General features: G+C 63.4%; 43 protein-coding genes (1 of these 43 running past the window's edge). 15 read left to right on the top strand and 28 right to left on the bottom strand.

Annotated features, from left to right (window positions below):
• Positions 1 to 192: 192 nt before the first annotated feature.
• Genes mnhG through KK137_RS09010 form a run of 6 tightly spaced genes read right to left on the bottom strand, consistent with a single transcriptional unit; the run spans position 193 to position 6205 of the window.
• Positions 193 to 558, bottom strand: coding sequence for a monovalent cation/H(+) antiporter subunit G (mnhG, locus tag KK137_RS09035; RefSeq protein WP_214535853.1), 366 nt, complete (start codon positions 556 to 558; stop codon positions 193 to 195).
• On the bottom strand, positions 555 to 836 hold the full coding sequence (locus KK137_RS09030) for a K+/H+ antiporter subunit F (protein WP_214535851.1): 282 nt from the start codon (positions 834 to 836) through the stop codon (positions 555 to 557). Before KK137_RS09030 ends, mnhG begins: the two co-directional genes overlap by 4 nt.
• Entirely contained in the window at positions 833 to 1321 is a 489-nt protein-coding gene (locus KK137_RS09025) for a Na+/H+ antiporter subunit E (protein WP_214535849.1), read from the bottom strand. The genes KK137_RS09030 and KK137_RS09025 overlap by 4 nt, the downstream gene beginning before the upstream one ends.
• Positions 1318 to 2937 carry a monovalent cation/H+ antiporter subunit D gene (locus KK137_RS09020; protein ID WP_214535848.1) on the bottom strand — a complete coding sequence of 540 codons (1620 nt, stop codon included), beginning with the start codon at positions 2935 to 2937 and terminating at the stop codon, positions 1318 to 1320. The genes KK137_RS09025 and KK137_RS09020 overlap by 4 nt, the downstream gene beginning before the upstream one ends.
• Positions 2934 to 3272 carry a Na+/H+ antiporter subunit C gene (locus KK137_RS09015; RefSeq protein ID WP_214535846.1) on the bottom strand — a complete coding sequence of 113 codons (339 nt, stop codon included), beginning with the start codon at positions 3270 to 3272 and terminating at the stop codon, positions 2934 to 2936. The genes KK137_RS09020 and KK137_RS09015 overlap by 4 nt, the downstream gene beginning before the upstream one ends.
• The gene (locus KK137_RS09010) at positions 3272 to 6205 is read right to left on the bottom strand and encodes a monovalent cation/H+ antiporter subunit A (RefSeq protein ID WP_338028021.1); all 2934 of its coding nucleotides are present in this window, start codon (positions 6203 to 6205) and stop codon (positions 3272 to 3274) included. Before KK137_RS09010 ends, KK137_RS09015 begins: the two co-directional genes overlap by 1 nt.
• A gap of 232 nt (positions 6206 to 6437) precedes the next feature.
• Here KK137_RS09010 and KK137_RS09005 point away from each other — a divergent pair, with 232 nt between their 5' ends.
• The 10 genes from KK137_RS09005 (at position 6438) to KK137_RS16580 (ending at position 17257) form a co-directional block, all read left to right on the top strand.
• Positions 6438 to 7328: a universal stress protein gene (locus KK137_RS09005; RefSeq protein WP_214535845.1), complete on the top strand. Its 891-nt coding sequence runs from the start codon at positions 6438 to 6440 to the stop codon at positions 7326 to 7328.
• Between the two features lie 45 nt (positions 7329 to 7373).
• Positions 7374 to 8225 (top strand): 4,5-DOPA-extradiol-dioxygenase, encoded by an 852-nt coding sequence (ygiD, locus tag KK137_RS09000; RefSeq protein WP_214535843.1) that lies wholly within the window; start codon positions 7374 to 7376, stop codon positions 8223 to 8225.
• Between the two features lie 280 nt (positions 8226 to 8505).
• Positions 8506 to 9906, top strand: a complete 1401-nt coding sequence (locus KK137_RS08995; RefSeq protein WP_214535841.1) for an aldehyde dehydrogenase — start codon at positions 8506 to 8508, stop codon at positions 9904 to 9906.
• 93 nt (positions 9907 to 9999) lie between these two features.
• A complete protein-coding gene (gene pobA, locus KK137_RS08990; protein ID WP_214535839.1) occupies positions 10000 to 11166 on the top strand; it encodes a 4-hydroxybenzoate 3-monooxygenase in 1167 nt (388 codons plus the stop codon).
• A 536-nt stretch (positions 11167 to 11702) separates the two neighbouring features.
• Positions 11703 to 12806 (top strand): helix-turn-helix transcriptional regulator, encoded by a 1104-nt coding sequence (locus KK137_RS08985; RefSeq protein WP_214535837.1) that lies wholly within the window; start codon positions 11703 to 11705, stop codon positions 12804 to 12806.
• Between the two features lie 127 nt (positions 12807 to 12933).
• Positions 12934 to 13962, top strand: coding sequence for a hypothetical protein (locus KK137_RS08980; protein ID WP_214535830.1), 1029 nt, complete (start codon positions 12934 to 12936; stop codon positions 13960 to 13962).
• A gap of 72 nt (positions 13963 to 14034) precedes the next feature.
• Complete coding sequence (locus KK137_RS08975; protein ID WP_214535828.1) at positions 14035 to 14496, top strand: hypothetical protein; 462 nt, start codon at positions 14035 to 14037, stop codon at positions 14494 to 14496.
• The gene (locus KK137_RS08970; RefSeq protein WP_250893634.1) at positions 14477 to 15190 is read left to right on the top strand and encodes a C39 family peptidase; all 714 of its coding nucleotides are present in this window, start codon (positions 14477 to 14479) and stop codon (positions 15188 to 15190) included. The genes KK137_RS08975 and KK137_RS08970 overlap by 20 nt, the downstream gene beginning before the upstream one ends.
• A gap of 9 nt (positions 15191 to 15199) precedes the next feature.
• Positions 15200 to 15892 (top strand): hypothetical protein, encoded by a 693-nt coding sequence (locus KK137_RS08965; RefSeq protein ID WP_214535826.1) that lies wholly within the window; start codon positions 15200 to 15202, stop codon positions 15890 to 15892.
• A 27-nt stretch (positions 15893 to 15919) separates the two neighbouring features.
• Positions 15920 to 17257 carry a transporter family protein gene (locus KK137_RS16580; protein ID WP_250893633.1) on the top strand — a complete coding sequence of 446 codons (1338 nt, stop codon included), beginning with the start codon at positions 15920 to 15922 and terminating at the stop codon, positions 17255 to 17257.
• Positions 17258 to 17584: 327 nt separating this feature from the next.
• Here KK137_RS16580 and KK137_RS08955 read toward each other — a convergent pair whose 3' ends face one another.
• Positions 17585 to 17851 carry a hypothetical protein gene (locus KK137_RS08955; RefSeq protein ID WP_214535825.1) on the bottom strand — a complete coding sequence of 89 codons (267 nt, stop codon included), beginning with the start codon at positions 17849 to 17851 and terminating at the stop codon, positions 17585 to 17587.
• A gap of 26 nt (positions 17852 to 17877) precedes the next feature.
• Entirely contained in the window at positions 17878 to 19314 is a 1437-nt protein-coding gene (locus tag KK137_RS08950) for a carboxylesterase/lipase family protein (protein WP_214535823.1), read from the bottom strand.
• Positions 19315 to 19508: 194 nt separating this feature from the next.
• Here KK137_RS08950 and KK137_RS08945 point away from each other — a divergent pair, with 194 nt between their 5' ends.
• Together KK137_RS08945 and KK137_RS08940 are read left to right on the top strand one after the other, a co-directional pair.
• Positions 19509 to 20573: a LacI family DNA-binding transcriptional regulator gene (locus tag KK137_RS08945; protein WP_214535821.1), complete on the top strand. Its 1065-nt coding sequence runs from the start codon at positions 19509 to 19511 to the stop codon at positions 20571 to 20573.
• A gap of 118 nt (positions 20574 to 20691) precedes the next feature.
• Entirely contained in the window at positions 20692 to 22662 is a 1971-nt protein-coding gene (locus KK137_RS08940; RefSeq protein ID WP_214535819.1) for a glycoside hydrolase family 3 protein, read from the top strand.
• Here the strand turns inward: KK137_RS08940 and KK137_RS08935 are convergent.
• The 9 genes from KK137_RS08935 to KK137_RS08895 form a co-directional block, all read right to left on the bottom strand.
• Positions 22659 to 24326 (bottom strand): alpha/beta hydrolase, encoded by a 1668-nt coding sequence (locus KK137_RS08935; RefSeq protein WP_214535814.1) that lies wholly within the window; start codon positions 24324 to 24326, stop codon positions 22659 to 22661. The two genes, KK137_RS08940 and KK137_RS08935, sit on opposite strands and share 4 nt — an antisense overlap.
• An 85-nt stretch (positions 24327 to 24411) precedes the next feature.
• The gene (locus tag KK137_RS08930; protein ID WP_214535812.1) at positions 24412 to 25905 is read right to left on the bottom strand and encodes a tryptophan halogenase family protein; all 1494 of its coding nucleotides are present in this window, start codon (positions 25903 to 25905) and stop codon (positions 24412 to 24414) included.
• Complete coding sequence (locus KK137_RS08925; protein ID WP_214535810.1) at positions 25902 to 26948, bottom strand: cupin-like domain-containing protein; 1047 nt, start codon at positions 26946 to 26948, stop codon at positions 25902 to 25904. The genes KK137_RS08930 and KK137_RS08925 overlap by 4 nt, the downstream gene beginning before the upstream one ends.
• A gap of 1 nt (position 26949) precedes the next feature.
• Positions 26950 to 27663 (bottom strand): SapC family protein, encoded by a 714-nt coding sequence (locus KK137_RS08920; RefSeq protein WP_214535808.1) that lies wholly within the window; start codon positions 27661 to 27663, stop codon positions 26950 to 26952.
• Between the two features lie 101 nt (positions 27664 to 27764).
• A complete protein-coding gene (locus tag KK137_RS08915; protein WP_250893632.1) occupies positions 27765 to 30818 on the bottom strand; it encodes a TonB-dependent receptor in 3054 nt (1017 codons plus the stop codon).
• A gap of 314 nt (positions 30819 to 31132) precedes the next feature.
• Positions 31133 to 31501 carry a response regulator gene (locus tag KK137_RS08910; RefSeq protein WP_214535804.1) on the bottom strand — a complete coding sequence of 123 codons (369 nt, stop codon included), beginning with the start codon at positions 31499 to 31501 and terminating at the stop codon, positions 31133 to 31135.
• Between the two features lie 174 nt (positions 31502 to 31675).
• Positions 31676 to 32095, bottom strand: a complete 420-nt coding sequence (locus KK137_RS08905) for a DUF6152 family protein (RefSeq protein WP_214535802.1) — start codon at positions 32093 to 32095, stop codon at positions 31676 to 31678.
• A 69-nt stretch (positions 32096 to 32164) separates the two neighbouring features.
• A complete protein-coding gene (locus tag KK137_RS08900; protein WP_214535801.1) occupies positions 32165 to 33025 on the bottom strand; it encodes a hypothetical protein in 861 nt (286 codons plus the stop codon).
• A 29-nt stretch (positions 33026 to 33054) separates the two neighbouring features.
• A complete protein-coding gene (locus KK137_RS08895; protein WP_214535799.1) occupies positions 33055 to 34953 on the bottom strand; it encodes an outer membrane protein assembly factor BamB family protein in 1899 nt (632 codons plus the stop codon).
• 456 nt (positions 34954 to 35409) lie between these two features.
• Here KK137_RS08895 and KK137_RS08890 point away from each other — a divergent pair, with 456 nt between their 5' ends.
• Both KK137_RS08890 and KK137_RS08885 read left to right on the top strand, forming a co-directional pair.
• Positions 35410 to 35934, top strand: a complete 525-nt coding sequence (locus KK137_RS08890; RefSeq protein ID WP_214535794.1) for a DUF6644 family protein — start codon at positions 35410 to 35412, stop codon at positions 35932 to 35934.
• Between the two features lie 12 nt (positions 35935 to 35946).
• On the top strand, positions 35947 to 36456 hold the full coding sequence (locus KK137_RS08885) for a hypothetical protein (protein WP_214535793.1): 510 nt from the start codon (positions 35947 to 35949) through the stop codon (positions 36454 to 36456).
• Positions 36457 to 36801: 345 nt separating this feature from the next.
• Here KK137_RS08885 and KK137_RS08880 read toward each other — a convergent pair whose 3' ends face one another.
• The 9 genes from KK137_RS08880 to KK137_RS08840 form a co-directional block, all read right to left on the bottom strand.
• Positions 36802 to 38925, bottom strand: a complete 2124-nt coding sequence (locus KK137_RS08880; protein ID WP_214535792.1) for an outer membrane protein assembly factor BamB family protein — start codon at positions 38923 to 38925, stop codon at positions 36802 to 36804.
• 30 nt (positions 38926 to 38955) lie between these two features.
• Positions 38956 to 40593, bottom strand: coding sequence for a carboxylesterase/lipase family protein (locus KK137_RS08875; protein WP_214535791.1), 1638 nt, complete (start codon positions 40591 to 40593; stop codon positions 38956 to 38958).
• 227 nt (positions 40594 to 40820) lie between these two features.
• On the bottom strand, positions 40821 to 41942 hold the full coding sequence (locus KK137_RS08870) for a hypothetical protein (RefSeq protein WP_214535786.1): 1122 nt from the start codon (positions 41940 to 41942) through the stop codon (positions 40821 to 40823).
• A 126-nt stretch (positions 41943 to 42068) separates the two neighbouring features.
• Complete coding sequence (locus KK137_RS08865; protein ID WP_214535784.1) at positions 42069 to 43112, bottom strand: hypothetical protein; 1044 nt, start codon at positions 43110 to 43112, stop codon at positions 42069 to 42071.
• A gap of 1 nt (position 43113) precedes the next feature.
• Positions 43114 to 45084: a pyrroloquinoline quinone-dependent dehydrogenase gene (locus KK137_RS08860; protein WP_214535782.1), complete on the bottom strand. Its 1971-nt coding sequence runs from the start codon at positions 45082 to 45084 to the stop codon at positions 43114 to 43116.
• 130 nt (positions 45085 to 45214) lie between these two features.
• On the bottom strand, positions 45215 to 45829 hold the full coding sequence (locus KK137_RS08855; RefSeq protein WP_214535780.1) for a hypothetical protein: 615 nt from the start codon (positions 45827 to 45829) through the stop codon (positions 45215 to 45217).
• Positions 45826 to 46542 (bottom strand): HupE/UreJ family protein, encoded by a 717-nt coding sequence (locus KK137_RS08850; protein ID WP_338028020.1) that lies wholly within the window; start codon positions 46540 to 46542, stop codon positions 45826 to 45828. The genes KK137_RS08855 and KK137_RS08850 overlap by 4 nt, the downstream gene beginning before the upstream one ends.
• A gap of 8 nt (positions 46543 to 46550) precedes the next feature.
• The gene (locus KK137_RS08845) at positions 46551 to 46901 is read right to left on the bottom strand and encodes a DUF3147 family protein (RefSeq protein ID WP_214535776.1); all 351 of its coding nucleotides are present in this window, start codon (positions 46899 to 46901) and stop codon (positions 46551 to 46553) included.
• 12 nt (positions 46902 to 46913) lie between these two features.
• A complete protein-coding gene (locus KK137_RS08840; RefSeq protein WP_214535774.1) occupies positions 46914 to 47393 on the bottom strand; it encodes a hypothetical protein in 480 nt (159 codons plus the stop codon).
• A 199-nt stretch (positions 47394 to 47592) separates the two neighbouring features.
• On the opposite strand from KK137_RS08840, the gene KK137_RS08835 reads away from it, so the two are divergent.
• Complete coding sequence (locus tag KK137_RS08835; protein WP_214535771.1) at positions 47593 to 47958, top strand: c-type cytochrome; 366 nt, start codon at positions 47593 to 47595, stop codon at positions 47956 to 47958.
• A gap of 424 nt (positions 47959 to 48382) precedes the next feature.
• Here KK137_RS08835 and KK137_RS08830 read toward each other — a convergent pair whose 3' ends face one another.
• Entirely contained in the window at positions 48383 to 49375 is a 993-nt protein-coding gene (locus tag KK137_RS08830; RefSeq protein ID WP_214535769.1) for a VOC family protein, read from the bottom strand.
• Positions 49376 to 49391: 16 nt separating this feature from the next.
• Positions 49392 to 50875, bottom strand: the 3' portion of a protein-coding gene (locus KK137_RS08825) for an outer membrane protein assembly factor BamB family protein (RefSeq protein WP_214535768.1). Its footprint extends 475 nt past the window's final position; 1484 of the gene's 1959 nt are visible here — the last part of the coding sequence; the start codon falls outside the window, past its right edge; its stop codon occupies positions 49392 to 49394.

Here is a 50875-nt window from a genome sequence, read left to right as displayed (position 1 = left end):
GGCAAAAGCAAAGCAATACGAAGCAGGCGCGATGGCATGCGCATGACGGTCATCCCCCTCAATCGGAACTGCGTGTCCCGTTCTTATTGGCTTGAGTTTCTGCAACGGATCGCACGACTTGCCAAGCGGCCGATCTTCCAATCGGAGCGGATATTGCTCGATCTCAAAGACTTTCTGGCGCTTTGCCTGCGTTCAATCCGAATGAACGGGGTCCTCATCGCCCGGGTCTCCGGTCGATTGCCCCTCGAGGCGTTCGCGATAGAGCGCCGCACGCGCCAGGAGCATGAATGTAACCGGGGTGGTCATGGTGACGGAAATCGCGATCAGAATCTCGTGAACCGCCGGCCGTGAGCGTAGGACCGAGAAGCATATCATGGAGGCCAGCACGATCAGCGCCATGCCGGAGCTGCTACCTACCGTCGGCGGGTGGATGCGTTCGAAAAAGGTCCCAAGGCGCACCAGCCCAATCGAACCCAGAAGAGTCATGACCGCGCCAGCGATCACAAGGATTCCAACGAGCAGTGCGGCCCATCCGGGGAGATCTGGTGCGCCGCTCATTCTATCACCTCGCCCCGCATAAGAAACTTGGCGAGGGCCAGGGTTCCACCAAATCCGAGCAGAGCGATGACGAGCGCCGCTTCGAAATAGAGCGTGCGGCCGGTTTGGATACCAAACATCAGCAGCATCAGCATTGCGTTGATGTATAGAGTGTCGAGCCCGACAACCCGGTCTTGCGCGCGGGGACCGATCACCATGCGCCAGGTCGCGCAAAGCATGGCGACCCCAAGCAGGATCTGCGACGCCGTGATTGACCATGCGAGAAAAGTCGCCGTCATCGGTCGAAAATCTCCACGAGAAGCGCCTCATAGCGCTCCTTGATCAGTGAAACCCATTGCTGCTCGTCCACGAGATCCAGAACGTGGACCAGGAGACGATTGCGCCTCCGGTCAAGATCGACCCATACGGTCCCAGGCGTCGCCGTGATTATCAGCGCCAGAACCGCAAGACCCGCCCGGCTTTGGAGCTCGAGCGGGAGACTGACAAAGCCTGTTACCCGCTTTTGACGCGGGAACGCCACGATCGCCGCCACTGCGAAATTGGACCGCACAATATCGGCGAGCACTATCGAAAGCAGCTTGAGGATTGCCTTTGGCGATCCGAGACGAACCTTCTCAGGTCGCAGGGCCTTCAGGGCATGGGTGGCGAGAAGGGCCGCCACGGTTCCAAGCAGGATCTGGCCTGGAGATAACGATTGGGCGAGAAGCAGCCACATCGCGAGCATGGCGAGCGCGAGAAATGGAAAGTGCAGCCAGCGCTTCATCTCGATCTCGCATGCTTATCGGCCGGTCCTTCAATCAGTACCTTTTGGACATAGCCCTGGCGGTCGCCGAGGGATTGGCCGGTGCGTTCCATGTAGCGCATGGTTGGTCCGGCAAAGATCGCAAGGCCGAGGCAGGCGGCCAGAAGAACGCCCACCGGTACCGCTTCTGCGAGGTGAAGAGGCTGCGGCTGTTCCGATGGAGTCCAAATCAAGTCTATTCCGGCTCGCGTGGTGGCGATGATCGTCGCGAGCCCTGAGAGGATGATTAGCGAGATGAGAGCCCAGACTGGCCAGTCGATCTCGCTCCGAAGCCCGAGCAACCCGTGAATGATGGCAAACTTCGCAACGAAACCCGACAGCGGCGGCAGACCGGAAATCACCAGAACGCAAAAAACGAAACCGCCCCCCAGGATCGCAAGGGTTGCCGGAATGACGACCCCGGTTTCGTCTTCCTCCCCGGTCTCAAGCGAGCCGGTGTATTCGTCTTCGAAAACAGGCTCCACTTTGAGGGCAGCATCGGCTTCGTTACGCTCGATCAACTCGATCAGGAGGTAGAAGGCGCATATCCCCACGGTCGAACTGACGAGGTAGAAGAGCACGCCTCCCAACACCGCTCCCTGACCGGCGCCTATGGCGGCAAGTAGAGTGCCCGACGAGATTATCACCGAGTAGCCTGCGACGCGCATAAGGGTTCGCGAGGCAAGGATGCCCACGGTTCCAAACGCGATCGTTGCCATCCCGCCGTAGAGGAGCCATTCGTCCCCGAAGTTGGCTGCCCAACCGCCTTCGCCCCCCAACAGAAGGTAGACTCGCAGCACCGCGTAGACGCCCACTTTACTCAGGATAGCGAACAGAGCCGCAACCGGCGGGGCAGCCGCGGCGTAACTTCGGGGGAGCCAGAGACCGAGTGGCCACATGCCGGCCTTCAACAGGAACGCCGTGCCGAGTATGGCCATTCCGCTCTGCAGCAGCGGCAGGTCGGACCCGGCAACCGCCGGGATGCGGATGGCAAGGTCAGCCATGTTGAGCGTACCCGTCACGCCGTAAATCAAGGCCACGCCGATCAGGAAAAGCAGGGAAGTGGCAACATTGATCGACACGTAGTGCAGACCAGCCTGAACACGTTGCACTCCGGATCCATGGAGAAGCAAACCGTACGACGCCGCTAGCAGGACTTCGAAAAACACAAAAAGATTGAACAGATCGCCCGTCAGAAAGGCGCCGTTCAAGCCCATCAACTGCAGGAGGAACAGTGTGTGGAAGCGCGGTCCCGCCCGGTCCCAATACGCGAGCGAATACACGAGCGTCGTCAGGCCGAGACCGCTCGTAAGAACAAGCATCAGCGCCGACAGCCAGTCGATTACGAGGACGATGCCGAATGGCGCGGGCCAATTGCCCAGGTGATAGGCGGTAGTGGCCGGCTCTCCCGCGAAGCCTGACGAAGCCGCACCCTGAAGAAGCAGCGTGGACACGAACAGCAGTGCAAGAACGGTGAGCAGCGCCACGCTCGCCTTCAAGCGCCGCTGCCGCTCGTCAAGAAAGAGCGTAAGCGCGGCAGCCGCAAGGGGCAGCACAATGGGTGCGACGATCAGATGGTCAGTCCATCCCGCGCTCATTCTCCCTCGTCCCCGTCGACATGATCCGTGCCAGTCAGTCCCCTCGAGGCCAAAAGGACCACGAGCAAAAGGGCGGTCATCGCGAACGAAATGACGATCGCGGTCAGGACAAGCGCCTGGGGTAGCGGGTCGTCAAAAAGGGCGGGATCGGGGTTCACCGTGCCAACAAGGGGCGGGGCATCAACCTTGAGCCGCCCGGCCGCATATATGAACAGGTTCACGGCATATGAGATGAGCGAGAGGCCAATGATCACCTGGAAGGTTCGGGGCCGTAAAATGAGCCAGACCCCGGCTGCGGTGAAAACTCCAATGCCGAGAGCAAGGACCGCCTCCATTACGCTTCCTCCTCGCCGGATTTCACCGCCAGCGGCGGTTCCGGCCTACGCCGCGTGGTGCGTATCGACTGATGCGCGATGGCTACCAGGATGAGCGCGATCGCGCCGATCACCAGCAGAAATACCCCGATATCGAAGAGAAGTGCCGTTGCGAGCGGCACCTCGCCCAGGAGCGGAAGGTCGACATACCTGAACCAGGACGTGAGAAATGGATAATCGAACCACCATGCTCCCAGCCCAGTGACCACCGCCAGGAGGAGCCCGGAACCCATCCACCTTAAAGGATGGACTCTTAGCCGGTCCTCGACGCGCCGCGTTCCGGACGCCAGGTATTGGAGAATAAGCGCGATCGACATCGTCACCCCGGCGGCAAATCCTCCGCCCGGAAGATCGTGCCCACGCATCAGGAGATAGAAAGCGAGGACAATTATCGCGGGAAAGAGCCACTCCATTATCGTGCGAGGGACCAGAAGGTAGTCCGCCAACGTGTCGCCCCGTTCGCGTCCTTCCCTCGCATCGTCGGACGCATCCTGAAGGCGTTGCTGCTCTGGGCTGCGGACACTTTCGGGCGCGGGACGAAAGCGCCGCAGCAGCGCGAAGACGGTCAGCGCTACAATCGCCAAAACCGTCATCTCGCCCAGCGTATCGAACCCACGAAAGTCGACCAGGATGACGTTTACGACATTTCGTCCGCCCCCGTCCGGATAGGAGTGTTCGACGAAATACCTCGATATCGAGTTGGGCATTTCGCGGGTCATGATCGCGTAGGATAGCAGCGCGATGCCGGAGCCCGCCGCCAGAGCAAGGGTCACATCGCCCCCGCGGCGAAACCTGACGCGCCAAGGCGTACGACTGCCCGGCCAGAGATCGCGCGATCTCGCCGGCAACCAGCGCAAGCCGAGTAGCAACAGCAAGGTCGTAACTGTTTCCACCAGCAACTGGGTGAGGGCGAGATCCGGGGAGGACAGCCAGACAAAGCTGACGCAGCTTACCAATCCCGCCCCTGCCATCAGGATCAGCGCCGCGAACCTGTGGTATTTTGCCGTCCAGGCGGCCGCCACGGCGCAGATACCGCCAACGAGCCAGATCAGCGCGAAGGCCGGGTCGAGCGGCGTGCCCACCTTGGTGCCGCCCTGGTACCCATAGCGCAGAAAAGGCAGCAGCCCCGCAAAACAGGCAGCGAGGACAAGCACGCGAAGCTGGGGCTGCAATCGCCGCGTTCCCACGAATTCCATGGTTCGGCGGGCTCCGCGGATCAACAGCGACAGAACTGTTTCGAACGCGCGCCGTCCCTTGAACACGCCGACGAGGGGGGTCCCATCCTGGCGATTCAGGCGCTTGCCGAAAAGAACGTATCCCAAGGCACCGAGAAGAAGAGCCAGAAGGCTAAGGACAAGCGGGGCGTTGAAGCCGTGCCAGATGGCCAGGCTGTAGCTCGGTGTGTTCGGACCCAGAACCGAATAGGCCGCTGCACCGAGCAAGGGCGCCACGGTTAGGGCAGGGACCATACCTACGACGAGACACGCGACGACCAGGACTTCGATTGGCATCCGCATCCAGCGTGGTGCCTCTTGTGGCTCGCGCGGCAGATCCTGGGGAGGCGGCCCAAAGAAGCTCTGGTGAATGAAGCGCACCGAATAGAGTACGCTGAATGCAAGGGCCAACGTCGCAAGGAAGGGAAGAGTTCGCCCGGCGAAGGATTCCCGGTGCAGGTCCAGAGCTTCGGCGAGGAACATTTCCTTGGAGAGGAAACCGTTGAGCAGTGGCACTCCCGCCATGGCTCCCGCAGCAATGACGGCGAGCGTGGCCGTGATGGGCATGTAACGCGCAAGCCCGCTCAGCTTTCTGATGTCCCGTGTGCCGGTCTCGTGATCGATAATGCCGACCGCCATGAACAAGGAAGCCTTGAAGGTGGCATGGTTCAGTGTGTGAAAGATCGCCGCGACGGTGGCCAGCGGGCTGTTCAGGCCAAGCAGTAAAGTGATCAGCCCAAGATGGCTGATCGTGGAATAGGCAAGGAGCCCTTTGAGGTCCTGTTGGAATATAGCCACCCACGCGCCCAGGATCAGCGTGCACAAGCCGACGGTCGTGACCGTGGCGAACCAGGCTTCCGTGCCGGCCAGCACAGGCCAGAAGCGGATAAGAAGAAATATCCCTGCCTTCACCAAAGTGGCAGAATGAAGGTAGGCGGAGACAGGCGTCGGTGCCGCCATGGCGTGGGGCAACCAAAAATGGAACGGGAACTGTGCGCTCTTGGTAAAGGCGCCGATCAGGATCAACCCCAGTGCGGGCAGATAAAGTTCACTTTGGCGGATACGATCCGCCGCAAGGAACACCGCGTCCAGATCGTAGCTTCCGGCAATTTTGCCTAGCAGCATCACCCCCGCCAGAAGGCAGAGCCCGCCGGTGGCAGTGACGATGAGCGCCATGCGCGCGCCGCTTCGTGCGCGTTCGTTGTGATACCAGTAACCGATCAAGAGAAATGAGAAGAGGCTGGTCAACTCCCAGAAGAAGACCAGCTGGATGAGGTTCCCCGAAAGCACCAGCCCGACCATGGAACCTGCGAATGCGAGCAGGTAGGCGAAGAAGCGCGGGACGGGATCTTCCGGCGACATGTAGTATCGCGAGTAGACCACCACGAGAAAGCCGACCACGAGGACAAGGGCGGCGAACAACCAGGACAGTCCATCTAGTCTGAGGACGATCTCTAGTCCGAGGGACGGGAGCCATGGAATCCGGCTGCGGACAACGCTTCCCTCCGAGATCGACGAGTAGAGGCCAATCGCCACGACGCTCGCCAGGAGCATGACCACGCCAGCCAGGATGCCCGCCGTGTTCCGCTTGCGCGCCGGAAGGATCGACGACAGCAGGCTGCCCAGAAATGGCAACGCAAGCATAAGCCACAAAAGGCTCTCGCTAGTCACCTTTAGCACGCCGCCTCCGATTGGAACGGATGGAGCCATCCATCGTAGGCAAAGTGCCCCAGGTCACAACCCTGTTACCTCGCAGGCGGGGCGCTGATTGACGTTGGCCGGTTTCATGCTGGTCTCCAATCTTTGCATGACCCGCGTCTTTTGTCGCTGTAAAATAGAGATTTTTGCACGGCTGGCCTTAATGCGCTGAATCGACTAGCCTGACTATGAGGGGCAAAGAGAAGGACTGCCCTTGAGCGACATAACCCTCTCCCGCCCGCAAAGGATCCTGGTCGCGACGGACCTCACCGTGCGCTGCGATCGCGCTGTCGACCGCGCTCTGCAGTTGGCGAAGGAATTCGGTGCCGAAGTCATCGCGGCCTACATCATCGACCCGGCCGACACCCCGCAACACTGCCTCGACCACAAGCGACGGGCATGGCGGCGAATACCGGATCCCGTCGAACGAATGCGCTGGAGACTCAAAAGAGACTTGGCCGCTGCCTCCGACGAGATCCGCGCTGTCGTCGCAGAAGGTGATCCGGCCGAAAAGCTGGTGGAGATCGCGATCCGCGAAAACTGCGACCTGATACTGACGGGCGCCGTCAGGGCGGAGTCTCTAGCTCGCATGGTATTCGGGAGCACTGTTAACCGGATCGTCAGGGCGACCTATCTTCCCGTGCTCATGGTCAATGACCGGGTCGCGGCTCCCTATCACAACATCGTAGTGACCACGGATTTCTCGGACGCCTCGATATTGGGGCTTCGAACGGCTGCCGCCTACTTTCCGACCAGTTCCCTGACGCTGTTCCATGGGTACGACGTCCCTTACGCCGGTTTCGTCGTGGATCGTGATATTCACAGCGAACTGCGCGTCATTGAAGACGAGGTGACCGCAAGTGTGCTGAGCGATCCTCGGATCGAGCCGGATCTGAGAGAACGGACGCAGGTCGTCATAGAGCACGGTTGTCCCGAAGCTCTGCTCGGGGATTATATCGAAAACCACGACATCCATCTCACAGTGATCGGCAGTCACAGACGCGGGGCCCTTTTCGATGCTTTGATCGGAAGCACGGCGAAGCGCCTCGCCGAAGCCATCGAAGGTGACCTTCTGATCGTGCGCTACATCGATCCCGCAAGGTAGAATTGCGCCTGGCAGTGCGGGCAGAGCCGCGAAGGAGTAGTTGGCATGGCAAAGGCACCTGCGCTGTTCATAGGTCATGGCAGCCCCATGAACACTCTTGAGCTCAATGGCTTTACGGAAGCTTGGCGTGCGTTTGGCCATCATCTTCCAAAGCCGAGAGCGATCCTCGCGATCTCGGCGCATTGGTACTTCGGCGCCACCGCAGTGACCGGGATGGCAAACCCCAGGACCATCCACGACTTCTATGGATTCCCCGAGCAGCTGTTCGAGTTCGCCTACCCCGCTCTGGGGGATCCAGATCTAGCCGGGGAAATCATTGAGCTCGTGCGGCCGAGTTGGATCGGCCTCGATCGGGACCAATGGGGTCTGGACCACGGTACCTGGTCGGTCCTCGCGCACTTATATCCGGATGCCTCGATTCCCGTCGTGCAGCTTTCGTTGAACGCGCTTCGTCCTCTGGAATATCACGTCGAATTGGCCACGAAGCTCGCCTCTTTGCGTGAGCGTGGCGTGATGATCCTGGCCAGTGGCAATGTGGTTCACAACTTGCAGCGCCTGCAATGGGATCGGCCAAACCTGGCCTACGACTGGGCCCAACGTTTCGACGACGCCGTTGCCGAACAACTCAATCTTGGACCTGGCGATATCCTCAAGGTTGCGCAACATCCCGATTACGCCCTGTCCGTCCCCACGCCGGACCACTTCCTGCCTCTTCTCTATCTAGCGGGACTGTGCGCAGCTGAAGGCGTTTCACCTGAACCCCTGGTTCGCGGCTACTCCATGGGGTCCATTTCGATGAGTTGTTATGGCCTGGGTGTCGGCAACGTCTTGCGCCAAGACCCGACCTGCGCCGCTCGGTTGCCGAAGGGCGTCCCACCCGATCAGACCAACATGTAGCTGCCTGGCCCTTATTCGCAATGCGTGTAGCCGCGGTGGGCGGGGTCTTGGGCTCGCCAGCGGGGATCGCCCGACCGGAATTAGCCGCTGGGAATTCGGTCACTGTCCACTCTCTCATATTCTGTTGATTTTCAACGGGTTGACCGGAAAAGCCGAACTCGATATCCGCTGGCGGCCGACGTTGAGCTTGTCTGTTTGGCCGGACCGGTTATCGCGGTCCGCGTTAACGGCACGCAGGTGGTGGAGGCTACCTGAGTCCACCCTAGACTGGAGAGGACCTATGAAGTTCGAACGCATCAACCCGATGACGGGAGACATCGCTTCGAGCGCGGAGGCGATGAAGGCCGCCGACATACCGGCGATCGCTGCCCGCGCACAGCAAGGGTTCGTCGCCTGGTCGCAGCAGGGGCCGAATGCCCGCCGCGCCGTCCTGATGAAGGCCGCCGCGGCGCTTGAAGCGCGCAAGGACGATTTCGTCGCCGCGATGATGGGCGAGATCGGCGCCACCGCGGGCTGGGCCATGTTCAACCTCATGCTCGCCGCCGGCATGATCCGTGAAGCCGCCGCGATCACCACGCAGATCCAGGGAGAGGTCATTCCCTCCGACCATCCCGGTACCGTGGCGATGGCGCTGCGCGAGCCGGTCGGCGTGATCCTGGGCATTGCCCCTTGGAACGCCCCGATCATCCTCGGCGTACGCGCCATTGCGGTGCCGCTCGCCTGCGGCAATTCTGTGATTCTCAAGGCCTCCGAGACCTGCCCTCGCACCCACGCTCTGATCATCGAGTCCTTTGCCGAAGCGGGATTCCCGGACGGCGTGGTCAATGTCGTCACCAACGCCCCGGCCGATGCGGGCGAAGTGGTCGGCGCCCTGATCGATGCGCCTGAAGTGCGGCGGATCAATTTCACCGGTTCGACGGCGGTCGGGCGGATCATCGCGAAGCGGGCGGCCGAACACCTTAAGCCCGTCCTGCTCGAACTCGGTGGCAAAGCTCCGATGCTCGTGCTCGATGACGCCGACCTCGACGAGGCGGTGAAGGCGGCAGCCTTCGGGGCGTACATGAACCAGGGCCAGATTTGCATGTCGACCGAACGGATCATCGTGGTCGAGGCGGTGGCTGATGAATTCGCCGCCAAGTTCAAGGCCAAGGTCGAGACCATGCCGGTCGGCGATCCGCGAGAAGGCAAGACACCGCTCGGCGCCGTGGTCGACCGCAAGACCGTGGAGCACTGCTATTCGCTCATCGAGGAAGCGGTGGGCAAGGGCGCCGCACTCCTCACTGGGGGCGAGACGACCCAGAACGTGCTGATGCCCGCGCACCTGGTCGACAAGGTGACGCCGGACATGAAGTTGTTTCGCGACGAAAGCTTCGGCCCGGTCGTCGGCATCATCCGCGCCCGCGACGAAGCGCACGCGATCGAACTTGCGAACGACACCGAGTATGGCCTGTCTTCGGCGGTGTTCACCCGCGACACCGCGCGCGGCATCCGGGTCGCACGGCAGATCCATTCGGGCATCTGCCACATCAACGCCTCAACGGTGTCGGACGAGCCGCAGATGCCGTTTGGCGGAGTTAAGGCCTCGGGCCATGGCCGGTTCGGCGGCAAGGCAGGGATCGACGCATTTACCGAACTGCGCTGGATCACTTTCGAGACCGAACCGGGCCATTATCCGATCTGATTTCGGCCGGACCGATCACTTGATCGAGCGCAAGGAAGAGATCGGTCGGTCCGGTAAAGGACTGGCAGTCCCCTTTTGTAATCGCGGAAACTCATGAAGACTCAAGTTTGCATCATCGGCGCCGGTCCGGCCGGCCTTCTTCTTGGCCACCTGCTTCGCGCCGAAGGGATCGAGTGCATCGTGCTCGAGCGGCAGACGGGTGACTACGTGCTCGGCCGGATCAGGGCCGGCGTGCTGGAGCAGATCACCGTCTCGCTGATGGAGCGCCTCGGGCTCGACGCTCGGCTCAAGGCGGAAGGGTTGCCACACGATGGCTTCAATCTTGCCAACGGAGAGCGGTTGATCCGTATCGACATCGCCGCCCTGACCGGCAAGCACGTGGTCGTCTATGGCCAGACCGAACTCACCCGCGATCTCATGGCCGCAACCGAGGAGCGCGGGCTGGAGGTCATCTACGGGGCAACCGATGCCGCGGTGCATGACATCGATAGCGATGCCCCTTACGTGACGTTCGGCAAGGACGGCGGGGAACAGCGCATCGATGCTCGCTTCATCGTCGGGTGCGACGGGTTCCACGGGCCGAGCCGTCAGTCGATCCTTTCGCGTGGCGCCGAGTACCACCGCGAGTATCCGTTCGGCTGGCTCGGCATCCTCGCAGACGTCCCGCCCTGCAACCACGAGCTGATCTACGCCAATCACGAACGCGGGTTCGCGCTTGCCTCGATGCGGAGCGAGACGCGCAGCCGCTACTACATCGACGTGCCGCTCACCGAGAAAGTCGAGGATTGGCCCGACGAGCGCATCTGGGACGAGTTGTCGATCCGCCTGGGGCCCGAGGCCGCTGCCAACATCACGCGCGGACCTTCGCTCGAGAAATCGATCGCGCCGCTTCGCAGCTATGTGTTTGCTCCGATGCGCGCCGGCTCTCTGTTGCTGTGCGGCGATGCCGCCCACATCGTGCCGCCCACGGGAGCCAAGGGCCTCAACCTTGCGGCGAGCGACGTGCATTACGCGGCCGAGGCGCTGAGAGCGTTCTTCAAGGGTTATGAGGCCGATGCCATCGCGGGCTATTCCGACAAGGCGCTCGCCCGAGTGTGGAAAGCCGAGCGGTTCAGCTGGTCGCTGACCCGGCTGATGCACCGCTTCCCCGAAGACGGTCCGTTCGAGCGCGCGATGCAAGTTGCCGAGCTCGACTACATTGCTTCGAGCAAGGCTGCCCAAACCAGCATCGCCGAAAACTACGTGGGACTTCCGGTTTAGCTTCGGTATTCCGTCGCCCCTATGAGCCGGTCATCGCGTCGGTATCCGGGCGAGATCGAAGGCGCAGGTGAAGCCTGAGAGGTCTTGGCGCACAGTCGCGGTCTTCGCGATTGTGCAGAGGGTTTGCCCGGCATTTGATACGTCCGAGGCCCCTGCGCGCGCTCGTGAAGGGCTGGCGTCGCACCCCAATCGCCGGGCAAATATCCTCGTTATCAGACTTCTGGCGGGCGGGGCCTGCGGTGGCTTCGCGCGCAAGCTATTGAAATTCAAAAGATATAGATGTAGGAACTATGTGTCAAAAGTGACTTAATGTAACTCAAAATATTTCTGGATCGTTGGAATTGATGGTGATTATTACCCGTCAATATCTAAGTATAGATGTCGGGTTATGTCCTGAATGGATCAGGGGTATACCCATTATAGCTGCCCCCTGTGGCGGGTATTGCCTGTTTTACCTTTTCGCCCGATCAAATATCGAGCGCCTGACTTTCGGCCGCGGGGAGGAGCGGACACGTTAAGTCAGAAGGAGAGGAGTCGTGGTGCGAGCCTCGACGGCGTGTTCCGACCATATGGCCGCGGACAGCCTGTTCCAATTGGCCACACATCATCTCGGCTGCCCGATGGCCGTCCTGAGCCAACACAAGGCGCAGAGCGACCACCCCCACGTGCTGGCTGTCTTCAATATGGGCGATGCTCTGGCGCAGGGGATCGCGCACTCGATCCACCGAAGCGCGGCGTTCGATCATTGGCTGCCTGAATCCACGGCACCCTTGTGCGCTCCGTTCGACATCGAGAAGGAATATCTGCCCGAGCCGGCAAGGGGTGGCGGCCGTTTCACCTTCGCCTGTCAGGTTGAGCCTTCGTGCTTCCTGGCCTTGTCGGTCTGCCGCATAGACCCCGAGCCCTATTCGATGCGGGTGTTGGCCGCGCAGGAGATCCGCGCCTGGGTAGAGGCCCATCTGCGGCTCTTGTGGCAGTCGAAGCACGATCGGGGTCGAGCCGACGTCATGGCCCAGACGCTCGACCTGTTCGACTTCGGCACCTTCCTGCTCGATCCGGAGGGCAACATCATCTTCGCCAATAGCCGGGCCCGACAATTGCTCGACCTTGGCGAAGGCCTACGACGCGCGGGCCAGTCGGTCACGGCGACCGATTTCGACAATGCGGTGCGTCTGCAAAGCGCGATTCACCACCTTTCGCATCATGAAGAGGGGACGACCTGCGAAGTCGACTCCTCGCTGATGCTGATGCATCGAACCAATGCCCGTCCGCTGGTAGCCGTGTTGTCGCGGCTGGCCGAAACGGAGCCCGGCAATGGCGGCGCGGCCACGGCTCTCTATGTGCTCGATCCCGATGTGGACACGGGCCCGCTCGCGATGGCCCTGTGCCGCGCCTACGGACTGACCGCGACCGAGGCCGGGCTCGTTATCAAGCTTGTCGGCGGGCTGACTATCGACGCCGCGGCGCGCGACATGCGGATCCAGACACAGACCGCGCGTGCTTACCTCAAGCAGATCTTCGCGAAGACCGATACGCACCGCCAAGCCGACCTCGTGCGGGTTATCCTGGGCGGTGTGATCCGGATCAGGGCTTCGGCGTCGCTCCCCCCTCAAATGGGGGTGATGATTCTTCCCGCTTGAGGGCAGAGCGGGCACCTGTCTGGGGCTAAGTGGCGCAATCGGAAGGGGTTAGAATTGCAGTGCTGCGACATCGGAACGGGCGAGGGTGTCGCCGAGTGCCTTGTTTCAAACCGCAAAGGATCCCAACATGAGACATCTCTTGCTATTGACCGCCTCGATCGGTGCAGTCGCACTCGCCTCGGGAACGGCGCTGGCTCAAACCGCCGACGTGGGCGGGGCCTGGGCAGCCGCAGACAACGGCGCCACCGCGACGGCGACCGACAGCTCTGTCGACACGACCACGGATAACTCCAACGCGAGCGATTCCTCGGGCCTCGGCTCGGCCAATAATGGCGGTACCTCCGCCGTAACGACCGATCTCGACGCAAGCGATAACAGCGACAACAGCGATAACAGCAACAACAGCGACTCCAGCGGTCTCGGTTCGGCCAACAACGGTGGTACCTCGGCCGTCACGACTGATCTCGATGCAAGCGACAGCAGCAATAGCAGCGATTCAAGTGGCCTCGCCTCCGCGAACAACGGTGGCACCTCGAACTTCGCGGTTGATGCCCATGACGAGAGCAACAACAGCGATTCAAGTGGCCTTGCTTCCGCCAATAATGGCGGCACCTCGAACTTCGCCGTCGACGCTCATGACGAGAGCGACAACAGCGACAATAGCAATAACAGCGATTCCAGCGGCCTCGGCTCCGCCAACAACGGCGGTACCGCGAACTTTGCCGTGGCGGTCGATGCACATGACGAAAGCAATAACAGTGACGCCAGCGGCGTCGGCTCGGCCAACAATGGCGGAACCGCCACGACCACCTACACCACGCTGACCACGGCTTCGACGCTGGCCGGCTCGGTGACAGGCGGCGAGGTCTATTTCTGGCAGCCCGCGAGCGGTGGCAACGCCGGCAGCGGTGGTGACGGTTCGGGCGGCGCCGCCGACAACGGCGCAACCGCTGGAGCCGGTGGCACTGGCGGCGCAAGCGGAGATGGCGGCGCGGGTGGTTCGCCGGTCATGTCCTGGGACGTCGAATTCGACAACGGCGCGTTCTCGAACTTCGCCGGCCTGAATGCTATGAACATCAACACGGGCGTGTTCGCTTCGCAGAACGCCAGCATCAACGTGGGTGCGAACATCGGCACGTTCACTGTTGGGCAATAGGCATCGGAAAGACCGGCCGCCTTCGTGGCGGCCGGTTCTTTTTCGCCTCACATGCGAAGGAGGGACACGCCCGTGACCCGCTCCCATTTGCTCGTGGCCGGGACGCTGATCGCCGGCCTGTTTTCAATTGGACCGGCGCTTGCAGCCGACGAGCCTGATCCGGTCGCCGAGCCCGCAAGCGTGCTGGCTGACCCAACGGCCGCTCCGGCACAGGCGATCACCAACGCCGAGATCACCAGCGAACTCGCTGTTGTGCTCGCCAAACCCTTTGCGACCGCTCCCGTCGCGGACGATGCTCGGCTGGCCGAAATCAACGGGATGGCTGACCTCAACGTCATCGAGCAGAACATCAACGTCAGGAACACCAGCACCGTATCGGGCAACATCATCAACGGCGACCCGGTGACCGGAACCATTGCGATCGACGGCGCTTCCTTCGGTGGCTTCAACGGTCTGGCGATGGTCAATGCCAACACCGGCAACAACGTTTCGATCAATTCGGCGATGAACGTAAATGTCGCCATCCAACCCTAGGGCCGCCTGCCTTCTGGCGGTTAGCCTGATGCTGACAGCTTGTGCCGATAAACCCGTGCGGCCGACCGGCAGCACTCTCAGCCTGGCCACCGGCGACTATGCCTTGCCGACCAAGAGCATGGTCGAGCGCCGGTACCTTACCGTCGTCCGGCAGCAATACGATTTCAGCTGCGGATCGGCCGCGCTCGCGACCCTGTTGCGCTACCATTACGGCGACCTCCAGAACGAGCAGACGATCTTTGTAGGCATGTGGAAAGAGGGCGACCGCGCGCAGATCAGGCGGCTCGGCTTTTCGCTGCTCGACATGAAGCGCTACCTGAACGCGCGGGGCATCAAGGCCGACGGCTATGTGGTGACCCTGGCCGATATCGAGAGAACGGGCATCCCCGGCATCGCGCTGATCGACATGAGGGGATACAAGCATTTCGTCGTGATCAAGGGCGTGGAGAACGGTCAGGTCCTGGTTGGCGACCCTTCGCTCGGCATCCGCCGCATCGACGAAGCGCAATTTGCCTCCATGTGGAACGGCATTCTCTTCGCCCTTTCCGACGCGCCCGAGCGCGGCAAGAGCAGTTTCGGTCGCGAAGCGGAATGGAACCTGGTCGCGCGCAGCCGGGCGACGATGCTTATGGAACCGGCCAGCGTGCAGGCGCTCTGGCTGACCCGTGCGCCGCCCTATCCGGTTGAGATGTAGGAGGCTGCCGTGTTTGCATGCCGCTTCAATCGGTCTTGGCTCTGGGCAGGATTGCTCCTCGGCTCGACAGCTCCGGGCCTGTCGCCCGCACTGCACGCGGAAACCTCGCCGTTCCCGGCCCAGGCGCGCGTTGCCGATGGGGAGCTCGACCGGATGCGGGGCGGTTTCCTCCTTCCCAACGGAATGGATGTCGCCGTGGGCATCGACATCCAGACGCTCGTGAACGGCACGCTCGCGCTACGCACAGTGCTCAATACCGCCAATTCGGGGCTGCCCGTGGTGTTCACCGGGACCGGCGGCGCGCCTGCGACAGCGGGCGGCGAGGGCCCATCCACCGTGGTGCCTGGTGTCGGAGTGGTGCGTGTCGTTGACGGTCCCGCCGCGCCCGCCGAAGCCGGGGCGGGACAGGAACAGGTTACCCTTACCCCCAATGGCCCGGCGGTTCAGACGCCGGCGGGTTTGGTGCAGCTCGCAAAGGACGAAACAGGATCAATAGTAGCACTAAGCGGTAATTCCCTTGAATTACGTCATATTATCGGTAACTTCACTGGCACTCTCATTGCCAACACAGCTAATGACAGATCGATAGATACTGTAGTCACCTTAAATATCGATCTGAAGAATTCGGCGGTACCGGTTGGTAACGCGATGCTCCGTTGGGAATCGGTTGCAGCCGATATAGTGGGCCGTAGCATTCGTTGATCCGACCCGGTCGCCGGGGAGACGTCGATGAGAGGGTTGCTAACCGGCACGTCGTTGCTGATCGCCATAATACCCCTGCCGGCGCTAGCGCAGGCCGCCGCGCCGGCATCCGAAGCCTCACCCGAGGCGTCCGAATTGGCCAAGCTCCAGGAACAGATCGCAACCGAGCGCCGCGCACTTCAGGACCAGCGTGAAGCCCTCGATGCGCAGGAACAGCGCCTGCTCCTGCTGGAAGAGGCCCTGCTCGACAAGATGCGTGCTGCCGGCGTGCAAGGCACGCGGCTGGCGCAGGCCGCGCCGACGCCGTCACCACCACCCCCTGCAGCCTCGGCACCGTCTGCCCAACAAGCCGACGATAGCGTTTCGAGCGTGGGGGAGGCCCCAACCGAGCGGCCGATCCAGGAAGTCGCGGTCCTCGCCGACCAGGGCAGCGTGCTGACGCGCGCGGGAAGGATCACGATCGAGCCGACGTTCGAATACGCGCGCGTGGACCGGAACCGCTTCGTCTTTCGTGGCATCGAAATCCCGCAGTCGGTGCTGGTGGGCGTGTTCGACATCAACGAGAGCCGCCAGGACGTGCTCAGCGCCGCCATCGTCGGACGCTTTGGCGTGACCAGCCGGTTCGAGATCGGCGCCAAGGTTCCGTGGATCTATCGTGAGGACGCGGCGGTCCTGATCCCGCTCGTCCAGAACCCGCCTCAGTCCGGGGCGGGGACGATCAACACCTCTGCGAAGGGCAAGGGGCTCGGCGACGTCGAACTCATGGCGCGCTATCAATTGACCAATGGCACGGGCGGCTGGCCGTTCCTGACCGCCAATATCAGCGTGGTCGCGCCGACAGGTACGAGTCCGTTCGAAGTCCCGCGCGATGCCCTCGGTAACGCGACCGAGTCCGCGACCGGCTTCGGATTCTGGAGTGTCCAGCCCAGCGTCACCGTCCTGACCCCTACCGATCCGGCCACTCTGTTCGGCGTGCTCGGCTGGAACTATAACCGGGGCAAGGACGTGAACACGCGCATCAGCGACGCACAGATCGACCACGTCACGCCCGGCTCCGGACCCAATGCGACCGCCGGCATCGGCCTGGCGCTCAACGAGCGCACCTCGATCAGCTTCGCCTATGCTCACAACTGGGTCTTCTCGACCGAGAGCATCGTGCGACCGATCACCGTTCGCAACGGGATCCCGACAGTGGGGGACCCGATCGAAACCAGGACGCGCGACTTGCAGATCGGGCGCTTCCTGTTCGGCGTAAGCTACCGGCTGAACGAGCGCACGATGATCAACTGGACGGTGGAAATGGGCGTGACCGACGACGCGTCCGACTTGCGGACGAGCTTGCGCATTCCGTTCAACTTCAACTGAGCCATGGCGAGAACGGAGGCTGAGTATCGAGGGCGCGCGGCAGAGCGCGCCGGAAGGGGCTTTCGGCTGGATCATGGTGGGGTCCTGGAAGAGAGGGCTACCTGCGGCGGTGATCTAGAATCACACCATCGCGATGTTCACCGGTTGTGCCAAAATAGCGTGGCGATGTCAAGTAAAAAGTGCCAAATAGGTGAGCCATCGGGTAGCCCCCGGTAAGGGGTCTCCCTGTGGGAGAGGGAGGAGCGCCGCCAGGCGGGGTGGGTGAGGGTCTGCGAGGTCTCGCTAATCACCCTCACCAACCTCTATTCGCGGGGAGACGCTTAAGCGTCAGGGCTTCAGCGTCTGAGCCGAGACCTTCGCGCTGCCCGTCAACGCCATGGTCCCGGCATCGGTACCGATCGCGACCTCGTAGTTCCCAGGTGCAATCACCCAGCCGGGCTTGCGGGTGTCGTAGTTGGCCAGCCAGGCGAGGGGCGAGAGAGTGGCGTCCATCCACGGCCGGGCAGCAGCCGCCCGGTCCTGGGCGACGATCGGGGCGGCAGTCAGGGCGGCGATGCCGCCCAGCAGGGCGGCCGCGAGTTTCAGCGACTTCATGGATCGGGTCTCCGGGCCGGATCGGCTTAGCGGGCAGCGGCGTCGAGTTCGGCGCCCCAGGGATCCTTCCCGGGAACCGCTTTGCCGTTGGCGGCAAAGTCCATGATTTCGTCTTTTGAGCGGTCGTAAGTCGGCCAGACAGGGAGACCCGCGCCATTGGGATTGCCGGTCTTGGCAAAGTTCACGAGGTAAGCGCTGATCGTCTCGCCCATGGCGTTGTCGCGCGCCGTGGTGCGGTCCTCGTACTTGATCGCCTGGGTGTCGAAGAAGAACGGGATGTCGCTGGCGTGGCCGGCGCCCTCTTGCGCCGGAGCCCCAGCTGGAGCCGGCGGCGGATTTTCGGCGACGTAGGAGAAGCGGTAGGCGTAGACCGGGACGCCCTTGCCGGCGATCACCGTCTCGATGGTCCTCGCGCCCGCGATCATCGGGCCGGTCTTGCCCCCGATGTCCGCGCTCGTCGCGCCGATCATGATCGGCACATGCGCGAATTGACCCGAGCGATAGGCTGCGCCCGCATCGACCGCGAGCTTGCCGTCGGCGAAGGGGCTGGCGAAGGTCCGCGGGCCATTGGGAGCGAACAGGGCCATCATGCTGAGCCCGTCGGTAACCTGCTCGGCGCTGAGCGCGCGCAGCTTGGCCAGCGCCTGCGGATCGTTCGCGGCGATGCCGAACTTTTGCGCGAAGTTGCTGCCGACCTCCTCGGTCGAGGCCAGGGTCGCGCCGCCCATGCCGCCCCCATCGCCGCCGGACATCACGACTGCCTTGTCAAACAGGCCTTCCGCCAAGGGGGACGTCACCAGCGTGTGGACCGACATGCCGCCGGCACTCTCGCCAATGATCGTCACATTGTCGGGATCGCCGCCGAAGGCCGCGATGTTGCGCTTGACCCACTGCAGCGCGGCGAGCTGGTCCATGTAGCCGTAGTTGCCGAGCAGTCCGCCATCCTCGTTGGCCCGGGTTAGCGCCGGGTGGGCGAAAGTCCCGAAGCGACCGACGCGGTAGTTGGCGCTGACGAACACGACGCCTTGCTTGGCCATTTCCGCGCCCGAGTAGGTTGGCGGAGAGGCGCCTCCGTTCACGAAGCCGCCTCCGTAAATCCAGAACACCACCGGTAGCTTGCCCTTCGCGCCTGCGGGACGCCAGACGTTCGCGTAGAGGCAATCTTCGGCCGGTGGGGTGCCGAGTGGCGCCGCATCGCTCGGGAAGGGGACCTGCATGCAGTCGTTGCCGTAAGCGCTGGCCTTGCGCTCGCCGGACCAGTGGGCCGCGGGCTGCGGGTTGCGCCACCGCAGATCGCCCACGGGAGGCGCGGCGAAGGGAATGCCCTTCCAGCTCAGCACACCGTCAGCGGACATGCCCTTCAAGGCGCCGCTCTCGATTGTGACCGAGGTGTCGTCGGCAAAGGCCGGGCTCGTCAGGCAGGTGGCCGCGACCAGCGCAATGAACGGCAGAACTCTTCTCATGCAACCCTCTCCCCAGTCCCTCGCGTAGAGGTCACCGTCCACTCGGCATACTCTCTCGCTCGCCCTTCTTTACACCAGCCTGGACTGGAGACAACGTTGTCTTGATTGGGGTTGGCCATATGGGGCAGGGTGCTGGCCGGGTCGACGATTTGCTGGCATAGCTAGCCCCGGGGGAACGGAGAACGAGCGGTCAAATGGCGACCCAGAAGCGGCGTCCAACCATCATCGATATCGCCAAGAAAGCGGACGTCTCGTTCAAGACCGTGTCGCGGGTGCTGAATGACCATCCTCGCGTGGCGGCCGATCTGCGTGAGCGCGTGCTCAAGGCGATGGCCGAGCTCAATTACCAGCCCAGTCTAGCCGCCCGTTCGCTGGCGGGCCGTCGCGGCTATTCGATCGCGCTGCTTGTCGACCAATCGGAATTCTTCCGCGAGGATGACGCCAACGCCTATTTCGCGCCGTACCTCGTCGACCTCCAGGCTGGTGCGCTGACCGCCTGCCGCGAGTTCGGGTATCACTTCTTCGTCGAGCCTTACGATTTCCGCTCGACCGCTTTCCCGGGGGAATTACGCGCGCAACTGTCGAAGGTGGCGCTCGATGGAGTGGTCTTGGCGCCGCCTTCTTCGGACAGGCTTGCCTTGCTCGATGCGCTCGAGGACCTGGGCCTGCCGTATGTCCGCATTGCTCCGGGAACGGAGGTCGGCCGCGCGCCGTCTGTTTCAACTCACGAGTACGAGGGCACCGTGGAGATGGCGGAGCACCTGGTTTCGCTGGGCCATCGCCGCATCGGCATGATCTGCGGACCGGAAACCCACATCGCTGCCGGAGTTCGCCTGGTGGCCTTCCGCGAGGCTCTTCAGGGCAAGGCCGAGTTGATTCTTCACCCCGGCGATTTCACCTTCGCCGGTGGTCTGGCGGCAGGACGCGAACTGCTGGGCGGGCCAGACCGGCCAACCGCGATATTCGCCGCCAATGACTTTATGGCGGCTGGCGCAATCGTGGCGGCGACCAGCCTCGGATTGCAGGTGCCTCGCGATGTTTCGGTGACCGGGTTCGACGATTCCGCGGTCGCCAATTTCATCTGGCCACCGCTGACGACTGTGCGCCAACCGATCCGGGCCATGGCCCGCGCAGCTATCGAGTATCTCGTCGCCCTGGCCAGCGGGCGCGACGGTCCCGAGCCGCGGGCCGAGCTCTCGCTTAGACTGATCGTGAGGGAATCGAGCGCACCGCCTGGCGCCGCCGCCGGACAGAGCTGAGCGAGTTCGCTCGGCGACTTTACAATCTCCACGACTTCGGACAGCGTTGTCTCAACCAGCCACGGGCGCAGCGCAGATGTTCGCTTCCCGAAGGGCCAGCCCGGAGGGAAGAGGAAAGATGACGCCTAACTCACTGCGGACGAAAGCCTGCACGGCGCTGGGGTTGGCTCTGGCCGCAAGCTGCGCCGTGTCGGCGGCAGCGCAGCCCGAGATAGGCCTGCGCTCGAAGCCTGCGATCGAAATCGACGGCCGGACGTTCCGCGATCTCGACGGCGACGGGACGCTCTCGCCGTTCGAAGATTGGCGCCTCGATCCGCACCAGCGCGCCGAAGACATCGTGACGCGGATGACCCTGGCAGAGAAGGTCGGCACGCTCATGCACTCGACGCTCCCGGGCGTGGGCGGGACGCTGGGGCGGTCGGACAGCTACGATCTCGAAGCGCTCGGAAAGCTGGTGCGCGACAAGCATGTGACCAGCTTCATCACCCGGCTGTCGATCGCCCCGGCCGATCTCGCACGGGCCAACAACACCGTGCAGGAGCTGGCCGAGACCACCCGGCTTGGCATCCCGATCACGATCAGCACCGATCCGCGCAATCACTTCCAGTACGTCCTGGGCGCGGCGGAGAACGCCAACGGAGTGACGCAATGGCCCGAGCTCCTGGGTTTTGCGGCGCTGCGCGATCCGGCTCTGGTCAGGCAGTTCGGCGACATCGCCCGCAAGGAATATCGAGCCGTCGGCATCCACATGGCGCTTTCGCCGCAGCTCGATCTCCTGACCGAACCGCGCTGGCCGCGCGGCACCGGGACCTTCGGCAGCGACCCTGCGCTCGTCAGTGAACTCGGCGGAGCCTATGTCGCCGGGCTCCAGGGGGGAAGTGCCGGTCTGCAACCCGGCGGGGTGATGACCGTGGTCAAGCACTGGGTCGGCTACGGCGCGCAGCCCGAGGGGTTTGACGCGCACAACTACTACGGCCGCTTTGCCCGGCTCGATGGTCAGCTGGAACGGCACGTCGCGGCATTTCGCGGTGCGCTCGATGCCAAGGCGGCCGGTGTCATGCCGGCCTATCCGATCCTGACCGATGTCGCGCTCGACGGCAAAGCGCTCGAAGCGGTCGGGCCGGGTTTCAACCGCCAACTGCTCGAGGGGCTGCTCCGCGGGCGCGAGGGGTTCGAGGGGATCATTCTATCCGACTGGGCGATCACCCGCGACTGCGCCGTCGGCTGCAGCGCACCCACGCCCTCGGCTCCGCAACTGCCGCAAGAGATCGCCACGTCCTGGGGCGTTGAAGGCCTGTCGGTTGGCCAGCGCTATGTGAAGGGCCTTCAAGCGGGGCTCGACCAGTTCGGCGGGACGGACGAGGTCCAACCCTTGATCGACGCGGTGAGCAGGGGCGAGGTATCGGAGGCTCGGCTCGACCAAAGCGTGATGCGGATCATGCTGCCCAAGTTTCAGCTCGGCCTGTTCGACAATCCCTACGTGGCCCCCGAGCAGGCGGCGCAGACTCTGGGCGTCGCCGACGACATAGCGCTGGCGCGTCGGACCCAGCGCGAGGCGCAAGTCCTACTCCAGAACCGCGGCTCCTTGCTGCCGGTAGCGCCTGCCGGGAAAAAGGTCTGGCTCTTCGGCATGGCGCCGGAGGCGGCGAAGGCGGCTGGCCTGACCGTTGTCGACGATCCCAAGCTGGCCGACTTCGCCATCGTCAGGGCGGAGACCGCCTCGGAAATGCTGCACCCCGATCATTTCTTCGGCAGCCGCCAGAAGGAAGGCAGGCTCGATTTCCGCGACGGCGACCCGGCCTTCGAGGCCTTGAAGCGGGCAAGCGCCAGCGTGCCGACCGTGCTGGCGATCTTCCTCGACCGGCCGGCAATCCTCACCAACATCCAGGACAAGGCAGCGGTGATCCTTGCCAACTTCGGTGCGGACGACGCGGCGGTGCTCGACGTCATCCTCGGCAAAGCCAGCGCGAAGGGGCGGCTGCCGATGGAACTCCCCCGTTCGATGGAGGCGGTCGAGGCCCAGAAACCCGGCGTCTCCGACGATTCAGCCGATCCGCTCTATCCGCGCGGCGCGGGTATCGTCGGCTAACTGCCGGCCCGCTGTCGGGTCTTGAGAGTGGCGCGCAGCTTGGCAAGCCCATCCTCGGTCCAACCGGTGGGTTCGGTGACGGCAACCCAGGCGTCCAAGTAGTGCTCGGCCGCGAACACATGTCCGGTTCCGGGCGGCGTGCTCATGCCGGTGATCATGTCGACGCCCAGTTGCGTGAAGGTGACCCCCGGGATCCACACGAACGAGGGCGAGACGTCGGGCGCGCGCTGGCCCCGCATCCACTCCGGCTCGCGGTAGAATGAACTGGGCTCGAAGAAGGTGATCGGATCGCTGCCGTACTGCAGGTAGACGATCCGCATCGGTCCCCAGCGGGCGCCGGGCAGGTTCAACTGGTTCTCCTGATTGGTGAACCGCACGATCGAGCCATCGCGGAAGCGCGGCAGCCAGACTGGCGATCCGGGCTCGCGGTTCCGGGTCGCCGAGTTCCACAGGGGGCTCGGGAAGGGCGGTCCCGCCCAGACCGCGCCCTGGATAGGATCCTCGATCACGTCGAACAGGTCCATCGAGCTTTCCGAGCTCAGAGCGCCGAGGCTCAGCCCGTAAAGATACAGGCGAGGGCGGCTCTCCTTGGGCAGGGCCTTCCAGTGGTCATAGACCTGGCGGAACAGGGCCCTGGCGCTATCGCTTCCGTAGTTCGGTTCGACCAGCAGCGAGAGCCAGCTGGCGAGATAGGAGTACTGGATCGCCACGCTCGCCACGTCACCCCGGTGCAGGTACTCCAGCGTGTCGATCGCAGCGGCATCGACCCATCCGGTGCCGGTCGGGGCGATCACCACCAACACCGATTTATCGAAGCCGCCGACGCGCTCGAGCTCGGCGAGGGCGAGCCTGGCCCGCTGGTCCACCGAGTCCGCCGAGTTGAGGCCGGCGTAGACCCTGATGGGTTGCTGTGCCGGACCACCGGTCAATTGCGCGATATCGTCGATCGAGGGACCCGACGCGATGTACTCGCGGCCCTGGCGGCCCAGGCTGTCCCAGGCGATCAACGACGCGGTGCTTCCGGTCTTGAGGGTCGAGGTCGGTGCGGGCGCCTCGCGCTCGATCAGGGCGTCGAGTTCACGGAACGAGGAATCCATCATGTGCAGACCGGTCCGGAATACGATGCCGGTCACGACCGCCCACAGAACGACGGCTGCCACGAGCGCGCTGAGCAGTACCGTGACCTTGCGGGGGAAATGCCGGTCGAGCCACTTGGCGGAGCGGCGGAACACGATCCTGATACCCATTCCGCAGAGGAACAGCAGGCCGAAGGTGATCACGCTCACCAGGGCCACCGTTATCGAGTTCCAACGCGACCAGGGCTCCATCCCGAACAGCGTGCGAATGTCGTTCTGCCAGCCCATCGAGAGCCAGAGGAAGACCACTGCGATCAGGGCCAGGACTCCGACAATGATCTGCCAGCCGCGGGGATGGGCAGGCTGGACCGCATAGCCAAGGTAAGTCCACAGGCCGCGCAGCGCCAGGCCCAGGACATAGCCCGCGGCGAGGCCAAGCCCCGCCAGGACACCGAGCAGCAGGGGTGGGCGCGGAGTCAGGCTCGGAGTGAGAGACGCGGCAAAGAGGAGCGTCCCGATGGCAAGGCCGAACAGGGACCTCCCAGCGAGCCAGTTTCGGATCGGCAGAACCCTGAACTTTCCGGCCATGCCCAAACTCTATGAAGCGGCCTGACAGAATCCATGGGGGTAATTCCGGATAGGGCTCGGGACTTTCCTCACACCGGTTTCGCCGTCATCCTTCCTTAGGTGCGCAGTAACTGTCGATGAATTGCTGGTGGCTCTGCATCGTGGCCACGCGGTTTGCGACCATGCGGCTGGCGTCCTCCATCGTCTGTTTGAGCCGCCCATCCTTCATCAGGGCGCCGACCCGATTCCAGCCCTGCGGTGTCATGCGCTGGCCGAGCAGGACCTGGATCCAGCTATCGACGCGGAAGATCTCGTTGGTCGACTGCCAAGCCTGGGCGCCCTGGGCGAAGGCTTCCATTCGTTCGCGCAGGGTGTCGGGGACGTCGAGGTTGCGCATGTACTGCCAGAAGCTCGTGTCGTCGCGCTCGGTCAGGTGGTAGTGCAGGATGATGAAGTCGCGCACTCGCTCGATCTCGTTCTGCGACAGCTCGTTGAAACGCTCGCGCTGGGCGGCACAATCGGGGCTGAACGGGAACAGCTGAAGCAGGCGGGTGATGCCGATCATGATCAGGTGGATCGTGGTCGATTCCAGTGGCTCGACGAAACCCCCGGCGAGCCCGATACCCACGCAATTGCCGACCCAGGCCTGGCGGTGGCGACCTGTGCGGAAGCGGATCGGGAAAGGATCGCGCAGAGGGCGACCTTCCAGCGTGGCGAGGAACTGATCGAGCGCCGGCTGGGCCTCCATATGGTCGCTGGCGTATACGAACCCCGCACCCATGCGATGCTGCAGCGGGATGCGCCACTGCCAGCCCCCGCCGTGGGCGATGGCCCGGGTATAAGGGTAGGCGTCGCCCACGCCCTCGCTCTGGGTGGCCCAGGCAGAGTTAGTCGGGAGCCATTTTCCCCAATCCTCGAACGGCGTTCCCAGCGTCTGGCCGAGCAGCAGCGAGCGAAATCCGGTGCAATCGATGAACAGGTCGCCGGTCAGGCGGGTGCCGTCCTCCAGGACCAGCGCTGCAATGTCGCCGCTCTCGCCATCGCGTTCGACATTGGCGATCTTGCCCTCGATCCGGGTGACGCCATCGTTCTCCGCGATCCGGCGCAGGAACTTCGCATAGAGGCTGGCGTCGAGGTGATAGGCGTAGTTGAGCTTGGGATCGCCCTTGAGGTCCATCCGGTGCAGCCGCGCGGCCTCGTGCTCCAGGTAGTACTGGCCGATCTCCCCAGCCTCACCGCGAGCGCGCGCCTCGAGCCAGAAGTGCTGGAAATCGGCCATCCATGTCCGCATCGGCATGGTGCCGAAGCTGTGCAGGTAACGGTCCCCGTCGCGGGCCCAGTTCTCGAACGATATCGCCAGTTTGAAGGTCGCCCGGCTCGCCCGCATGAAAGCCTGCTGGTCGATCTTGAGGAACTCGTGGAATGCGCGCGCGGTGGGGATGGTCGACTCCCCGACGCCGATCGTGCCGATCTCCTCGGATTCGACCAGCGTGATTTCGACCAGGCTGCCGAGCTGGCGCGCCAGCGCAGTGGCGGTGACCCATCCCGCGGTGCCGCCCCCTGCTACAACAACGCGGCGTGGTGCAGGGCGGTCGGTCATCGTTGCAGCTTTCTGGTCACGAGGGCGCGCAGGCGCCGAGCGAGAGTGTCATCGATCGGGGCGAGGGGCCCCTGGGCCGCTTCGGGCAAGTGCTGCCGAGGCTTGTCCGGGTCGCCGAACACGTAATAGTCGAACAAGTTGCGCCAGGCGGCCTTTTCGTCCGCCGGCCTGTCACGCAGCGACAGGAGCGCGTGAAGCAGCGTCACTTGCGGACTGTCGATGTAGGCGGGGACCGCGTTCCACCAGAAGTTCACCAGCGCGTTGAAGTCGTCCAGCGCCTCGACGTGGTGCCACCACATCGCCGGATAGACCAGTACGTCCCCCGGCTCCATCTCAGCCACCACGGCCGCCTCTAGCGCGCGGGCGAAGCCGGGAAAGCGGTCGAGGTCCGGCGCGGCGAAGTCGACCATCGAGATGACCTGGCCACCCGGGGTCGGTTCGAGAGGGCCGGGGTAGAGATTCGCCGCCTGTTGCGGGGGGAACAGGGTGAAGCGCCTGTGCCCGACCGCGCAGACGGCGATGTTGTGCGAGTAGTCGAAATGGCAGGTCGCGGTCGTGCGATTGCCCAGCCATACCGAGGCCAGTCCGGGGTACTTGGCGAGATCCGGATGAATGGCGGCCAGGTCTATCGCGATCTTGTCCCGCAAGCCGGGGAAGTAGATGCCGAGATCGGTCGAGCCGACATAGATCGAGGGTGCCTCTGCCTGGCCCCGCAGCGACAGTATCTCTTGCAGCACAGTGTCGAGCGGTTCGCGCGAGGCGGCGAAATTGAAACCATCGACTTGCGGAGTGTAGGAGAACCGCCCTTCGATTTCCGGCACGCCGCGATAGACGACGACGGGCTGGCCGGACCAACCCGCAACCAACATCCCGGCGGCCTCCTGCGGCGAAGAGAGACCCGCCTCGACGAGAGGCCAGGAGGCTGCGGCGCCTTTGAAAAGGATGGGATGCCCGGAAGCGACCACCTCGTCCCATCCTGCACCTTGCGGAAGCGGACCTTCTCGGGTCTCCACAGGGCGGCTGATGAGCGTAGTGTCCCCCATATCAGGCCGTGACCGCGAGTTTCCGTTGCTTGCGAGCGATCAACCGCTGCATCGTCCCAAGCGATGAAGCGGCGAAAATGGCCACGTCCAACAATCCGGCGGCGTTAAGGCGCGCAAGGCTTTCGCCATCGAGGGCAGCAATCTTCTCCGCCGTGACCGCCAGGTAGCCATCGAAATCGATGGTGGAATGCGCGTTCAGCCGTACTTCCAGCTTAACCTCTTCGATGAGGCCAAGTTCGGTGAAGAGCGATGCCATGGTTTCGGCGGCCGCCGCGCCGGCGCTTAGCGTTCTGAGCGCGGACAGGGCGGCATTGAGCGCTGGCGCGTCGCCACCGTGGGGCTTGAATACGGGATCGCCATCCTCTCCCTCGGCCGCGATGCGCGGGTGGGAAAGGTCGACGTTGATCACCGCTTCCCCCTCCGAGAAGCCGACCTGGAACGGGCCGCGGCGATAGAGGGCAGGGATATAGGCGGCGTCCCACCGAGTGCCGTCGAGAAACAGGTTCTCCTCGCGATCGAAGCCAAGAATGGCGACAGGCTGGACCTGACCTTCCTGCAGCCGCGCGAAGAGGATCGGGTATTCGCGCTGCACCTCCTGGAACTCGCTGGCGAAGACCGCGACCTGGTTCACCGCCTCGCCAAAGTGCGAGCCGTGACCCCGGCGGAGCCTGAGGGCGGCATGTTCGACGTTATCCAGGCGGACTGAGGTACTCATGGCGATGATCAACTGTGTTGCAGAATTCGACGCGTCAGCAAAGCGAAAGGCCGTGCCTTGCGGGCACGGCCTTCCCCCTCACCATACCGGTGACCGAGTGATCAGAACCGGTAGCGTGCGCCGAAGTAGAAACGCCTGCCCTGTTCGGTGATGAACCACGGCTGGTTCTCCGTGCGGGCAAAGGTCTTCGTGCTCGATTCGGTGATGTTGATCGCCTCGAACGAGAGCGCGATGTTCTGGGTCACATCGTAGCTCAGGTTGAAGTCGAGCTGGTCATACGGGGCCACGAACACCGGGTTGCGCGAACCGCCACGGCTGTTGTTCGACAGGTACTTGTCGCGCCAGTTGTACGCCAACCGGGCAGAGAACCCGTAGTTTTCGTAGATCAGCGTGACGTTTGCCGTGTCGGACAGGCCGAGCAGGGCGAACTGGTCGGCGCTCGGGTCGGCCAGGATGTCGTAACCGATATCGCCGTTCACCATCGTGTAGGCGCCCGAAATGCCGAAGCCCGTGGTGCCAAGGAAGTACTGACCGGCGATTTCGAGGCCGTAGATGTGGCCTTCCTTGTTGTTGACCGGCTTCTGCACCTGGAAGGTGAACAGCGGATCGGCGGCGTTTGGCGAAACGTTGTAGGCCTTGAGGACCTGGTCGACGAAAGCCTGGTCGAGCGCCCCGTTCGCGAAGTTAGCCTGGAACTGCGTGCTGGCGCCTGCCAGACCGACCTGGTCGATCAGGGCCGTCATCGTAAACAGGTTCACGTCGGACAGGTCGGCGCCAATGCTGCGGAGATAGGCCGCCGCATCACCCGACCGCGTTCCCGCCGCGCCCGAGCTTGGATCACGCAGGCCGAACAGTTCCTGGTTCTCCTGGCCGGTACCAACGAAGTTGCTCACGCGCTTATCGAAGAAGCCCGCCGATACGTAGCTGGTCGGGGCGAAGTAGTATTCCAGCGAGACGTCAAAGTTGTCGGACACCAGCGGCACGAGCAGCGGGTTGCCCGACCGGGCCGACGGCACGCCGCCGAGCAAGGTCGGACGGTTCGGGTTGTTCGAACCGATGTCGACGGCCGAGAACAAGGAACCGAAGTCCGGACGGGAAATCGTCTTGCCGTACGACACACGGCCCTTGAGCTCGCTCGTGAAGTCGAGTGCCGGCAGGATGTGGTCGTAATCGTTATCCGCCTCCACGTTGACGCTGTCTGGGGCGATGACCTTGGTGAAGTCGTTGTCAGCATCCCAGCGCAATTCGGAAGGCGGCGTGACCAGCGAGATCGAGGTCGAGTTCGTGCGTTCGTAACGGACACCGGCAACGATGTTGATCGGCATGTGGCTAAGCTCGGTGTTGACTTCGACCTGAGCGTAAGCCGCCCAGATCTGTTCCTTCACCGTATTGTCCTGCACGCCGTTGACGCTGCCAAAATTCGGGTACTCGTTGCCCAGCAAGGTATAGAGCTTGGTGGCATCGGCCCGGAAGGAGTTCAGCAGTGCACCGGTCGCCTGCGGGTCGAACTTGTTGAATTTACAAGGCAGGCAGAACTCCGACACCACGCCAGGGGCGAACTGTTCGACGTCGCCGATGTTACCCACGCCCCAGTCGCCGAGCGCCTGATAGGTGTCGGTGCGGGTCTGGTTCATGTCGTTGTCGCGATAGGCCGCGCCGAAGGTGACACGATCGTCATCACCCATTTCCCAGGCACCGTCGAAGCGGACTTCGACCGTATCCTGTATCTGACGCGAGGTCGTGCTACGCGCGACCTGCGAGCCCAGGTCGGGCAGGTCGAGAATGCCATTGGCATTGCCGTTGCCGCCGGTTGCGGGATTGTCGTTGAAGGTGATCTGCTGGACCGGGAAGCCGTCAATGACCTGCAGCGTCTGGCCGGCAACACCCTTCTGGGCAATGGCGACGAGCGTCGACGAATGACCGAGCGGATTGTTCGGAAGCGACTTTGCCTTCGAATAGTGACCGTCGAGGTAGAGGGTCAGGTTATCCATCGGCTCGTACTGGAGGTTGAGGCCGAACGAAACGAGCCGATCCTCGATCGCACGGTACTGCTGCTCGAAACCGCCGTCCTTGGCGCCAGAGATGACGTCCGTGATGGAGATGGCGGTCGCGACGGGTTCGCTGTCAAACACCACGTTGCTGAACGGGCGGTTGAGCCAGGTTGCCTGGTCGGAGCGTTGCTCTTCCGACTGGTTCTGGAAGAACGTCCCGTCGGCAGTGATCTGCAGTTCATCCGTAGGCTGGAATTGCAGAGTTAGCTGGCCGTTGATGCGCTCCCGCTTGAACTCCGAATAGTGCAGGCGCATGTCGTTCGGAATGGCCACCAGCGTGTCGCCGCTCGGCGCACCCGTCACCGTGGTGGTCATATCCTTGAACGGCTCTCCCGTTACCGGATTGATCACCGGATCGCCGTTGGAATCCACGCGAATGGCGGACTGGATGAAGCCGCTGTTGTAGGGATCGGAGAACGCCGAATAGCGGACGATATTCCAGTCGTTGACCGAGGCCGACGGCGCCGAGTTGTTGCGCCGCTGCCAGCTGCCGAACAGGCCGATGCCGAACTTGCCGTCGTCGCTGACCCAGTTGAGCAAGCCGGAGACTTCCGGCGTGACACGGGCGTAGTCGGTGTCGGTCGAGTCATAGACCGCCTTCGCGCCGATCGAGCCGCTGAAGCCGGCTTCGCCGTCCAGCGGCTTGCGGGTGACGATGTTGATCGTCGCGCCGATGCCACCCGAGGTGACCGAGGCGCGCGCGGTCTTGTAGACCTCGAGCATGCTTACGCCTTCGGTCGCCACGTTCGAGAAGTCGAACGAACGGGTGGTGCCCGAGACGAAGTCACCGTTCTGGTCTTGGCCGATCGAGGCGATGCTCGCGGTCGGGATGGCGCGGCCGTTGAGAGTGACGAGGTTATAGCCGGGCCCGAAGCCACGGACGGTAACCTTGGACCCTTCACCGTTCACGCGGTCAATCGAAACGCCGGTGATGCGCTGAAGTGATTCGGCGAGGTTGGTGTCAGGGAACTTGCCGATGTCTTCGGCCGAAATGCCGTCGACGACGCCATGCGATTCGCGCTTGAGGTCGATCGATCGGTCGAGCGAGGCGCGAACGCCGGTCACGACGATCTCATTCTCCGCGGGCGGAGAATCCTGCGCCATGGCGGAGTTAGCGCTAACAAAACAGGTCGCGATGGTTGCAATCGACGCCGAGCGAACGAGCGCGGACAATACCCTAGAACGGTTCATAGACATTCCCTCCCCTGGCTCGTGCCCTATGGGCTACGAGGCAAGCCGTTTAGACTTCGCAGGTAGCGCTACCAAAAGCCGGGTGCAGCTGTCAATCGGGCGTTAAGATGTCGGCTCATCTGCTGTGGAACTGATGCGGAAAAGCTGCACTTCGCGCGTCCGCGACTCCGGGACGCCGACACGTTTTTCACAGGGTAGGAGGGGCGTTACCGCAGCAGTTGCGGCCGTCAGCTCACCGTCACTAGCTGAAATCCGAGGTTATCGAGAGCTTTGCGCAGGTCCTTCAGGGTGTACGGCTTACGCACGTAAGCTTCCGTAATGGGAAATTCGTAGTCGGTTTCCCCCATCCCGGTTGCGTAGATCACCTTGAGGCCCGGAATAATCTCCTTGGCGACCCGGGCGAGTTCCCAACCATCTGTCATGCCGGGCATGCGGATATCGGTGAAGAGGAGGTCGAAGGTCTGGCCCTGGCGGAGGATCGCGAGAGCCTCGTCGCCGTCGTTGGCGGCAGTGACGTCGAAGCCGGCGTCGGTCAGGTCTTCGAGGGCTAGCTCCCGAACGAGCAGTTCGTCCTCAACTAGAAGGACGGAGCTCATAATGGCGTACCATGCATTCTATTTCCCCCACACGGCCACTTCGGATTGATGCAGGATAACGCCGGATGGTTCCCTTGGTTCCACGGGGCAAAAACCCTGATGGCCTGGCCTCAAAGAAAAAGGGGCCCGCGACCGGACTGGTCGCGGGCCCCCTTTCTGTAAGCGCCGTTTGGCTTACTGGCCGCCGCGCTTGGCAGCTGCAGCCACAGCTTCGGTCGTCGGGTTGCCGAGCGAGAGCTCGCGACCGTTCGGGAAGCGGATTTCGGCGGCGCTGGCGCGGGTGTCACCATCGCGAGCGCGGAACGCGTCGACGATGATGTCGGTGCCGGCCGGCAGCGAGTTACGGTTCCAGCCACGACGCAGCAGAGCGCTCGGCGCACCGCCTTCGACGCGCCAGGTGGTGCCGTCCTTGGTCTTCAGGTGAATCCACGAGTGCGGGTTAACCCACTCGAACTTCACCACCTTGCCTTCAAGCCGGATCGGCTTGTTGCGGTCGAACTCGGTGGCGAAGGAATGGTGGGCGACGGCGGTGCCGGCAGCGCTCAGTGCGAGCACTGCGCCAACCGCGGCGGCAGTCCACTTCTTCACGTGCATGTCTTAACTCCTTAAACTCTGTCTATGCGGGTCAAGTATTTATTATTCTTACGTTACGCGGACTGCTGCTTACTGCCCTTCCAGCAAGTCGCCATATAGCATGGGCTCGCTGAACGGTACGCAACGGAATTCAAGCAGCTGCGCGTTGGGCTCCATCCGCCGGTACAGCGGCATCGAGATGGTCCACGGCTTGGTGTACAGTTCCGGATCCTCGATCGTCGCGCTGTACTGGATCAGGTTGTCGTTCACCTTGGTGAAGCGCTCGGTGACGGTCGAGGTGTTGCTCAGGTAGTTACCGGCACGGTCGAGCCAGGTCACGCCGGCTTCCATTTCACCACCGGGGAGCTTCACGTCGCCCGGGCCGAGGGCCAGGGTGGTGACGACGAGGGTATCGCCTTCCCACTTGCCGTAGGAGGTGCCCATCCAGGTGTCGATCGGCGGGACTTCGACGTCACGCATCTCGACCACGCGGTTGGCGGTCGCATACTCGTAGACCATCAGGATGTCGTCGTTTTCGCCCTGAACGATCTGGAACGGATAGGGCATGTACGTCGCGCGCGGAATACCCGGGAGGTAGCAGGCCGCTTCGGGATCATGCTTTACCAGGTTGGCGCGGTTGTGGTTCAGGCGCTCGAGAGCCTCGGGCTTGTAGGGGATCTTGCCGCCTTCGACGACGCCCAGGCCCGGCTGGATAGCCGAGAGAGCGCCCAGCGCACGGCCGGCCTCGGGCAGCGGGTTCGGCTTGGCCGAGTGCGGCTCCAGGTCGTCGTTCGCGTTGTTCAGGACCTGCCAGATACCGTTGAGGTTCGGCTTGCCGCCAATCTGAGCCGGTTGCTGCGTCTGCTGCGCAGCTGCCGGCGTGAGGGCGGCGGTGCCACCTGCCATCACAAAAGCAGCAGCGGTGGCTGCCAGAACGGAAAATCTTTTCATCCCCAATAACCTCTCTCTCTTGGGTAACTCTATCGGGATAGCGAATAGCTTACGATAGTGCCACCAGCATTGATGGCGACGTATTGCTTGCCGCTGCGACCACGATAAGTCATCGGGTTCGCGTTGGCGTTGCTCTTGAGTTGCGCTTCCCAGAGTTGTTGTCCGGTCTGCGCGTCGAAGGCGCGGAAACGCCTGTCGTTGGTGGCACCGATGAAGACCAGTCCCCCGGCCGTAACCGTGGGTCCAGCGCTGCCGGAGTTACCCACCAGTCGCTTGCCTTCAGGCAGTTCGTCGATCACGCCCAGGGGTACGGACCACTGGATCGCGCCGGTGTTGGCGTTGATAGCGACCAGTTCGCCCCATGGCGGCTTGTAGCACGGCGCGCTTGGACCCACGCCGCGGCCTTGCGCGTCGTATTGGCCGGAAAGCGGCGCGCTGAACGAGAAGAACGGACCCTTGCCGTCGACGCTGGCGCGGTCGTACGGCTGGTCGGTGTCGTTCGCGTCGAAGCTGTAGCTTTCGCTCGATTCCTTGCGCTCGACCCACCCGACCAGCGAGGTGTCCTGCGCGTTGACGTAGACCAGACCCGTCGTCGGATCGGCCGCGGCACCACCCCAGTTCACGCCGCCCGTTCCGCCCGGAAGCTGGATGGTCGAACGCGGCGGGGTGCCGGCCTGGTGATACATGAAGGGCGTGAACAGGCCGAAGTTCAGATAGCCGCCGGCCTTGTCCCACATCGCGCGGCAGGCCGCAGCATGTTCCGGCGTCGTGTCCTCGGCGTCGACGATGTCGTCGAACGTCAGTGAGACGCGGCTTAGCGGTGGCGTGTTGACCGGGATCGGCTGCGTCGGGTGATAGTATTCACCCGGCACGTCACCCACCGGAACCGCGCGCTCTTCGACCGGCAGGGCCGGTACGCCGGTTTCGCGATCGATCACATAGAACAGGCTCGACTTGCCGACGTGGGCAATGACCGGCTCCGACTTGCCATTGATCGTCACGTTGATCAGCGGCCCGGCGCTGGGCATGTCGGTATCCCAGATGTCGTGATGGACCGTCTGGTAATGCCACTTGTATTGGCCGGTCTTGAAATCGACCGCCACCAGCGAGTTGCCGTAAAGATTGGTGCCGGGGCGTTCGCCGCCCCAGTAGTTCGGAGCCGGACCGGAGATCGGCAGGATCACGATCCCGCGATCCAGGTCGACCGGGGCGGAGAAAGCCCACATATTGGTACCGGAGCGGCCCTTCCAGCCATTGCCCCAGGTCTCGTTGTGCGGCTGACCGGCCTGCGGAACGGTCTGGAATTCCCACAGCTTTGCGCCGGTGCGGACATCGAAAGCGCGCGGATTGCCCGGCACGCCGACCGGATTTTCGAGGGTGGCCGCACCGATGATCGCGACGTTTTCCGCGATCGTAACAGAGCCGCCGTAGGACACGCCCACGTCGATCATACCGTTCTGACCGAAGCCGGCGGAAGGCTGCCCAGTGGCCGCGTCGAGCGCGAGCATGGTCGTGCCGGCCATCACCAGGATGCGGGCGGGGGTCGAACCTTCGCCCGGCCAGTACCCAACGCCGCGAGTCGAGGCGTTGCGCGGTTGTTCACCGGCGGGCGGGATGGTGAAGACCCAACGCTCCTGACCGGTATCGGCGTCGAGCGCGACGATACGGTTGCCGGCGGGGAAGAACATCGTCCCTTCCACTACGACCGGCACGGCGGTGTTGAAGGACTTGAGCGGATATTCCCAGGACTGGGTCAGGCCGGTGACGTTCGACCGGTTGACGTCGTCGAGAGGGGAGTAGCGGGTGGCCGCGGGATCGCGGTTGATCGACTGCCAATCGCCGTCAGGAATCGCATCCTGAGCGATTGCGGCGGTGCTGGCTGCAAGCAGCAAGCCTGTCGCGAGCCTAAGGCTCTTTGCGACACGCATAAACGATCCCTCCCAAACAGTACGAATCCCAACGCATCGGACCGCGCATTAGCGGGCCCTCGTTGATTCTGTCCTAGGATCGGTTCTTGAATTTGACAATGGCCTCTCGCGTCGCCCTCCGTCCCACGATTGTCGCAGTTTGTATCATCGTAGCAGCGCCGCTTGACTTGCTGGCCGAGTCCTTCGATTTCGCGCGCGCCAGACATAGTCAATCGAAAGCGAACAGCCTGCGAACGACTAGGGCTTGGCGAGAAGGTTTCCGGGCGCTAGCGGGATTTGCGTTACGTCAAGGTGCGCAGGCTTCGCTCGTGTAACTGCGTTGTAACCGGACGGTTACCGTAATTAACTCGGCAAGTTTGCCGTCCGCTGTGCAGACAAGGGGTAGTGCCTCGCGCTGTGAGTCCGTTACCTCGGGCCTGCGAGTGGAAGGCAAATGCAGGGAGAAAGAGTTTCCTGATGGGCGACTTATTATATAATTTCACGCAGTGGCTCTATTCGACGCCACTCAACCAGTTCGCGCAATCGATGTCAGAGTCGGCGCTCTCGCTGTGGATCGTGGAGCGCTTCTGGGCGATTCCGATCATGCAGGTGACGCATATTCTGGGTATCGCCGGCTCGTTCGCGGCTGTGCTCATGCTCAACATGCGCGTTTTCAACCTCGCGGGCCATGCCACTCTGGCGGAGACTTCGGCGCGCTACACCAAGGTCCTGTGGTGGTCGCTGGCGGTGATCATCCTGTCGGGCGGCCTCATGCTGTTCGGCGACACCGTACGCAACCTGCTCAACTCGATCTTCTGGATCAAGATGGTGCTGGTCGTGACCGCGGTCCTGCTCGCGCTCGGATTTGCGCGCGGGCTTCGCCGTCAGAGCGCAGTTAACGACAGGGTCAGCGGCGGCACCAAGGCCCTCGCTATCTTCCTCGTCGTTCTGTGGTGCGTGATCATGCTGTGCGGTCGCTGGATCGCCTACGCGCCGTCCTAAGGGGGCTATTCGATGTATCCTGAACCTACAAATCTCTGGGAGCGGATCGAGTATTCCACGCTCGGGACGACCATTGCCGAATCGACCTGGATGTTCCCGGCGCTCGAAACGGCCCACGTCATCGCACTCGTCACCGTGATCGGCACGATCGCGCTGGTCGACCTGCGCCTCGTCGGCGTGAAGGGCCATGCCCTGCGCGTTTCGCAACTTGCCAAGGACACGCTGCCCTTGACCTGGGGCGCCTTTGCCCTGGCAGCGCTTACCGGCGGCCTGCTGTTCTGCTCCAAGGCGAGCAGCTACATGATCAACCCGTGGTTCCTCGGGAAGATGGCGCTCTTGGCCCTGGCTGGCCTCAACATGATGTACTTCCACATGACCACGTGGCGTACGGTCGAGCATTGGGAGCAGGACCCCTCGTTCCCGACGATGGCCAAGGTGGCCGGCTGGCTCTCGCTGGTCTTCTGGCTCGGTGTCGTGTTCTGTGGCCGGGCGATCGGCTTCACGCTCGGTATCTTCTACTGATTTCGGCCCCAGGCTGAAGCAGGAAGGCCGCCCTTCGGGGCGGCCTTTTTTGTGGGCCGCACAGGACGATTCGTGACGGGGCGACGCCGAGGTGGCGAGGGTATTCATGATCCGCTTCTCCAGATGAGAACAAAACGCGAATCAACCCATTATGCATGGAAGTGCTTGTAGGAAAGTGGTTTTTTTTGCGGAGTCAGCCCCTCCACCATCCGATGCGCGGGCGGTCCCCCTCCCCATGAGCTTTGCTCACAGGGAGGATCTTCTTCCGACCCTTCCTGTCGCATGGCGATGGGGAGGTGGCGGCCGCGCAGCGGCTGACGGAGGGGCTTTGGCTCGACCGCTCCGCTAATCGGGCAGCGCGAACACGTACAAGGTCGAGCTATTCACGGGAGGCAACTGCGTCTCCGGGATCACGTCGGGGATGCCGAACGCCAGCGGATTGCCGTGCCCGGTTACCATCGCGACGTACTGTTTTCCGTCGACCGAATAGGTGATCGGGGAGGCGTTCGGCACTCCGCTCACTCCGGTGCGCCACAGCTCCTTGCCCGTGGCCTGGTCGTAAGCGAGGAACTGGCGATCCATCCCGCCGGTGAACAGCACGCCGCCCGCCGTGGTGAGAATGCCCATGTCGAAAGTCTGGCGGCGGCGCGTTTCCCACAGGACCTTGCCGCTCTCCATGTCGATCGCCTGCAGGACGCCATAGTTGCCGTCGCCGTTGGGCGGAGGAGCGTACTGGATGTTGACGCCGGTGGTGAGGAAGCCGGGACCTTGGGCAGCTACCATGTCCATGCACACGTCGCGGGCATTGACAAACAGGTGGTGCGAATCCGGGTTGAACGAGGTCGGCGTCCAATTGCGTCCGCCACCGCCATGGGGACAGACGAATACCGTGCCCTTGTCGCGGCCCGGCACTTTGGCCGGATCGGGTGTTTTGTCGCCGGTCACCGGATCGATCGCGATGATGAAGTCCTGGATGCCCATGTCGACGGTCTTGATGTATTTTCCCGTCTCGGCATCGACGGCGTCGAACAGGCCTTCCTTGCCGCCGGTGATCACCACGCGGCGCGGTTTCCCGTCGACGTTGATCGTGCCGACTACCCGGTCGAAAACCCAGTCGAGATCGTACTGGTCGTTCTTCATGTGCTGGAAGTACCAGCGCAGCTTGCCCGATCGCGGTTCGAACGCGAGAGTCGCGTTGGTGAACAGCGCGTCGTTATTCTCGCCCGGCTTGAGATCGCGCAATGGGCCGGTGTCGTAAGTCTGCGCTACGCCCCACAGGGCCAGGCCCGTCGCCGCGTCGTAAGTGCCCGACGTCCAGACAGAGCCACCCTTGCGTTGATCTCCGGGCAGACCGTTCCAGGTGTCCCCTCCCAGTTGGCCGGGTTTGGCGACGGTTTCGAAGGTCCAGAGATGCTCGCCCGTCGCGGCATCGACGGCCACGATCAGGCCGCCCCCTGCAGCCTGGGTGGCGAGGCCCTGCATGATCACGCCATCGGCGGCGAGCGGGCCGCCGGGAATGCGCATGTCGGGCCTGTCGGTAAGCTTCACGTCCCACACTGGACGCCCGGTTCGCGCGTCCAGCGCGACCATGTGGTTGTCCGATGTCGCGGTAAAGACCTTGTCGCCATAGAGCGCCAGCGTCTTCTTGGACGAGAGCGGTGTCCCCTGCGGAACGCGACGCTGGTAGGTCCACAGCGAGCGGCCGCTGGCGGCGTCGAAGGCCAGTACGCTGTCACCGTAGCCGAATACGTAGAGCACGCCGTCGCGCACCAGGGGCTCGTTCATGTTGGCGCCCGGCGGCAGCGCTTGCGCCCAGGCGATATGCAGGCGGTCGACGTTGCCGGTGTCGATCTGGCTGAGCGGCGAATACCCTTGGCCATTATGGCCGCGCCGCCAGGTGAGCCAGTTCTCCGGCGCCGGGTTCGACAGCATCGCCTCGGTCACGGGCGTGTAGTTGGCGAAACGGTCGGGAACTTGCGGCCCGGGCGGAAGCGGATAGCGGTGCGACAGGCCGCCGACGCCTTGATCGACGCTCTGCGCCGCTTGCGCGGGGGCGGGGAGGGCGAGGCCCCTCATTTCGTCCGCTTTAATCACGCGCGACGGCTCGGCGGCGCCGTTTTCGCTCAGGATCAGCGCGGCGATCGCGGCGTATGTATCGTCGGGAAGTCCCCCGGCGTTGGCTGGGGGCATCGAGCGGTGGATGTAATCGAACAAGTCGGAGAGCGGAGCGTTGCCCCACTTGGCCAGGAACCCCGGGCCTTTGAGCGCCGGGGCGAACTGGCCGCCGGCCAGCGCCTCGCCGTGGCAGACGGAGCAATGCTCGGCGTAGGCGGTGCGGCCCAAAGCGACCTGCTCCGCTACGCCGGGCGTGCCCGACTGAGCCACCGCAAGGGTGGCTCCGCCCAGCAGGCCGGCGACAGCGCCGGCCCGCAACAAGGTGGAGCGATAGCTCCCGATTCTTCCCCTCATTGGCCCTCCCATTTTTGGGCCAGTTTGGGCTCAGTCTCCGCCGGCTGCAATCCCCAGCGGCTGTGCGACGCGTTCGTCGTACATGGCCTGGAACAGCTCCGACTTGGCCGGGGTGATCCACGGGCCCTTGCCCGACTTGTTGTCGGCGTCGAGGATCATCGTCTCGTTCGGGCCCAGCTCGGCCATGGACGGCCAGTGGGGCAGGCCAGGACCGTTCGGATCGCCGGTGCGGGCGAAGTTCACCCAGTACTGCGAGATCTGGTCGGCCAGGGCTTCCTCGCGGGGATTTCCGGCCATCTGCGTGACCGAGCTGCCGGCTGGGTAAGTCCTCGGCGCGGCGAGGTTGTCGAACGCATAGGGGATCTCGGCCGTGTGGCCGGCGCCCAGGTTCGGACGGCCCTCGTCATAGGGCGGTTCGTGCGTGAACCAGTAGGTCCAGGTCTTGTTGCCGGTCTTCGCCTGGCTGTCGGCGAACAAGCGCATATGCCAGGCCAACGTGTCGGAGAACGGCATCGGGGCCTGAGCAGCAGCTTCGGCGTCGGTGGACGCGGGGTAAGCCGCGCGGCCGAGGTCGACGTGCTTGCCCCAGCGCATGCCTTCGCCCTGGGTCCAGCTTGCCAGCGTGGTCGGCGGGCCGAACGAGCTGGTGAACGAGCCTTCGTTGGCGTTCGAGCCGGAGATCACGTCGACCTTGTTCTGGCGCCCTTCGGCGAAAGTGATCGACAGGTCTTCGGTGATGATCTTGCCGTCGACGATCATGCCCTGACCGCGGAAGTTCTTGGCGATGTCTTCGGCCGGAAGGGCGCGGAGGGCGGCGAGCGAGGTGGCGTTGATCTTGGCAGCCGCCTCTAGCGTGCGCTTTTCCATGTCGGCGAGCTTGGGCATCTGCGCGATGCCGAGACCCATCCAGGCGCCGCTCTGGGCGATCGCGCGCTCGAAGGTGCCCTTGGCGCCCGCTGCGCCGACGAGGCCGCCGTTCATCGCCGCGCCCGCGCTTTCGCCAAACAGGGTGATGTTGTTCGGGTCTCCGCCGAACTGGGCGACGTTGGCCTTGAGCCACTTGAAGACCGCGATCGAATCGCCGAGCGCCTGGTTGCCCGAAGCGCCGCCGCCGGCAGCGGTCAGCTCAGGATGCGAGAAGAAGCCGAAGGGACCGACGCGGTAGTTGAAGGTGACCATGACCACGCCCTTGGCGGCCAGGTTGTCGCCTTCGCTGAAGGGCGCGTTGCCGCCACCTTCGTTGTAGGCGCCGCCATAGAGCCAGACCATCACGGGCAGCTTTTCGCCGGCTTTCTTGGCCGGGGTCCAGATGTTGAGCGTGAGGCAGTCTTCGCTCATGCCGGTGAAGTTCGGGCTGTCGGTCGCCCCGTTCGGCGGGAAGCGTTGCGGGGCGGGGGGCTGGACGCAGACGTCGCCGAACTGAGTTGCGTCGCGCACGCCTTCCCACTTGGCGGGCTGCTGCGGCTGGGCCCAGCGCAAATCGCCCACTGGCGGCGCGGCGAAGGGAATGCCCTTGAACACGGTGACGCCCTCGACCTTGCCGGGCGCGCCCTGGACCTTGCCCTGCTGCGTTTGCACGGGACCGGACAAGGACTGCGCGCCAGCCATGACCGGCATCGCCAGCACCGCACAAGCCAGGGCTGCACGGAACGATTTCACTCTGTTCATTGGGCCTCTTCCCTATTCTTCTCGCCGCGCTCTGGGACGCGGGCCATGCCTAAAGCGACAGCGCCAACCGGGTCCGGCGGGCGCTGCGCTGAGTTACTGCAATCACTGACAAAACCGGGGCGAGGGACTGACCGCTTTCCGTAAGCATCGCCGGCAGAACCGGCGATGCTGCGTTTCGCGGGCCGCGCAGGTGCGGCATAGACGCTATCAGATCCCCGCCGTCCGACTTAGTGGGCGCCGCCGGCTTCGGCCGACAGTTCGGACTCCGACGCCTTTTCGAGAGTGCCGGCGCGATCCGCGGTGATGTAGTTGCGGACCTGCACGTTACCCTCGTGACAGGCGTATTCGAAGAAGCCGTAATCGTCGTTACGGGTCCAGTCGAGGCGAGCCGTGAACGGCGCGGTGAACACTTCCGGATCCGAATAGGTCATCTCGTAGATGATGTTGTCCGGTCCGGTGGGCGTCAGGCGCTCGACAACCTTTGCCTGCTGGCTGGTCGGGATGGTGTTCCATGGCGGAACGCCCATGGTCGCCATGTTGAGCGGCGAACCGTTGCGGGCAAAGGCGTCCTGCGTGGCGCTGTCACCAGACTTCAGGTTGGTGGTCTCGATCACCAGCGTGTTGCCTTCCCAGTGGCCGACGCTGTTACCCAGGTAGCCTTGGACGTTTTCCGGCCAATGTTCCGGATTCCCGCTGCGGATAGGGATTACGCGAGTCCCGAGCATTTCCAGCGCAATGGTGACGTAACCCGGCGACTGGTAGACACGGATGCCGTTGTTGTAGCGGAACGGCAGCATCGAGGCGGGGAAACCACGACTGATGCAACGATCCCAGCTGTCGAAATCGGTCACCCAATTGAACTTGGTGTTGGGCGTCCAGCTCGAACGGCCGGCCTTGTAGAGCGCTTCGGCCTGCGGCGTCAGCGCGGGTAGCTGGCCGTTTGCCGGTTCGACGAGCAGCGAGGTACGGCGGCCCGAAGCGTCGGATTCGACCCAGTGGCCCATGCCGATGCGGCCGGCCTTGTCTTCTGCGTCATAGGCCTGGTCCGAACGGTTGGCCTGCGCCTGGCGCTGGGCGAACTCTTCTTCAGTTAGCCAGAAGCGGTTCCCGAAATTGGCCGGGCGGTTCATCGGCAGGCTGGCGATGTTGTCGATCGGCCAGGTGCCGCGAAGGTCGGGGTCGCCCCACGAAGTCTTCTTCGGCTGGTAGTCGGTCGGGACCGGCGGCATCGTCGTCAGGTCGGCCGGAACCGCCTGGGCGGCAGCCGGGGCCGACGCGATCGACGACAGGCTCACCGCGGCGAGCATGGCGCCCGCCACGGCGGCGCGGAAGGAAAATTGGCGATTCATCTTGCGGGCTCTCCTGTTTGTCGCGCGCCTGCTCTCTCAGGGACGCGAAGCTTTTCTGAAATCCTGTTGTCTGACGTTAACACTGGGGTGGCGGGCCTTACAGACCTGCTCACGTAAAAATTTGTATCAGCGGGAACCCCCGCTGGCGGGCTGGGTTGCTTGCGCCCGCTCGGCACGCGAGGCGTTGATGTAATTGCGGATCTGCACATTGCCTTCGTGGCAGGCGTATTCGAAGATTCCGAAGTCGTCGTCGCGCTGCCATTCCAGGCGGGCGCTCCATGGCTGCGTGAACACGACCGGGTCGGTCCAGGTGAATTCGTAGATGATCGTGTCGGGACCGGTCATGGTGAACCGCTCGACCATCTTGGCCTGCTCGCTCACCGGCGTGTCGTTCTCCGGCGGTGAACCGGTGGTGCCGATGTTGGTGGCGGAAGGGCCCGGGCGGAAGTTGGTGGTTTCGACCACCAGCGTGTTGCCGGTCTCCCAGTGGCCCCGGCTCTCGCCCATCCAGTTGTGCATCTGCACCGGGATGCCGGGACGGCCGTCGGTCGGGATCATGCGGGTTTCGTGGACCATCTCCATCTGCAGGGCGACGAGGCCCGGCGACTGGAAGATGCGCCTGCCGTTGTTGTACATGAACGGGAACATCGAAGCCGGCAGGCCGCGCGTGATGCAGCGGTCCCAGCTGTCGAAATCGTCGACCCAGTTGAACGGCTGATTGCGGCGCCAGGTCGATTTCATCTCGCCCGAAAGGCGCTTGCCCTCCGCGGTGTATTCCGGAAGCCGGCCGTTGGCGGGTGAAGTGATCCAGCTCGTGCGCCGGTTGGCATTGGCCACTTCGGCCCAGTGACCGATGCCCATCGTGCCCTGCGAATCTTCGTTCTCGTAGCGCTTGGCGAGCTGCTGCACCGCCTGGTCGCGCTGCGCGAACTCCTCCTCGGTCAAATACGCTCGGTTGCCTTGCGCCGGATCGCGCTGCAGCGGCGTGCGGCCGTTGAGGTGATCGATCGGCCAACCTCCACGCAAGTCGGGCTCGCCCCAGGACGTGGTCTTGGCCTTGTAGTCCGTGGGAGCAGGAGGCACGACGGTGAGGTCGGCCTCCTGCGCCATGCCCGGAACAGGGGCCAGCGCGACTGCCGCCAGGGCAGCAAGCAGCACCGGCGCGCGCATCTCAGCGCTGTCCCGCCGGAAGAGCGAAGGTCACGTACTTGTTGGAGCCGGGCTCCGACAAGCCGAGGCCGTTGGCGAAGTGACCGACGCCGCCCACCGGAATGGTGATGTATTGACGTCCACCCACTTCATAGACCGCAGGCACGCCCTCGGTCGCGGCATCGAGCTTGTATTCCCACAAGATGTTGCCGGTCGCCGCGTCACGGGCGCGGAACGTGCGGTCGGTCGCAGTACCGACGAACAGCAAGCCGCTCGCCGTCGCCACCGGGCCACCGCGCGGAGCCTGGGCGCCAACGCCTTCGACACCCTGCTGCTCGAGCGTGGTGACTTCGCCGTTGGGCACGCGCCACATGATGTTGCCGGTATTCATGTCATAGGCGGTCAGGAACGAGAACGGCGGCTTGATCGCGACCATCCCGTTGCTCTGCAGCAGGAAGTTGACCGGCGAAGTCCACGGATAGTTATCCGGTCCCGCGTTCGGCATCTTTTCCTTGGCCCGCGCCACGGCATCGGCATTGGGCAACTCGTTGAGCTTGATCAGCACCGGAATCTCGCGGCTGACCACGAAGAAGCGCTGGTTGACCGGGTCGCCGGCGGTGTTGCCCCAGTTGGTGCCGCCATTGTGGCCGGGCATCGAGATCGTGCCCCGTGCGCTCGGCGGAGTGAACAGGCCCTCGTTGCGGCTTTCGCGCAGCAACTGCTTGAGCTTTTCCTTGTCCGCGTCGGGCAGCAGCGGGTTGATGTCAGCCTCGGTGAAGCTCTGTCGCGCGAAGGGCTGCGGCCAGGTCGGGAAGGGCTGCGTCGGCGAAGCGACTTCACCCGGCACGTCGGAAGCCGGAACCGGACGCTCCTCGATCGGCCACACGGGCTCGCCCGTGCGGCGGTCGAACACGAAGATGAAGCCCTGCTTGGACGCTGCCACCACGACCGGAATCTTCTTCCCGTCCTTGGTGATGGTCATGAGCTTCGGCGCGTTGGGCATGTCGAAGTCCCAGAGGTCGTGGTGAACCGTCTGGAAATGCCAGATGCGCTTGCCGGTACGGGCGTCGAGCGCCACCAGCGAGTTGGCGAACAGGTTGTTGCCCGGGCGGTTGCCGCCGTAGAAGTCGTAGCGGGCCGTACCGGTCGGGATGTAGATGATCCCCAGTTCGGGATCGAGAGTGCTCTCCGACCAGTTATGGACGCCGCCGAACTTCTCGCGGTCCTTCTCCGGCCAGGTGTCCGACCCGAATTCACCGACGCGGGGGACGACATTGAATGTCCACTTCAGCGCGCCTGTGCGCACGTCGTAGGCCTGGATGTCGGCCGGCGACGACGGATAATCGTAAGCCCCCGCGGGCAGCGAGATGATGATGGTGTCTTCGAAGATGCGGCCCGGATTGTTGGTCATCAACGGACGGCCTGGGACGACCGACCCTTCCGGCAGGGCCTGGCGCAGGTCGACGCTGAAGTTGTCGATGTACTTGCCGGTGCGGGCATCGATCGCGCGCAGCAGGCCGTCGTTGAGCGCGATCAGGCGGCGCTCCTTGCCGTCCTTGCTCTGCCAGTAGTTGATGCCGCGGGCGCTGAAGCGGCCGGTGGTCTCGCTCTTCCAGATTTCCTTGCCGGTGGCGGGATCGAGCGCGGCGATCTTCCCGTCCGACGCGAGGACGTACATCATCCCGTTGGCAACGATCGGGTTGAACTGCGGCGGCTGTCCGTCACCAGCCTCGTAGGTCCAGGCGACCTGCAGCTGATTGACGTTGTCCTTGTCGATCTGGGTCAGCGAGGAATACTGCGAGGAGTCCGAACCGCCGAGGTAAGCATCCCATCCGGCGTAGTCGAAGTCAGCTTTTGGCAACGCCGTCGGCGACTGGGCCTGCGCGGAAGCCGCGGTAGCTGCCAGGGGCAGGGCCGAAATCAGCACTAACGAGCGCGCAACGCCGCCAAGGACCTTGCGGCGATACGATGCCGCGCGCGAAGAATTTCTCACACCCACTCCCCTATCTTATTCCGAGGGACCACTCGGCCAGGCCGGAACGCCTAGCCGAGATTCCGCCCGGACAACAAGGGCGGAAAATGTCGCAAATTGACTAAATCCGTTCTGACCGAAGTCTGAACGATCATTTGGGCGGCGTAAGCTCGCGCTTTCTCGGGATGCCCATCTCGAACAAGGTCGATTCGGTGATCGGCCCGGCCGCCTTCAGCGACAAGGTGACGTCGCTCATCGTGCGGTTCTGCCAATACCATCCGTGCAAGCCGCTGAACTGCGATACGTAGCGGCCGTGCATCTGATCAAGGGTGCCGAGGCTGTAGGTCTCGGTCAGCTTGTCGCCACCGTCGAACGGGTGCGAGTGCATGTCGTAATAGAGGGGGCCCGTAGCGGTCCAGGTGAAGTCGAGCGCGGCGCCCTTGTCGAGCGTGTACTTGAGCTCGATCGATTCGTAGGGCCGCAGCGTGATCTCCCAGCTATCGGTCCAGTCGGTGCGCTGCGGGGGTTGTTCGGCCAGGGCGAGGACGCCCACACGCTTTGCCCCGCGGATCTGCTCTTCGTTCATCGCCGGCTCTGACAACTTGGTCAGGCCCAGCGCCTTGCCGGCGCCAGTCGGGTCGATGCCGTATTCGGCAGGCAGCACGAACACCACCAGCGCGACGGCGGCTACCGCGACAGCGGCGAGGGAGCCTACGACGAGCTTCTTGCGCGAGGGCGGAACGGCAGTGGGTGCAGTGTCGGTCATGAAGTAAAATACCCCGTAAGTTGGTAGCCCATCAGGACAAAGCCCCCGGTCATGAGGGCAAGGTTGGCATAAAAGGCGCTCGGCGCAAACGAGCGGGTGCCCCGCCACAGATTGAGCAGCGTGACGACGACGGCGAGGACCAGGACCTGGCCGATTTCGACGCCGATGTTGAAGGAGATCAGGTTTATCAGGAGCCCATCCTCCGACAGCCCAAGATCGCGAACCTTGGTCGCGAGGCCCAGGCCGTGGAACAGGCCGAAAACGAACACCGCCAGCTTCGTGTTGATGGCCAGGCCGAGCTTCTTGAACCCACCCAGGTTCTCAAACGCCTTGTAGACGACCGAGAAGCCGATGATCGCGTCGACGATGTACGAGTTGGCGCCGGTGTTAAGCAGCACACCGCCGAGCAGAGTCAGCGAGTGGCCGATGGTGAACATCGTCACGTAGATGACCACGTCACGCAGACGATAGAGGAAGAACACGACCCCGATCAGGAACAGCACGTGGTCGATCCCGGTGACCATGTGCTTGGCGCCGAGATAGAGGAACAGGAACGGCGCCGGCCCCTCGATCTGCTGCACGGTGGCGCGGTCGGCCTGCGAGATGTCGTGAGCGTAAGCCGCTGCGGCGTTGGCGAGGAGGAACAGCACGAAGAGCAGGGCGAGGATGACTTGTGGCCGCGCCAGCCATCCGCTTATCCGACGTGACGCCACTCGCAGGATCATAGTCTCAATCCGAATTTCGGGCCGACGGAGATCATCGCAAGATAGAGCGCGATCGTCAGCGCACACCCCGCACCAAGGGCTGTCCAGAACGACGTGCCTTGCCGCAGCATAAAGGGTATGAGCAGGAACATCGGCAGCGAAGGCAGCACGAACCAAAAAGTCGCCTCCGCGTGAGCGGCCATACGCACCGGATCATGCGTGTCGCGCCACAGCCAGATCATGGCCAGCACCGAGACGAGCGGAAGCGAAACGATGAGCGCCCCCACACCGGGCCAACGCCGTGCCACCTCCGAGGCGACGGCGATGACCACGCCCGACAGGGCGGCCTTAATCAAGAGGTAGAGCAAGCCCGGAAGACCCTAGGCTGCGTCGTCGCCAGGCCGTTCCTCGGTGCCCGCACCGGTCGCAGGCGGGTACATCTGGTGGCAGGCGCTGCAGACGCTGTAGATCGTGCCGCCGACTTCGAAGACCTTGTCGGTGTTACGCTCGGCCGCGGCCTGTTCCGCCAGCTTCGACACTTCGATCAGGGAATCCGAGAACTGGATCCAGTCCTGCCCGCGCCCTTCCGAAAAGCCGGGAGTCTTGAGCTGCTCGCCCAGCTTGCCGAGCTTGACTGCGGCGTCCTGGACGGCCTTCCATTCCGCGTCGGTCTTGGGGAAGACATCGTGATCGCCAGTTTCATCACTGATGAACTGAACCGCGTTCCAGTAGATCTCGGCAGTCGGCTGGACTTCCTTGGCCATCAACTGCTGCGCTGTCATCTCGGGCGCTTGAGCGGCCTGATTGCATCCTCCGAGCAGAAGCGTAGCGCCGGTCGCCGCGATTACGGCTTTGTTCATCCCCATTCCTTTCTACTTCTCGCGGGGCTTCCTATACCATGCCAAGGCGGGCGTCACGCTTGACTGTGTAACGTCAAATTGACAATGTCCGAAACGTAGTTGCGTAAATGCGCGGTAAAGCTTGCATCACGTAGCACTTGATTGACTTTGGTCCCGTTGTTGCGGAACGGGCCGCCAAACCAAACGGGAAAGGTTCACCATGTATCGATTCGCGATTCCAGCCGGCAAGATGGGACGCCTCGGCCTGGTCGCATTGGCCGTCGTCGCCATTCCGGCCGCGAGCGCCTTCGCGTCTGCCGAGGATCCGACCGCCAAGCTCTCGGCCGAGCAGGTCGAGAAAGGCCGTCAGATGTTCTCCGACAATGGTTGCAATTCCTGCCACACCCTGGCCGACGCCAAAGCCGCCGGCTCAGTCGGCCCGTCGTTCGACGGCAACGCCAACATCGACAAGGCTCACGTGGTAGACATGGTGACGAACGGCCAGGGCGCCATGCCGAGCTTCAGCTGGCTTGACCCTGCCGATATAGACCTGCTGGCATCGTACATCGTGCAGGCGAAGAAATAAGAATTTCGGGTCGCAATCCGAATCGGAAAAGGGGGCGTTTTACCGCCCCCTTTTTTGTGTCTTGTCGACGCGCGATATCTTCGAGGTCAGGGCGAGACATCCGCCGAAAAGCCCCGCCGCTCCCAATCCAAGCCCGACAGTGAGACCAACCGGGCCAGTCGCAGATGCCGAGAGGACCATCCAGATCACGCCCCCGACAATTCCGACACTGGACAGAACGTAGTCGAAAATCCCGGCGGACGACGTTCCAGATCGCCGGGCCTCCTCCAATTTGTTGATGTCGGGTTCTCGCACCCCATCGACACGGGTGGTGCTGGATTGGCCTCGCATAGTCCCTCCTCTCCTCGATTTTGCTTTGAGGAGAGGAAAGGATCATGCATGCAAGTTACTGAAAATACGTGATTATCCTGATTAAGGTTCGAGCCTACTTGGTCGCCCGCGCCTGCTGGGCGGTGCGGCTGTTGGGGCCGACTTGGGCGAAGTAGTTGGTCACGCCGTCCGGATCGTTGAGCCAAACCGTCACGAGGTCGAAACCTGCGAGTTTATTGAGCGGGGTCTCGACCGCAATCCCGCCGCGATGCTTGGCCTTGGCGTCGACCATCGGCGTATCCCGCACCACGTACTGAATGCCCGCGCTGCCGTTGTCCTGCGGCAGGTTGTCACCGGCGTGGTAAAGCAGGAGCGTCGTTTCCTTGTGGCGATAAGGGTAGAGCGTGGTGCCGATGAGCGTCGCCTCGACCGGGGGAAGTTCGTCCAGGCCGACGAATTCGCGATAGAACGCGCGGCTCTTGTCGAGGTCGGAAACACTGATGCCGACACCGACGCCGTCGTTCGAGCCGTCCTTCGCACCGGGCCGGACCAGGATCACGATCGGAAAGCCGCCCGGATCTGTGACCTGCGCCTGGAAAGCTCCGTCGGGGCGCTTCACGAACTCGGGCTTTGCGAAGCCGGCCGCGGCGAAGCGCTGTTCGACCACGGCCTTGTCCGGGTAGCTCAACAGAAAGAAGCGAATGCCGGTCCCACCGGTGATGCCGCCGCTGAGGTCGTACTTGCGGTTGCCTTGCTGGCCCGCCGAGAGCTTGATCTGGCCCGAGCCTACTCCGGTCAGGAGCATTTGCTGCGTCGAGGTCAACTGGATCGGGCTGAGCGACCGCAGCGCCAGGGCCTCGGTGTAGAACTTGACCATCTCGGCGGTCTTCTCGCGCGGGTAGCGCCGGAACACGTTCATCGAATCTTGCGCGAACAAGTCGCGTGTCGAGCTCGAGAGCTGCTCCGGCGTGAGTTCGCCCGGCTTGTAGGCGAGGTCGGTGGCCGCACTCATCTGTGCGCCTTCGGGCGTGGTGATGGTCTGCGCCGCCGCGGGCAGGGCAGCCGCGAGGGCAGCTGTGCCCAGCAGGGTGGTGATCATGCGTCCCATTCGAACTCTCCCAAGCTTATTCCGACAGCGCAAAGGCGATCACGGATTCGTTATTGAGCGGCTTGCCGTCAGGCCCGCGCGGGGCAGGGCCACCGAGGCCCGAGCCGGCCGCGATCACCGCAACATACTGTTTTCCGTCCTTGCCGCGATAGGTGATCGGAACGGTCATCGGCGCATAGTCGAGTTGCTTCTCCCACATGATGCTGCCGTTGCGGGCATCGAAGGCGCGGAAGTAACGGTCGCCGGTGGCGCCGATGAAGACGAGGCCGCCTGCGGTGACGATCGGTCCACCAAACGTGTTGTTGGAGCCCGTGTCACGCTTCTTTTCGGGAAGCTCCTCGGTCACACCGAGGCGTGAGGACCAGGCGATTTCCCCGGTGTTGGCGTTGACCGCAACCAGCTTGCCCCATGGCGGACGGATGCACGGCAGGCTCGGGCCGATCGGCTTCTTGTCGGCATCGTAACCTTGCAGCGGTGCGGCGAACGAAGAGTAGGCGCCCGGGCCGACCAGGCTGCCGCGATCATAGAGCTGGTTCGAGTCTGTGGTGCCGCGGCCATAGTCGCCCTTGGGATCGCGCTTCTCGATCCAGCCGATGCTGCCGCTCTCGCTGACATTGACGAACACGAGGCCCTTGGTCGGGTCGGCGGCGCTGCCCCCCCAGTTGGAGCCACCGTTGTGCGGCAGGTTGATCGAGGCCTTCGGTGCGTCACCCGGGTTATGCATGAAGAACGGGGTGAAGGAGCCCTGGTTGAAGAATGTCCCGCCATAGGAATCGAGCAAGGCACGGCAGGCGGCGGCGTGTTCGGGGGTCGTGTCATTGCCCGTCACGATGTCCTCGGGCGTCCACACCCCGCGGTTGAGTTGTTCGGGCTTTACAGGGAACGGCTGGGTCGGGCTGTACCATTCACCGGGGACGTCGGCTGAGGCGACCCGGCGTTCCTCCACGCCGTGGATCGGCTCGCCGGTCTCGCGGTTGAGGATGTACATCAGGCCCGGCTTGCCGGTTAGGGCGAGGGCGGGGATGCGCTTGCCGTCCTTGGTCACGTCGACCATTACCGGCGGGGCGGGGAGGTCCCAGTCCCACAAGTCGTGGTGGATCGTCTGGAAGTGCCACTTGTACTTGCCGGTCTGCGCATCGACCGCCACCAGCGAGTTGCCGAACAGGTTGTTGCCCGGCCGATCCCCGCCGTAATAGTTGGGCGAGGGGCTGCCGATCGTCATGTAGATCGTGTCGGTGTCGGGATCGGCGGTGGTGTACCAGATCCACATGTTGGTGCCTGAACGTTCCTTCCAGCCATCGTCGAGCCAGCTGTCGTGCCCGACTTCGCCCGGCTGGGGCACGGTGTTGAATTCCCACAGCTTCTTGCCGGTGCGCGCGTCATAGGCGCGGCTGTTGCCGCTCGGGCCGCGGGGCATTTCGGCGGTGCTGGCGCCGATCACCATGACGTTCTTGTAGATCGTCGGCGGGTAGCCGTAGGGCGTGCCTTCGATGGTGATAG

The organism is Croceibacterium selenioxidans (assembly GCF_018599195.1).
Classification (GTDB): Bacteria; Pseudomonadota; Alphaproteobacteria; order Sphingomonadales; family Sphingomonadaceae; genus Croceibacterium_A; species Croceibacterium_A selenioxidans.
This window is presented reverse-complemented; position numbering and strand designations above follow the sequence as displayed.

Coding starts and splice junctions, on each gene's coding strand:
- mnhG (WP_214535853.1), bottom strand. CDS start 558: ATGAGCGGCGCACCAGATCTCCCCGGATGGGCCGCACTGCTCGTTGGA.
- KK137_RS09030 (WP_214535851.1), bottom strand. CDS start 836: ATGACGGCGACTTTTCTCGCATGGTCAATCACGGCGTCGCAGATCCTG.
- KK137_RS09025 (WP_214535849.1), bottom strand. CDS start 1,321: ATGAAGCGCTGGCTGCACTTTCCATTTCTCGCGCTCGCCATGCTCGCG.
- KK137_RS09020 (WP_214535848.1), bottom strand. CDS start 2,937: ATGAGCGCGGGATGGACTGACCATCTGATCGTCGCACCCATTGTGCTG.
- KK137_RS09015 (WP_214535846.1), bottom strand. CDS start 3,272: ATGGAGGCGGTCCTTGCTCTCGGCATTGGAGTTTTCACCGCAGCCGGG.
- ygiD (WP_214535843.1), top strand. CDS start 7,374: ATGGCAAAGGCACCTGCGCTGTTCATAGGTCATGGCAGCCCCATGAAC.
- KK137_RS08995 (WP_214535841.1), top strand. CDS start 8,506: ATGAAGTTCGAACGCATCAACCCGATGACGGGAGACATCGCTTCGAGC.
- pobA (WP_214535839.1), top strand. CDS start 10,000: ATGAAGACTCAAGTTTGCATCATCGGCGCCGGTCCGGCCGGCCTTCTT.
- KK137_RS08980 (WP_214535830.1), top strand. CDS start 12,934: ATGAGACATCTCTTGCTATTGACCGCCTCGATCGGTGCAGTCGCACTC.
- KK137_RS08970 (WP_250893634.1), top strand. CDS start 14,477: ATGTCGCCATCCAACCCTAGGGCCGCCTGCCTTCTGGCGGTTAGCCTG.
- KK137_RS16580 (WP_250893633.1), top strand. CDS start 15,920: ATGAGAGGGTTGCTAACCGGCACGTCGTTGCTGATCGCCATAATACCC.
- KK137_RS08955 (WP_214535825.1), bottom strand. CDS start 17,851: ATGAAGTCGCTGAAACTCGCGGCCGCCCTGCTGGGCGGCATCGCCGCC.
- KK137_RS08950 (WP_214535823.1), bottom strand. CDS start 19,314: ATGAGAAGAGTTCTGCCGTTCATTGCGCTGGTCGCGGCCACCTGCCTG.
- KK137_RS08945 (WP_214535821.1), top strand. CDS start 19,509: ATGGCGACCCAGAAGCGGCGTCCAACCATCATCGATATCGCCAAGAAA.
- KK137_RS08940 (WP_214535819.1), top strand. CDS start 20,692: ATGACGCCTAACTCACTGCGGACGAAAGCCTGCACGGCGCTGGGGTTG.
- KK137_RS08935 (WP_214535814.1), bottom strand. CDS start 24,326: ATGGCCGGAAAGTTCAGGGTTCTGCCGATCCGAAACTGGCTCGCTGGG.
- KK137_RS08930 (WP_214535812.1), bottom strand. CDS start 25,905: ATGACCGACCGCCCTGCACCACGCCGCGTTGTTGTAGCAGGGGGCGGC.
- KK137_RS08925 (WP_214535810.1), bottom strand. CDS start 26,948: ATGGGGGACACTACGCTCATCAGCCGCCCTGTGGAGACCCGAGAAGGT.
- KK137_RS08920 (WP_214535808.1), bottom strand. CDS start 27,663: ATGAGTACCTCAGTCCGCCTGGATAACGTCGAACATGCCGCCCTCAGG.
- KK137_RS08915 (WP_250893632.1), bottom strand. CDS start 30,818: ATGGCGCAGGATTCTCCGCCCGCGGAGAATGAGATCGTCGTGACCGGC.
- KK137_RS08910 (WP_214535804.1), bottom strand. CDS start 31,501: ATGAGCTCCGTCCTTCTAGTTGAGGACGAACTGCTCGTTCGGGAGCTA.
- KK137_RS08905 (WP_214535802.1), bottom strand. CDS start 32,095: ATGCACGTGAAGAAGTGGACTGCCGCCGCGGTTGGCGCAGTGCTCGCA.
- KK137_RS08900 (WP_214535801.1), bottom strand. CDS start 33,025: ATGAAAAGATTTTCCGTTCTGGCAGCCACCGCTGCTGCTTTTGTGATG.
- KK137_RS08895 (WP_214535799.1), bottom strand. CDS start 34,953: ATGCGTGTCGCAAAGAGCCTTAGGCTCGCGACAGGCTTGCTGCTTGCA.
- KK137_RS08890 (WP_214535794.1), top strand. CDS start 35,410: ATGGGCGACTTATTATATAATTTCACGCAGTGGCTCTATTCGACGCCA.
- KK137_RS08885 (WP_214535793.1), top strand. CDS start 35,947: ATGTATCCTGAACCTACAAATCTCTGGGAGCGGATCGAGTATTCCACG.
- KK137_RS08880 (WP_214535792.1), bottom strand. CDS start 38,925: ATGAGGGGAAGAATCGGGAGCTATCGCTCCACCTTGTTGCGGGCCGGC.
- KK137_RS08875 (WP_214535791.1), bottom strand. CDS start 40,593: ATGAACAGAGTGAAATCGTTCCGTGCAGCCCTGGCTTGTGCGGTGCTG.
- KK137_RS08870 (WP_214535786.1), bottom strand. CDS start 41,942: ATGAATCGCCAATTTTCCTTCCGCGCCGCCGTGGCGGGCGCCATGCTC.
- KK137_RS08865 (WP_214535784.1), bottom strand. CDS start 43,112: ATGCGCGCGCCGGTGCTGCTTGCTGCCCTGGCGGCAGTCGCGCTGGCC.
- KK137_RS08855 (WP_214535780.1), bottom strand. CDS start 45,829: ATGACCGACACTGCACCCACTGCCGTTCCGCCCTCGCGCAAGAAGCTC.
- KK137_RS08840 (WP_214535774.1), bottom strand. CDS start 47,393: ATGAACAAAGCCGTAATCGCGGCGACCGGCGCTACGCTTCTGCTCGGA.
- KK137_RS08835 (WP_214535771.1), top strand. CDS start 47,593: ATGTATCGATTCGCGATTCCAGCCGGCAAGATGGGACGCCTCGGCCTG.
- KK137_RS08830 (WP_214535769.1), bottom strand. CDS start 49,375: ATGGGACGCATGATCACCACCCTGCTGGGCACAGCTGCCCTCGCGGCT.